42 protein-coding genes, 1 tRNA gene, 1 rRNA gene and 1 pseudogene are annotated in these 41,646 nt (G+C 48.4%); 18 read left to right on the top strand and 27 right to left on the bottom strand.

The window, feature by feature from the left end; genetic code table 11:
• Positions 1-372: ribosomal RNA gene (locus JW878_07315) — 16S ribosomal RNA — on the bottom strand; the annotation flags it as partial.
• Positions 373-609: 237 nt separating this feature from the next.
• Positions 610-1,902: an NADP-dependent malic enzyme gene (locus JW878_07310; GenBank protein MBN1762863.1), complete on the bottom strand. Its 1,293-nt coding sequence runs from the start codon at positions 1,900-1,902 to the stop codon at positions 610-612.
• Between the two features lie 97 nt (positions 1,903-1,999).
• On the opposite strand from JW878_07310, the gene JW878_07305 reads away from it, so the two are divergent.
• Both JW878_07305 and JW878_07300 read left to right on the top strand, forming a co-directional pair.
• The gene (locus JW878_07305; GenBank protein MBN1762862.1) at positions 2,000-2,599 is read left to right on the top strand and encodes a fumarate hydratase C-terminal domain-containing protein; all 600 of its coding nucleotides are present in this window, start codon (positions 2,000-2,002) and stop codon (positions 2,597-2,599) included.
• Between the two features lie 109 nt (positions 2,600-2,708).
• Complete coding sequence (locus JW878_07300) at positions 2,709-4,271, top strand: DUF559 domain-containing protein (protein MBN1762861.1); 1,563 nt, start codon at positions 2,709-2,711, stop codon at positions 4,269-4,271.
• Between the two features lie 29 nt (positions 4,272-4,300).
• Here the strand turns inward: JW878_07300 and argJ are convergent, their stop codons facing one another.
• Positions 4,301-5,500 carry a bifunctional ornithine acetyltransferase/N-acetylglutamate synthase gene (gene argJ / locus JW878_07295; protein MBN1762860.1) on the bottom strand — a complete coding sequence of 400 codons (1,200 nt, stop codon included), beginning with the start codon at positions 5,498-5,500 and terminating at the stop codon, positions 4,301-4,303.
• Between the two features lie 192 nt (positions 5,501-5,692).
• On the opposite strand from argJ, the gene JW878_07290 reads away from it, so the two are divergent.
• Positions 5,693-5,766, top strand: a tRNA-Val gene (locus tag JW878_07290).
• A 284-nt stretch (positions 5,767-6,050) separates the two neighbouring features.
• Positions 6,051-7,232, top strand: coding sequence for a DNA primase (locus tag JW878_07285; GenBank protein MBN1762859.1), 1,182 nt, complete (start codon positions 6,051-6,053; stop codon positions 7,230-7,232).
• 165 nt (positions 7,233-7,397) lie between these two features.
• On the opposite strand, the gene JW878_07280 is transcribed toward JW878_07285, so the two are convergent.
• The 7 genes from JW878_07280 to priS all read right to left on the bottom strand — a co-directional run bounded on the left by JW878_07280 (position 7,398) and on the right by priS (position 11,688).
• The gene (locus JW878_07280) at positions 7,398-8,156 is read right to left on the bottom strand and encodes a proteasome assembly chaperone family protein (GenBank protein MBN1762858.1); all 759 of its coding nucleotides are present in this window, start codon (positions 8,154-8,156) and stop codon (positions 7,398-7,400) included.
• Positions 8,134-8,304, bottom strand: coding sequence for an RNA-protein complex protein Nop10 (locus JW878_07275; protein MBN1762857.1), 171 nt, complete (start codon positions 8,302-8,304; stop codon positions 8,134-8,136). Before JW878_07275 ends, JW878_07280 begins: the two co-directional genes overlap by 23 nt.
• Before the next feature lie 79 nt (positions 8,305-8,383).
• On the bottom strand, positions 8,384-9,226 hold the full coding sequence (locus tag JW878_07270; GenBank protein MBN1762856.1) for a translation initiation factor IF-2 subunit alpha: 843 nt from the start codon (positions 9,224-9,226) through the stop codon (positions 8,384-8,386).
• The gene (locus tag JW878_07265) at positions 9,227-9,406 is read right to left on the bottom strand and encodes a 30S ribosomal protein S27e (GenBank protein MBN1762855.1); all 180 of its coding nucleotides are present in this window, start codon (positions 9,404-9,406) and stop codon (positions 9,227-9,229) included.
• 3 nt (positions 9,407-9,409) lie between these two features.
• On the bottom strand, positions 9,410-9,688 hold the full coding sequence (locus tag JW878_07260; protein ID MBN1762854.1) for a 50S ribosomal protein L44e: 279 nt from the start codon (positions 9,686-9,688) through the stop codon (positions 9,410-9,412).
• Positions 9,685-10,374 (bottom strand): hypothetical protein, encoded by a 690-nt coding sequence (locus JW878_07255; GenBank protein ID MBN1762853.1) that lies wholly within the window; start codon positions 10,372-10,374, stop codon positions 9,685-9,687. The genes JW878_07260 and JW878_07255 overlap by 4 nt, the downstream gene beginning before the upstream one ends.
• Before the next feature lie 57 nt (positions 10,375-10,431).
• Positions 10,432-11,688, bottom strand: a complete 1,257-nt coding sequence (priS, locus tag JW878_07250) for a DNA primase catalytic subunit PriS (protein ID MBN1762852.1) — start codon at positions 11,686-11,688, stop codon at positions 10,432-10,434.
• 100 nt (positions 11,689-11,788) lie between these two features.
• Here priS and JW878_07245 point away from each other — a divergent pair, with 100 nt between their 5' ends.
• Both JW878_07245 and JW878_07240 read left to right on the top strand, forming a co-directional pair.
• Entirely contained in the window at positions 11,789-12,679 is an 891-nt protein-coding gene (locus JW878_07245) for an ATP phosphoribosyltransferase (protein ID MBN1762851.1), read from the top strand.
• 222 nt (positions 12,680-12,901) lie between these two features.
• Complete coding sequence (locus tag JW878_07240; protein ID MBN1762850.1) at positions 12,902-13,720, top strand: hypothetical protein; 819 nt, start codon at positions 12,902-12,904, stop codon at positions 13,718-13,720.
• Positions 13,721-13,909: 189 nt separating this feature from the next.
• Here JW878_07240 and JW878_07235 read toward each other — a convergent pair whose 3' ends face one another.
• A complete protein-coding gene (locus tag JW878_07235) occupies positions 13,910-15,199 on the bottom strand; it encodes a UbiD family decarboxylase (protein ID MBN1762849.1) in 1,290 nt (429 codons plus the stop codon).
• 134 nt (positions 15,200-15,333) lie between these two features.
• Between JW878_07235 and JW878_07230 the strand changes: the two genes are divergently transcribed.
• The gene (locus JW878_07230) at positions 15,334-17,301 is read left to right on the top strand and encodes a hypothetical protein (GenBank protein MBN1762848.1); all 1,968 of its coding nucleotides are present in this window, start codon (positions 15,334-15,336) and stop codon (positions 17,299-17,301) included.
• Here JW878_07230 and JW878_07225 read toward each other — a convergent pair.
• Positions 17,276-18,379, bottom strand: coding sequence for a glycosyltransferase family 39 protein (locus JW878_07225; GenBank protein ID MBN1762847.1), 1,104 nt, complete (start codon positions 18,377-18,379; stop codon positions 17,276-17,278). The genes JW878_07230 and JW878_07225 overlap by 26 nt on opposite strands.
• A gap of 403 nt (positions 18,380-18,782) precedes the next feature.
• Between JW878_07225 and JW878_07220 the strand changes: the two genes are divergently transcribed.
• Positions 18,783-20,525 (top strand): hypothetical protein, encoded by a 1,743-nt coding sequence (locus JW878_07220; protein ID MBN1762846.1) that lies wholly within the window; start codon positions 18,783-18,785, stop codon positions 20,523-20,525.
• 112 nt (positions 20,526-20,637) lie between these two features.
• Here JW878_07220 and JW878_07215 read toward each other — a convergent pair whose 3' ends face one another.
• Together JW878_07215 and JW878_07210 are read right to left on the bottom strand one after the other, a co-directional pair.
• A complete protein-coding gene (locus tag JW878_07215) occupies positions 20,638-20,832 on the bottom strand; it encodes a hypothetical protein (protein MBN1762845.1) in 195 nt (64 codons plus the stop codon).
• Positions 20,833-20,905: 73 nt separating this feature from the next.
• Positions 20,906-21,456: pseudogene (locus JW878_07210) on the bottom strand (SagB/ThcOx family dehydrogenase).
• 384 nt (positions 21,457-21,840) lie between these two features.
• Between JW878_07210 and JW878_07205 the strand changes: the two are divergent.
• On the top strand, positions 21,841-22,071 hold the full coding sequence (locus tag JW878_07205) for a hypothetical protein (GenBank protein MBN1762844.1): 231 nt from the start codon (positions 21,841-21,843) through the stop codon (positions 22,069-22,071).
• A 28-nt stretch (positions 22,072-22,099) separates the two neighbouring features.
• Here JW878_07205 and JW878_07200 read toward each other — a convergent pair whose 3' ends face one another.
• The 3 genes from JW878_07200 to JW878_07190 are packed head-to-tail and all read right to left on the bottom strand — an operon-like array spanning position 22,100 to position 25,097.
• Positions 22,100-22,987, bottom strand: a complete 888-nt coding sequence (locus tag JW878_07200; protein ID MBN1762843.1) for a fumarate hydratase — start codon at positions 22,985-22,987, stop codon at positions 22,100-22,102.
• Positions 22,988-23,041: 54 nt separating this feature from the next.
• Complete coding sequence (locus tag JW878_07195; GenBank protein ID MBN1762842.1) at positions 23,042-24,910, bottom strand: Na(+)/H(+) antiporter subunit D; 1,869 nt, start codon at positions 24,908-24,910, stop codon at positions 23,042-23,044.
• Positions 24,903-25,097 (bottom strand): hypothetical protein, encoded by a 195-nt coding sequence (locus JW878_07190; GenBank protein MBN1762841.1) that lies wholly within the window; start codon positions 25,095-25,097, stop codon positions 24,903-24,905. The genes JW878_07195 and JW878_07190 overlap by 8 nt, the downstream gene beginning before the upstream one ends.
• A 312-nt stretch (positions 25,098-25,409) precedes the next feature.
• Between JW878_07190 and JW878_07185 the strand changes: the two genes are divergently transcribed.
• From JW878_07185 to JW878_07175, 3 genes are all read left to right on the top strand, one after another.
• Complete coding sequence (locus JW878_07185) at positions 25,410-26,948, top strand: monovalent cation/H+ antiporter subunit D family protein (protein ID MBN1762840.1); 1,539 nt, start codon at positions 25,410-25,412, stop codon at positions 26,946-26,948.
• Between the two features lie 6 nt (positions 26,949-26,954).
• The gene (locus tag JW878_07180) at positions 26,955-28,526 is read left to right on the top strand and encodes a monovalent cation/H+ antiporter subunit D family protein (protein ID MBN1762839.1); all 1,572 of its coding nucleotides are present in this window, start codon (positions 26,955-26,957) and stop codon (positions 28,524-28,526) included.
• A gap of 176 nt (positions 28,527-28,702) precedes the next feature.
• Entirely contained in the window at positions 28,703-28,948 is a 246-nt protein-coding gene (locus JW878_07175; GenBank protein MBN1762838.1) for a hypothetical protein, read from the top strand.
• Between the two features lie 98 nt (positions 28,949-29,046).
• Here the strand turns inward: JW878_07175 and JW878_07170 are convergent, their stop codons facing one another.
• From JW878_07170 to JW878_07140, 7 genes are all read right to left on the bottom strand, one after another.
• Positions 29,047-30,873 (bottom strand): Na(+)/H(+) antiporter subunit D, encoded by a 1,827-nt coding sequence (locus tag JW878_07170; protein ID MBN1762837.1) that lies wholly within the window; start codon positions 30,871-30,873, stop codon positions 29,047-29,049.
• Positions 30,874-30,930: 57 nt separating this feature from the next.
• Entirely contained in the window at positions 30,931-31,239 is a 309-nt protein-coding gene (locus JW878_07165; protein MBN1762836.1) for a hypothetical protein, read from the bottom strand.
• Positions 31,240-31,269: 30 nt separating this feature from the next.
• Positions 31,270-31,524, bottom strand: a complete 255-nt coding sequence (locus JW878_07160) for a hypothetical protein (GenBank protein ID MBN1762835.1) — start codon at positions 31,522-31,524, stop codon at positions 31,270-31,272.
• Between the two features lie 227 nt (positions 31,525-31,751).
• The gene (locus JW878_07155; GenBank protein MBN1762834.1) at positions 31,752-32,057 is read right to left on the bottom strand and encodes a transcriptional regulator; all 306 of its coding nucleotides are present in this window, start codon (positions 32,055-32,057) and stop codon (positions 31,752-31,754) included.
• Positions 32,054-32,434 carry a response regulator gene (locus tag JW878_07150; protein ID MBN1762833.1) on the bottom strand — a complete coding sequence of 127 codons (381 nt, stop codon included), beginning with the start codon at positions 32,432-32,434 and terminating at the stop codon, positions 32,054-32,056. The genes JW878_07155 and JW878_07150 overlap by 4 nt, the downstream gene beginning before the upstream one ends.
• A 1-nt stretch (position 32,435) precedes the next feature.
• On the bottom strand, positions 32,436-34,583 hold the full coding sequence (locus tag JW878_07145; GenBank protein ID MBN1762832.1) for a PAS domain S-box protein: 2,148 nt from the start codon (positions 34,581-34,583) through the stop codon (positions 32,436-32,438).
• Between the two features lie 309 nt (positions 34,584-34,892).
• Complete coding sequence (locus tag JW878_07140; protein ID MBN1762831.1) at positions 34,893-35,063, bottom strand: hypothetical protein; 171 nt, start codon at positions 35,061-35,063, stop codon at positions 34,893-34,895.
• A 216-nt stretch (positions 35,064-35,279) separates the two neighbouring features.
• On the opposite strand from JW878_07140, the gene JW878_07135 reads away from it, so the two are divergent.
• On the top strand, positions 35,280-36,245 hold the full coding sequence (locus JW878_07135) for a hypothetical protein (protein ID MBN1762830.1): 966 nt from the start codon (positions 35,280-35,282) through the stop codon (positions 36,243-36,245).
• A 128-nt stretch (positions 36,246-36,373) separates the two neighbouring features.
• Positions 36,374-37,318, top strand: a complete 945-nt coding sequence (locus JW878_07130) for a hypothetical protein (GenBank protein MBN1762829.1) — start codon at positions 36,374-36,376, stop codon at positions 37,316-37,318.
• 83 nt (positions 37,319-37,401) lie between these two features.
• Here JW878_07130 and JW878_07125 read toward each other — a convergent pair whose 3' ends face one another.
• Complete coding sequence (locus JW878_07125; protein ID MBN1762828.1) at positions 37,402-37,644, bottom strand: hypothetical protein; 243 nt, start codon at positions 37,642-37,644, stop codon at positions 37,402-37,404.
• A 205-nt stretch (positions 37,645-37,849) separates the two neighbouring features.
• On the opposite strand from JW878_07125, the gene JW878_07120 reads away from it, so the two are divergent.
• On the top strand, positions 37,850-38,161 hold the full coding sequence (locus JW878_07120) for a hypothetical protein (protein ID MBN1762827.1): 312 nt from the start codon (positions 37,850-37,852) through the stop codon (positions 38,159-38,161).
• Between the two features lie 247 nt (positions 38,162-38,408).
• On the opposite strand, the gene albA is transcribed toward JW878_07120, so the two are convergent.
• Entirely contained in the window at positions 38,409-38,693 is a 285-nt protein-coding gene (albA, locus tag JW878_07115; GenBank protein ID MBN1762826.1) for a DNA-binding protein Alba, read from the bottom strand.
• Between the two features lie 199 nt (positions 38,694-38,892).
• Between albA and JW878_07110 the strand changes: the two genes are divergently transcribed.
• The 3 genes from JW878_07110 (at position 38,893) to JW878_07100 (ending at position 40,735) form a co-directional block, all read left to right on the top strand.
• On the top strand, positions 38,893-39,414 hold the full coding sequence (locus tag JW878_07110; protein ID MBN1762825.1) for a hypothetical protein: 522 nt from the start codon (positions 38,893-38,895) through the stop codon (positions 39,412-39,414).
• A 507-nt stretch (positions 39,415-39,921) separates the two neighbouring features.
• On the top strand, positions 39,922-40,161 hold the full coding sequence (locus JW878_07105) for a UPF0058 family protein (GenBank protein MBN1762824.1): 240 nt from the start codon (positions 39,922-39,924) through the stop codon (positions 40,159-40,161).
• A 241-nt stretch (positions 40,162-40,402) separates the two neighbouring features.
• Positions 40,403-40,735, top strand: coding sequence for a hypothetical protein (locus tag JW878_07100; protein MBN1762823.1), 333 nt, complete (start codon positions 40,403-40,405; stop codon positions 40,733-40,735).
• Between the two features lie 291 nt (positions 40,736-41,026).
• Here the strand turns inward: JW878_07100 and JW878_07095 are convergent, their stop codons facing one another.
• Entirely contained in the window at positions 41,027-41,176 is a 150-nt protein-coding gene (locus JW878_07095) for a hypothetical protein (GenBank protein MBN1762822.1), read from the bottom strand.
• Positions 41,177-41,646 lie beyond the last annotated feature (470 nt).

Genomic DNA, 41,646 nt, shown 5'->3' with positions numbered 1-41,646 from the left:
TGTAAAGTTTTCGCGCCTGATGCGTCCCGTAGGACCTGGGTTCTTTTCTCAGAACCCATCTCTGGGCTATTGCTCTCACAACCCATACCGATCGGAGGCTTGTTGATCCATTACATCAACAACAACCTAATCGGCCGCAGACCTAGCCTTTGGCGCCGGAGCTTTCGAGCATCATGCATTCCAGCGATCAATGCTCTATCCGGTATTGTCCCCAGTTTCCCAGGGGTTATCCCGGACCAAAGGATAAGTTATCCACGTGTTACTGAGCCGTCTGCCGGGTTACCGCTCCTTCCGAAGAAGAAGAAGCACCCTCGACTAACATGGCTTAATCGAACTCTGATAGCAGTAGCCTCTGGCAGGATCAACCAGTGTTAATATGGCAGGGCCAACACACACACCTGACGTATGAACCAATCAGATTTGCTGGTTCGTCAGATGATTAGGTTTAAGTTTTATGTCGGACACGAAAATCCTTCGGTTCGTGTCTCCATTCAGCTCTTCTCTGTAGCGTAGCGGAAGTCAACTTCTCATCTTTTGGGTATCCCCGTCATCGAAGTCGACGCCGGTGCTACAATTATCTATAGTGCATCTCGGCTTAAAAAGTTTTGGTCACTTTTTGATTATTTTAGTTCGGACTGCCACTTCTAATTCCTCCGCGCTCAGCCTCCGCTCGGCCACGCCCTGCTCGATCGCCTTCATACCGACTGCAACTGCTTCGCGCACGTACATCTCCTCTTCCTCCATGCTCGGGATTATCGCATCCTCGCTTAGCCCCTGCTCTTCCGCGTAGTGCGCGATCGCATACGCCGCAGCGATACACATCTCGTCCGTTATACTCGTGGCTCGAACGTCCAGAGTACCTCGGAACATCGCAGGGAACCCTAAAGAGTTGTTAATTTGATTCTTGAAATCGGATCGCCCCGTGGCTACTATTCGAGCGCCTCCCGCCTCGGCTTCCCAGGGCCAGATCTCCGGCACGGGATTGGCCGCTGCGAATACGATCGCATCGTCAGCCATGCGCGCCACCCATTCCTGCTTTATCACACCCGGGCCCGGCGTTGAAAGCGCGATGCAGACGTCGGTATCACGCATTGCCTCTGCTATGCCCCCGCTTCTACCTTCCCGGTTCGTCGTTGTGCACATTTCCCACTTCGATTCATTGCCCTTCACATCCGTCCGCGCCGCGTTCAAGATGCCTCGTCTGTCCGCCATGATTATATTTTCCCAGCGCACACCCGCAACGTGCATGTATTTCGCAACGTTCATATTCGCCGCGCCGGCACCGATCAGCGATACCGTCACCTCGCGTAAATCCTTACCCACTACCTTCAGGGCGTTTATCAAGCCCGCAAGAATCACCAATGCGGTGCCCTGCTGGTCATCGTGCCAGACCGGCATCGTTAGCTCTTCTCGTAACCGATCGAGCAGCTCGTAGCACTTCGGGCTCTCTATGTCCTCCAAATTGATGCCACCAAATGAGGGCGCGATCGCTTTCACCACCGTTATTATCTCCTCCACATCCGTCGTCGCCAGACAGAGGGGAAACGAATCAACGCCGCCCAGGTATTTAAAGAGCATCGCCTTCCCTTCCATCACGGGAAGCGCCGCCTCAGGCCCTACGTCACCCAAACCCAGCACCCGTGTGCCGTCGGTAACAATCGCCACGAAATTGCCCTTGTTCGTGTACTCGTAGACGAGCTCTCGCGTTTTTTGGATCGCCCTACTCGGCTCTGCCACGCCCGGCGTGTACCAGATCGCAAAATCATCGTAGCTCGTAACCGGAGCCTTCAGCCCGATTTCTATCTTCCCTTGATAGCGCGTATGATACTCTATAGCAAGTTGCTCAGGCTTATTTGCTGCCGCTAAATGCTCTTTCCCCGTCGGTTCGTTCTTATCGTCCATAAAACGCTCGCCAATAGAATAAATAGGATAATCTTAGAATTTTAAAATCATATAAAGCTTTTTCGCGGTAAAGTCTTTTTAAGAAGTGCAGAACGTGTTGAAGAAGAAATTAGTCACACCAGTGCGGGAAGAAGAAATAAAGGAGTTGCGAGCGGGCGACATCGTTTACCTCAGCGGTGACGTGTATACCGCACGCGATAAAGCGCATCAGCGCATCTTAGAAAACTCCGGCACCGATACGGAGGCGGAACTGCCGATTCCAAAAGGCGCGGTGCTGTACCACTGCGGACCGCTCGTGCAGAGGACGAGCGCTGGAGACTGGGAGATACTAGCCGCAGGCCCCACCACCAGTTCGCGCATGGACGCGACAACGCCTGAGATAATAGAGAAGCTGCAGATTCGTGGCATCGTAGGAAAAGGTGGAATGAGCAGTGGAACGAGAACCGCACTACAGCGATATGACTGCGTGTATTTCGCAATGACCGGTGGCGCGGCCGTTTTAGCCGCTGCGCACATCAAAGCGGTGGAAGCGGTATATTGGGAAGATCTTGGTCTGGCCGAGGCGGTTTGGCATCTCCGTGTCGAGGATTTCGGACCGCTTGTGGTCAGTATGGACGCCCACGGCAAGAGCTTATACGAGGAAATAACCGAAGCGGCAGAGAACAACGTCCGTGCTTCTACAATAAATCCTTTGTAAGTCCCAGCTTCCAAATTTCAACTCTACATAGCCAATAGCCAAATTGAGGTGTTTAGAAAAGTATGTGATTAATAGTGGAGAATAGTATATGAGATAGGGGGTGAGACGCATGCGTAAATACAAGCTTTCGTGGAAATATCCGATTGATCCGGTTACATCTGTCTCGATAACCGCAGATGGGTGTTATATAGCTGTCGGCTGTAGTACGAATGGCACCGTGTATCTACTAAAGAATGAAGGAGACAGAGGTGATCTAGTGTGGGGATATGGAACAGGCGATGCATCGGTTAACTCAGTCGCAGTAACACCGGATGGTAATTACATAGCCGCGGGAACCCAGGGTTCGAGACCTCATCTATTAAATAGAGAGGGAAAGCATCTGTGGGATGATGACAGGGAGCATGGCTGGGCCATTTTCGGTTCAATCGCGTTAACACCAGATGGGAATTATATAGTTGCCAGAGACAATAACGGCTTTGAAAAGCACGGCATTTATCTCTTCAACAAGGAAGGGGAGGTTCTATGGACGTATGAGATATGTGGATCGTTTGACCTTTTTTCAGGTTCGGTCTCAATAACTCATGACGGAGCCAGTATAGCTGCTAGTGGCGATAATGGAAAAGTCTACTTATTAAATGGCAAAGGAAACCTCTTGCGGACATATAAAACTGGTTTTGATAGAGGAATAGAAGATGTTGCAATAACACCGGATGGAAATTACATTGCCGCTGGGGATAAGACAGCTATTTATCTATTAAATAAAGAAGGAGAACTTTTATGGAGGTATAAAACAGGAAGAATCACATCGAACGTAAGCTGGAAATTCACAGAAGTCGCAATAACATCGGATGGAAATTACATTGCCGCAGCAACTACGCGAGATTATGGGGAATATAAGCTCAGTTTATTAAAGGATGGTTTGCTTATGTGGCACTATCGTTTTGATATTCCAGTTCTCCCTCAAAATAGGGGCCCACCCGGTAGGGTGGTTACTGCAATAAGCCCTGATGGAAAATACATAGTTGCTGGAGGTTCTGATAAAAATGTCTATCTATTTCAATTATTAAACGAGCAAGAGGCTATAAATAGCGGTGCACAAATGGACAGAGAACAGGAGAAACAATCAAGATTCCCTATAGAAATAAAAGGCAATACTAGATCTCCCATCATCCTTGGTTCCATAGAAGACGCGTTTATCCGTGCTAAAATTGGAAAATGCAACCTCGATATCGCAACACTCAATAGCTTTGGATTTGATGTAGGAACCATTGTAGAATTCGAAGATGGAAGAAGGTACCTCTTTGAACGTCAATATTTTGGTTCACCGGAATGTGTGCAGGTTAGAGAATTAGTGCGACCCAGATGGAAGGATACTGACCTAGAAAATAAAACCGAGGAGTATTTGATTGAACTTGGTTTTAAAGAGCATGTTGATTATGAAAAACAATACGGCGTTTCGGAATATTGGATAGATTTTGCTTTTGTAAATGAAAAAGTTGCGGTTGAGCCTGGCGCTGATTACTGGCATCCCAAGGAAAAAGACAAAGCTAAAGAAAAATCACTTGAGGATAGAGGATGGGAAGTGCTATGGTTTAACGAAGATGCTATCCATCATGGCGAAGAAGGAGTGAAAAGAAAAATACGAGAGGTTGTGATGAGAAGAAGGGGGTGAAAGAATGAGTTTTAAGCTGGAAGTTAAGTTTAATGATAGGCTGCGTTTAGCTTGACGTAATCGCAGGTTAAATCGCACCCCCACGCCGTCGCTTCCGCCTCTCCGCCGGTTCCCAGATCAACGTCGACGAAGATCTCCTTCGCCTTCAGTATGTCACGCTCCACCCCGGAAAGATCTATAAATTCGCCGTTATCCACTGCTAAAATCCCCTTAGCACCTTTCAGGCTTATTGAGATCCCATCCAGGTCAATATCCTCGGTGGTAACGGCGCTTCCGACGGCCGCTATTATACGACCGCACGTAAGATCAGCACGTTCACCAAAAACCGCGCTTTTGATCAACGGTGACCGGACTATCGCACGCGCTGCCGCTCGTGCATCCGCGTCGGACGGCGCTCCTCTTACCCGCACTTCGATGAACTTCGTTGCCCCTTCGCCATCACGCGCGATCTGCTTCGCAAGCTCCTGGCAGACGAACGTCAACCCCGCTTTGAAATCCTCCTCGCTTATCTTACCGCCGCTTTTTCCCGTCGCGACCAGCAGAACCATATCGTTCGTGCTCATGTCGCCATCCACCACGGTCATATTAAACGAATTGTCCACGGCTTCTTGCAGACTCCTGCTCAGCACATCGCCCTCCAAATCAGCATCGGTATAAATGAACGAAAGCATGGTCGCGGTAGTCATATGCGGCGAGATCATCCCTGAACCTTTTGCGATTCCGCCTATTGCCACCGGTTCCGTATCCCCGGTAGCGATGCGGACCGCAGACTCTTTATGGAAGGTATCCGTGGTCATGATGGCCTTCGCTGCGGCTGTGCTGCCCTCGACTTCGGATGTCAGCCCCTCTGCAACTTCTTCGAGCTGCCGTTCTATCAAGTCCATATCCAACTGCATGCCAATGGGGCCGGTAGAAGAAACCGCAATCGTGTCTTTAGCCACACCCAAGTATGAAGCAGCGAGCGCGGCCATTGTATCCGCATTCCGCATCCCCTGCTCGCCGGTAAAGCTATTTGCGCAGCCGCTATTGGCGATTATTGCACTTACCCGCCCTGACAACTCGAGCTGCTTTTTCGTAAATCTCACTGGTGCTGCTTGCGTCTTGATCGTCGTGAACGTGCCCGTGGCGCTTCCTTCACCCTCTATGAGCGCTAAACCCTTGCTCCCCTCTCTTACGCCATACGCCCTTACGCCCTTCACAGCACAAATTCCGCCGTTTATTTCTTCCAGCTTCATTTAGTTCTTATCCTCCATTCCCTTTCAATCAATCAACCGCCAAAGATTAAGGATACCTCTACCTGCCTACCATAGCCGTATCTTCACGCTTCCGCGCAGCCCTTGTCTCTAATCATATCCATAACCCTCAAAAGGAAAATTATTTAAATCAAATCATGATGTATCCTTTATAAGACTGGAGTAAAAGGGCTCGTGGTCTAGTTGGTTATGACACCGCCTTCACGAGGCGGAGGTCATGCGTTCGAATCGCATCGAGCCCATCCCTTTTGTCTTTTGCACTCTCAATCGGACTTTTGTAACTGCACGCTCATTTTTAACTCGGATTTGCGTTTTTAAGCTCCTTTAAATTGTTTGATTGCAGCATTCCGGGTAAATCCAGCGCCCGAGCCCTTTCCCTCTGTTTTCCTGCTGGTGCATAAATTCTAAGCTTTATTTTTATCAACCACAACATATATATAACTGGGATAATCTTGGTGCCAGGATAGATATGGCGATGGCAAAGTCAAAAAATAAAGGAGATGAAACTTCAGAGGAGGAAACTAAAATGCATGATGTAGATACAACAAAATACGTTATTCATGCTAACATCACAGCAGAGGGTTTCGTTGAGAAATCCGATGTGGTGGGCGCAATATTTGGTCAAACGGAAGGATTATTGGGCGAAGAATTAGACCTGCGAGACTTGCAGAAGAGCAGTCGAATAGGTAGAATAGAGGTGAACGTGGAGTCGAAAAGCGGGAAATCGAGTGGGGAGATACTCATACCCTCCGGTTTAGATAAGGTGGAGACCGCGATACTGGCGGCTTCCCTGGAGACCATCGATCGAGTGGGCCCGTGCATTGCGAAGGTGAAGGTTGAGAAGATCGAGGACATACGAGCGACCAAGAGGAAGAAGATAACCGATCGGGCAAAGCAGCTCATGCACGAAGCGATCGAGGAAGGCATAGAGAGTGAGATGATGGTGAACGAAGTGAAGCAGGCGGTGAGAATGGAAGAGATTACGTATTACAAGGGATTGCCCGCGGGGCCAAATGTAGAGAGCTCGGATGCCATATTGGTAGTGGAAGGCAGAGCGGACGTGCTGAATCTGCTCAAATATGGGATTAAAAACACCATCGCGGTGGAAGGCACGAACATCTCGCCGGTGCTCAATAAACTGAGCAAGCGGAAGACCGTTACGGCTTTCGTAGACGGCGATCGCGGCGGAGACCTTATCCTCAAGGAGCTGTTACAAGTCGCTGAGGTAGATTATATCGCGGCGACACCAGAGGGGAGAAGCGTTGAGGACATGACGTACAAGGAGATCATGAAAGCACTGCATAACAAGACTCCCGTAGAGCAACAGGAATACGCTGCGGATAAGAAGGAGCAGGAAACCGAGGCGAAGCGGATAATACAGCGGAAGAAGACCAAAACGGCAAAAGAGGAGCAGGAAAAGACGCCGAATCCCTTTAAATCTCAGCTCGAAGAACTCGAAGGCACCTTTAAGGCCCGATTGTTGGACAAGGAGAAGAGGGTACTGAAGGAGACCACAGTGCGTGACCTCGCGAAGGAATTAAAGGAGACGAGCGAGAACGCGAATAGCGTGGTGTTCGATGGCGTAATCACGCAGCGAATCGTAGACATCGCGAAGGAGAAGGATTTGGAATACGTTGTGGGGATAAAGATAGGCGACGTCGTCAAGATGCCGGCATCGCTGAAAGTGCTCACCTCCGAGTCCGCCTGATAACACTCAAATCGGGAGCGAATCATACGTAGAGATTGTACTGCACGCGTCGATAGGTAGTTATTTAGCTTAGCTCAGGGCAGGCAGGTGCTCTATCTTTTTATTTTACTTCACGGACCGCACGTAGGTACGCACGCACGTTATGTGCACGCAGCACTTGGCTGGCTATCTAATATAGCCTAACTCTTCCTCTCTCATTCGGGGCACCTGCGCTTGCTCCATCTCTTTCAGGCGCTCGACGACCTTCTCCATCTCTTCCGCACGATCTTGCAAGGCTTGCATGTCCAGTTTGAGATTCAAAGCACGGCACAATATTGAGAGGACTGCCTGGGCGCTCTTTGGATCTACCAAATAACCCGAGGTGAGACCCAGCAAACACACCGCAGGAATATTCCTCAGTTGTCCAAGGCCTAATAAAAGCCCTGAAGCTCCTACTATGCTCCCTCCCGGCTCTTCATCCCTGAATTCCACGCCGTATTTCTTCATCTCATCTACAAGTTCAGCTTCATTCGCAGCGCCGAGTACCGTGGGCTTTTCCACAAGCTGACCGATACCATAGCCGCCAAGTGTGTAAATGCGGGAGACTTTATACTGCTCCGCGATGTCGAGAAGCGTCTCGGCGATCAGATAATGCCCCTCGTTCGTCACGCTCTGCTGGTCACCGGTAAGAATCAATAAGTCCTGCTCATTCGATTTGCAGGCATAAAGTTCATTTTTACTCAAACGAACCGTGCCATCGTTATTAACCAATACCTGAGGGGGAAAATGCCATGAGAAGAGTTCCAGTATCTTCTCCGCATTCAGTTCATGTATGAGATGCTCAGCCACCAATTTACCCACGTTTCCTACGCCTGGAAGCCCCTCTATCATCACAGGCTTGTGCAATTTCACCTCTTTAAACTCATGTATCTCTATCTCGTCCATATTTCATCATCCTTCTATATTTCCCGTAAGGATCTTTAGGGGAGAACCGCGGCGGTTTCGGATTCGTCGTCACCGTTCCACACTTCTCACAGACCTCCATAAAGGTATATTCTCCACACACCTCACATCTCCTTATCTTCGACTTCATTTATTTAAAACCTTCCAAAAACAAACGCTTATGATGGTAAAAATATTCGCGTAGTGGTGGCTTTATCGTTTACCCTTACTTACTGTGGCAGATTGCGGTAGAACTTCCCGGAGCATTCGTTTCCCTTTATCGCCTCAATAGCAGTATTTGCCGCGTCGCTCAAGACGCCTTCTGCCTCTTTGTAATTCGGAGCTTTGACACGGATCTTATACCTCGGCGCACCGATATAGAAGCATTCCACCGTGATGTCGCTCGTCGTTTCATCTTCAGCTTTGCTTTCACGTGCGAGTTTCGTTTTGAACTCCTCTTCGGCCTTCGTCAACGCTGCCTTTATGCGCTCCACGCCATCGGACAGGGGACACTTGAGCTCGACATACCCGTTTATCTGCACCGAGGGGAGGTTGACATTGGCACAAGCAACCTCGTATATGGCATCTGCGTAGTCCGCCGTTATCCCAAGTTCGAGCACGGCTCCCTTGCCCACCCGTACGAAATCTTCAAATGCATCATACAGACTGCCGTACGCGTCCAGCAAGACTATTTCAACCGCTTCAAGCTCCTCTTTGCTCAGGCTAAGTTGAGAAGTAGGCGCAGCGAGCGCGAGGGCGAGCCACTTCTTCGCCTTCTTCTCGTTCTTCCATTCTTTTATCCTCTGCCGCTTCTGGCTGTCTTTTACCGCTTTTAAGGATAAATCGATGTGCCCTCTCCGTTCATCCACATGGAGCACTTTACAGACGATTTTCTGCCCCTCGCGCACGTGATCGCGGAGATGCTTCACCCAGCCGGAAGAGACTTGCGCTATGTGGATAAGGCCCTCTTTATCGCCATATTCTTCGAGGGAAACAAACGCACCGAAATTCTCAAGCTCTCTTACGGTGCAAACGACTAATTCACCCCGCTCCGGCCATTCGTCACGTGCCATCTATTGAAGAACCTCGATTATATCGCCTTTTATCTCCGCCTTTCCGCCTCGTGGCTCAACTAACGTGCTTCCGCAGACATTGCACTTCACACGCGTCGAGGCATGGTCAAACACGACCTGCACATTTTCACAATCGTTACACTTGACCCGTAAGAATTTGCTATCCGTTTTCTTCTCCATTTTTTACTCCATCAATTCAAGTTTAGCAACACGGAAGCCTTTCCGTTGATGTGATTTCTTGCATTCCGTGCACCGGTAACGGAGGAAGACCTTCTTGGTCGGCTTATCGCCACCGGGAACTTTCGAGAATTTACCCATATTACCTATGTTTGATCGCCGTTTCTTCTGTCGTACGATCCAATTTAAGGAAGACGCTCTTCCCTTCTTTACCTTTTCCACGTCATGTACGGTATGCTTACCACAGAATGGGCAGTAGATCCGCATGTGCTTTGGCATCTTCATTTTTCTATTTCGTGTACACCCCCTTTATTCGCCTCTGTTCCTTCGAATCGCTCTGCAACCCCTCGCTTACACAAGATCTCAGCGTTGGTCTTCGGTAACATAATAACATCTTCTCTTTTCACTTTATAAATTCTTCCGTCCGTGCCCATGAAGGTTGGTATGTCCTCTAAGATCCGAACGATATGGAGATCTTCATCACGGTCTTTGGCAGGCGATGGCTCAGTCGATTTGAGGATATGCCACGAAGATTTTTCTCCTTCCTCTCCCTTTTCTTTGACTTCTCCTTCTTCCCGCACACCTTCTCGTTCGCCTTCTTGCTCGCACTCGCCCATCATCAGTGCGAATATCCGCTCCTTGCCTTCGTCCACGTAACGCTTGACACCCTCGAAAATCCGCTCTTCCTCCTCTAACATGCCCTTCGGTAGCGTTTTCATGCCCGAGCTGGCGAGCTTCACGATCTTCCCTATCCGCCTTCTGACTATGTCCTCCACTTTTCCCGTTGCACTCCGTATCTCGTCTTCCAAATACTCGCTCCGCCCGCTTCGCCGTTCATCCGCTTCCTTTCTCTCCTCCTCCAGGCTTTTGAGGTAGGTGCTCACATCCTCGCAGAAATCTCCCGGTAGTTCTTGCAGTGATCCCGTGTCTTTCTCCTTGCGTAAGACCGCGCCAAGCGTCTCTATATCCATCGCACTTACTCTCTAAAGAAAGACGTTTTACTAAGAAAAGTCACTTTCGCTTCTTTTTCACGTGAGTTCCGCGGCGCCACGACAGAGGAAATAAAGCGCAACGTGCTCCGGTAACTGCGCGATTTCGCCTTCCGCCACTTTATATTGTTCGCCTTTCAGTTTTATCGACGAGTTACGCGTGGCTCGTATTTCAATGGGCTTATCGCCAAAGACCACTGCATCGACCAACGGGTTGAACGCCTTAAAGCTCTCGACCGTTAACGGCTTCACCCTCAAGCTGGATTTGCCGTGTAATGAACCGGGCAGCCGAATAAGCCGTTTTATGTCCGCCGTGACCGGTTCATCCACATGATCAGCGCTTTTAACACTCTCCTCCGCTATTATTTTATCCCATGCTTGCGTAGGCCAAAAACCGAGTTTTCCTTCTTGCATTCTTTCCAATCTCTTTGCCATCCCTCCCTCTTTTGTCATGTTTACCATCTTTTTTGTTGATTCTTTTGATATCCCTATTTCGTTCAGTTTCTTTTTTTTCGCCTCCTCACTAAGCCCACTCAGTTCAGCAATGAAATTCGCCAGTCCGCTTTGAAGTCTTTTTCCCCATCCCTTGCTGGCGATCAATTGTAAATCGCCGCTTTTTTTCCTGAATTTTTCTTTCTTAAAGATTGGAACTTCATTTTCCACCTCAACATACTTACCTAGAATTAACTTAACTGTTTGGTCATCAACATCAGCAGTCTTATTGGTTAAGAAACTGTTCATGTCGAGCCCCGTCGCTGAGACATAATCGACGATCTCACGTCGTTCCCTGCTTCCGAGTCCGCGGACACCGCCGGTATGAATATGGACATGATAGCCCCGCGAGCCGGAGAATGCCAGTTTTATATCGTCGTCGGCGAATCCGAAATCGCTGGTTAAGAAGTCGATCAGCTTCAGCGTCTCCTCTTTTACGAGCGCCAGCAGATCCTCATAGGAATATCGTGGGAGCTCTGCTTCGTCAACGATATGATCCGCATCGAGGTCGAAGATCAAGTCAGCGCCGAGCCAGCCCTTTTTCGCCATCGTTTCGGTGGGATATTGGTAGACCGCAGCGGAGTGGTACGCATGGGCCGGGGCGTTTTCACGCAGGTAATTCGCCAGGTCGTCCTTCGTGGCGAACGAGGTATGCCTGCGCATCACGAGTTTCGCGGGATAGCTCGGGTCAAAGAGCACAAAGCCCCACTCACGCATCCAGAACTCCTCAGGCGGGGCTATCTTTGCACTTCTGTAATAGGCTTTGAATCTACGCGCCACGAATTGTTTCGTCTTCTCGTTCATTCTTCAGTTACGATATTCATCAGGTAAGCGTCTCGCGGTTCCTTTCTTCAATACGTAAATTAAAGGTAAAGAGAGAAAAGGGGATAGTAAAGTAAGGAAGATGATAAGCATAGCGATTCCGAAGGGCAGTTTAGAAGCGCAGACGCTGCTGTTGTTCAAGCAGGCGGACCTCGAAGTAAAGGTAACGAGCCGGGAGTACAACCCGACGATCTCGGATCCGCGAATAGGGAAGGTGAAGATACTCCGGCCGCAGGAGATACCGGAATACGTTGAGAAAGGTTATTTTGACATGGGCATCACCGGTAAGGATTGGATAGAGGAGCGGGGCTCGGACGTCGTGGAGATAGCAGATATGCAGTACAGCAAAGCGGCGGAGCGGGAGAGCACGGTGAATATCGTCCTGGCGGTGCAGGCTGACCGAACGGAGATCCAGGAGGCGAAGGACATGAAGCCGCAGAGTAAAATCAGCACGGAATATCCCAACCTCACCAAGGCATTCTTCGAGAAGCTGGGCATTCCCGTGCAGGTGTTCTTCTCGTACGGCGCGACGGAGGCGAAGGACATGATGGACGGCATCGTCGAGCTGACGGAGACGGGCGAGACCCTGCGGAAAAACAACTGGCGGATAATCGCTACCATACTGGAATCATCGACGAAGTTGATTGCGAACAAGGATGCATGGCGAGACGCGGCGAAGCGGCGGGAGATGGAAGAGATACGGACGCTGCTCTCGGGCGTGCTAGAAGCGCGCGGTAAGGCCCTGCTGAGCATGAACGTTGCTGAAGACCTCTTAAAGCAGGTTATAGAGGTGCTTCCGGCGATGAAACGACCTACAATATCGCAACTGTACGATTCCGAGAACAATCACCGCCGGTATTACGCGGTGGAGACGGTCGTGAGCAAACATGAGGTGAACGTGCTCATCCCGAAGCTGAAGAGCATGGGTGCCGAGGACATCATCGAGATCGATATCACCAAGATCGTGAAGTGATGATACTACAGTAGCCGGCCAATTCCAGAACGCTCAACATTAGTACAAAATTCAGGTTGTGAAGTAAATAAAAAATGAGCGAGGCAAGAAGGTTTGTTCCGCTACAGGAAAGTATATGCGAACTGCATTCTAATATATCGCCGGATTGGAGGGATATACGAACCAGGTTCGGATGTAACATGTTAGCCGCAATTGCTTGCAAGTAGGAAAAAGGGATTTAATATGGACAGAGAAACTATCGTAAAGGAAATCAAAAGAATCGCCAGAGAAATTGGATCTGACACTGTCTCAAAATCGGAGTTCAAGTCCAAATCTGGTATTTCCGAGTGGCAGATATATAAATACTTTGATAGCTGGAACGAGGCTGTAGAAGCTGCGGGGTTAACTCCGACTCACGTTAGCCGAATTGATGACGCTGAATTATTCCGGGAGATGAAAGACGTATTCGTGAAATTCGGCGGTGTATGTACACGGATGAAGTTCGATAAGCTTTGTAAATATAGCGCCGATGTTTACAGGAAGCGCTTCGGAAAATGGAACGACACCCTTTTGGCATTCAAGGCTTGGTTAAAAGAGTCAGGGGAAGGCTTTCCATTCTTAAACCACCTACCAAGTGCGACTAATTTTCATAAAGCAGAGGAAAGCATTCCCGCAGAGAAAAGAAAGGCAAAACCTGCATCGTGGGATTCCCTTGGACTAACGACCTATGGGTCTTTCCTGAACTTTCGTGGTTTACAACATGCTCCTGTCAATGAACAAGGAGTGGTTTTTCTCTTTGGGATGGTCTGTTTTGAGCTTGGCTTTGTTGTTGAAGCGGTCAGAACCAGCTATCCAGATTGTGAAGCGAAACGGAGGGTGAATCGTAAGCGTGATGAGTGGGAACGTGTAAGGATTGAATTCGAATATCGTAGCAGTGATTTCCGAAACCACGGACACGATCCCAATGGTTGTGATGTAATTGTGTGTTGGGAACATAATTGGTCTGAGTGTCCATTGGAAGTTATCGAACTAAAAACAGCAATTCATTCACTTTCCGAATAGGAATTGATAAGGGATTCGCAAGCAACAGCGACTAACACAGTGTAAAAGACTTCGTGCCCTTAGGGCACTCTCTCCAAATTTGCCTCAGCGAACTTCTTTGACAATGGAAACATTATCACAAATCACGTTTTAACAGAATTAATAGACCAAAATCGCGATTATGCGTTTCGTTTTGTGTCTGGTATGCGTTCAAACAGAATCAAGCGCGTTCTTTACGATGCGCTCGTACTTCTCCGCTTCGACCAGCGGCTTCGTCGCATCGATCCCGACCTTCGTTGTCAGCCCGTCTTGAGAGGAGGGATCGAGTGTTGAGCCCTTTACATCAGGGATAAGCACCAGATCTTCGTTCCAGCGTACTCGCGTCGCTAACGCATACTCCACGTCGGTCGGATCGAAGATATTAATATCATCATCAACAACAATCACGCGTTTGAGGCTGGGATGCGCAGCAAACGCGGCGATAATCGCATTTTTCGGCTCGCCTTCTTTCTCTTTCTTTATTTGTACGACGGCGTGCAAATAGCAGCAGCCGCCATCGGTCAGAAAAACGTTCGTCACCCGTGCCACACGCTCGACTGCCTTGAAGATCAGCGGCTCATACGGCACGCCCATAAGCAGCCGGTGCTCTCGTCCTGACGGCAGGATCGCGTGATAAATCGGATCCTTGCGGTGATACATCCTGGTAAGCGTAATGACCGGCTCGTTGCGTACCTCGTCGTACGTCTCGGTGATATCCACGAACGAGCCTTCCTTCGCTGTATCTTCACTAATAAAGCCTTCGAAGGCGATTTCAGCGTGCGGGATTGCGATGCCGTTATCCAATCTGAAGAGCTCTACCGGTGTCTTTTTCAGTAAGGATGCGTATTCAAACTCCTGCCCCGGTGGTACCCGTGTCGACGCGGCTAACAGAATCAACGGATTCACGCCGATAGCGATCCCGACTTTCAAGTATTCGCCTCGCTCGAGCGCTTCACGATGCATCTTGAACAGGTGCCGGGAAGGCACAAGCCGTGCGGCTACCCGATTCTTATCCAGGACGAGCATCCGGTGAAATGACGCATTGGTTACGCCGTCCAATTCCGCAACCACTATCCCGCCGGTGATGTACGCGCCGCCGTCGCCTTTGAAATAGGTTAAGATCGGTAATTCGGTCAGATCGGGTGTTTTCACCACTTCTTTCGTCGGTGAATCCTCGACGATCTTCACGGTGCTGCCTTCAGAATCGCCGCTTTCCGAGAGAGCCGCCAGAAACTGCACGAGCTGATTGGAAGAGATACCTAACGCATCCGCCAGCGTTTCCCTGCCGCCCAGCACGTTCATGATGACCTTATGCGTACCGTCAACAGCATGGAAGAATATAGGCCGACCTTTTTGCTCAAACTCCGCGCAGAGCGCAGCCGCCTCGTATTCTGACGATACGTCGCGTTCGATCTCGATTAACTTCCCTTCGCGCGCTAAGTCATCTTTGAATGCTCTCATTTTTAGGGTATGATTAACTGAAGTATGTTATCTTAATGCGCTACGGTATATTTTAAATCTTTCTAATTCCTCCCCCCGCGCCGCGTTGGCACGCCGCGAAAATCTTTAAAACCCCGCGACGATAATGGAGATACATGTTCCTTTGGCTACTATTCATCGCGGTGAGCTTTTTACTCGGTCTTTCCGTCTCTTACCTGCTCGATTACCCTTTTGAAAGCTTAGAACGGGCGTTGTGCTCGTTCGTCGTTGGCCACGCGCTCTCGCTATGGATCGCGTTCCTCATCGCCGTTCTCATGAAGTCGCTGAACGCCAGTAGTATCCTCCTCTGCATCGGTCTCTGCGCTTTCGTCGCGATTGTACTTCTCGTATGGACGAACAGGTCAGGTAAATGGGCTTTTAGCGATTTGATGCGTACATTAAGCGCACTCTGGCACGAAGACCGAACCTCTTTATCGTTTCTTATCGGTCTTCTGCTGTACGTATTGTTCATGAACCTCTACGGCGTTTTCCGACCGGATGACGCAGGCAGCCTCTACGCGTTTCACACGGTCTGGGCCGATTATCCCTGGCATACCTCGCTCATCACTTCCTTTAGTTATCATGACTCGTTCGCGTTCCCGATTGATAATCCGCAGTTCCTCGGCGTAAAGACGCACTATTCCTTCATCATGGACTTCTATTCCGCGGTTTTGATGCACGCGGGCTTGACCCTGAGAAGTGCGATCCTCATTCCGAACGTCTTATTCCAGCTCTCCCTATTCGGCCTGCTTTATTGCCTCGCATGCCGCCTAACCGGCCTGAAATGGGCAGGCATCTCCGCGACGGTTATCTTCATACTCGCTGGCTTCCCCGCAGGGCTCCAATCCATAGGCATTCACTTCCTGAACCCGATGTACGCGGTAATCATGCCCCAACGAACCGCGCTCATTGGTATGGCGGTCTCGTTTGTCGTGTATCTGCTGCTCTTCCGCGCGTTATGCGCCGATCACCCCGAGGGGACATCTTCTTCGCGAGCGCAGCACAAGGAGCTGCTCCTTGCCGGTGCGCTCATCGGCTTGCTGCCGTACATTCACGCGCATTCGTTTATGGCGACTGGTTTTGTCGCGTTCTGCCTCGCTACGTTTTATCTTCTAACAAAACGCGATTGGCGAATCCTCATCTTTTTGTTTCTACCGCTGCTACTCCTTTCGTTACCGCAAGTCCTGCTTATACGAACCGGCGTATCGGAGGGGTTCTTCGTCTTCTTCCCCGGCTGGGCGGATACGAGCAGGGACATGATTATGGGTTTTGACTGGTCTTCCTTCTTCCCTGCGGTACTGTCCACTGTAAAATCAGCCATGCTTGTTGAGACGTTCTGGGCGCTCAATGCCGGCGCGCTCCTCGTCCTCATGGCGTTAGGCTTAGCCAAGGCGAACCGCGAAACACGCATCTTTTACCTCCCCTTCCTCCTCCTCTTCGTGCTTGCGAACCTCGTGAAGTTCCAGCCCTGGTACTTTGACAATTACAAGCTCTTCCTGCATTGGCTCGCGCTTACGGCCGTGATAGCGCCGCTGGCGCTCTGCTGGTTACGCGACTCATCAAAAAAGGGTAAATCGATCGTGACCATAGCGCTCGCTGCGTTGCTCATCGGTTCCACGGTATTCGGCGTCGTGACGCACGCGAACATGATACAGAACACCTACGTGGTCTGGTCTGGTGACGAGATCGCAATGGCCGACTGGATACGTGAGAACACCGCTTCCGATGCCGTCTTCCTTACCGGAACTGCACACAACCATCCGATACCATCGTTAACGGGACGGCCACGAGTGATGGGCTATGAAGGCTGGCTGTGGTCGCACGGGATTCCGTGGTCGGACATGATCACGCGAAAACAGGATATGAAAGCGATGTATCAAGGTGATTTTACCGTCATGCAGAACTACGGCGTGGATTACGTCTGTATCGGGCCCTACGAGCGAGCGTTCGCTGATGAGAACGGGTTTACGATCATCGGGGAGGCGTTTGAGGACGAAACACGATTCGAGCTGATGTACGAAAAGGAGATAGCAGGGGAGAAATGGCAGGTTTACGGGGTCAAAACGCCCAGTAGCCCTGCGTGAAGAGCACGAGGAAGAAGCTAAAAAAGAGCAGAAACGCCGTGGTCAGTACGTAGAACCACTCTTCTCGCCTATCCGCAATGAGAGCAAACATGATGAAAACAGGAAACAGGGAGAGCAGATACCGGGGCGTACTCAGCCAGTAACTGGTTGAAGTTACCGCAAGCCACGTAAGAAACATATAAACAGTGTAGGACGGTCTTAATTTGATAATGACGGCATAAGCAATGCAAAAGAAGCCAAATAAGCCAAATACGACCTCCGCTACCCCGATAAGTACTTTATCCGCAGAATCTCGCCAGAAAATACTCCCTATCGCACCTAAGAGGCCTTCCCACGGTGGAGCGAGATGCTTGTACCAGTGTTCGTGCTGTACCGCGAGAAACGCAAAGGCGTCCCCGAATACCACATGATTCACGATGAGATACGAGACAAAGCCGAGGCTCACCAGTGCGATGAAAAAGAGGTCCCTTACGCGCCTCGATCCGGGGTTCGAGCGCTGTGAAAAATACTCGTAGAGCAAAGAAGGGAGGAGAACAAGGCCGGTGATTCGCGTAGCTGCGGCAAGCATGCCCAGTACGCCCGCCGTGGACCATCTCGCCTTCCGCGCATAATAGAAGCTGCCGATCGCCAGCAGCAGAAAGAGGCTTTCGGTATAGCCCGCGATCAGGAAGTACGAGGTGGGGAAGATGGCGAGATAAAAGACGCTCTTCAGTGCCGTGCTCTCGGAATAATCGATTCGCGCGAGTTTGTAGAGGTAGAGGCCGGCTAAGAGCGAGGCAACGTTCGAGATAACGAGCGCAGCGACCTCGTAGTTACCCAGAACAGAAGCGACGAGCCGTATCAAAAGCGGGTACAGCGGGAAAAAGACGATGAAATACCGCCCTTCGCCCACTGCCGTGTAACCATTCTCTGCGATGTACACGTAATGCGGTGCGTCCCAGCGGTTCCAGAGCGTAACGATGTCGCAGAATTGATTGTGCAGGACCAGCCAGGCTGCAGGGGCTAAGATAAAGGCGAAGAACTTTATTGCAAGTAGAATAGTGCTTATCTCTATGAGTGCCTTCTTCTCGATTGCCATCTATCTATTTCAGATAGATAGCCTCTGGTGAGATATATAAATGAGGGAATCCCGGTGCAACGTAAAGCAAAGCAAAATGGACGGCTCATGTGGAAGTAAGAGTAAGGAGGGAGGGATTGCCTTGGAACGGAGGGTGACGCGAGAAGAGGCGTTCGCGCTGGATAACGGGTTTACGTTACGATAACGAACGAGGAGGCGTTTGAGGCTGAAAAGCGGTTTGCGCTGGTATACGAAACGAAATGGCGGGGGGCAGTAGCGGATGTATGAGGTTAACGGCGAAGAACAACCCTTTCAAAGAAAAGAATGGCATGGCATAAAGATAGCTGCTTACATGGGAAAGTTTTATTTTTATATCTCATTTTATTTATTAGAACTGTAGAGATAATTAGGTGGTTGAAAGGATATGGGGGTAAATGATTCTGAGAGGGTAACATCAAGCTCAAAAAAAGCTAAATTATATTTCTGGGAAAAATGGGCTTCAAGAGCTGAGGATGGAATAGCTGATAAAATGAATTTTTATGAGGTAGATGATAGTTCAACTATTAGAGAAGTAATAAGAAATCTTGAGTCAAAAATCACAGGAGAGAGATTGTTATTTTCTGAAATTAGTCCAAAGAATTCCTCCGTCAAAAAATGGATTGAAAGAATTAGAAAAATATATCCAGACAGAGGAGAAGATATTGTCGAGGATTTACTAAACACATTCAGATATAGTTTATACACAAGATCTAGGGAGAAATACAAACATATTGTTGGTGTACTTTTATTAGAAGATACGATGCTATTGGTACATTGTAAAAAAGACCCTTCATTAGCAGAGTTAGAAGATAAAATTTATTCTGTAAAGTTAATTTTACATCCTAAAAATGTATTGAGAGCTGCAATTATAAAGAATGAACATGGGAGGATTACATTTTCTGCTTTTGAACATAATAGAACGTGGAGTAAAGGTCATGCCGAGTTTTGGGGCATTAATCCCGAAGATGTTACATGGGACACATTAGGCAGTATTATTTTAACTGTAGAACTAGAAGCATTTCCGTATCCCATCCAATTACCCGTCGAGATAGAACAATTAGAGGAAATAATGGCTGAAAACAGGCTCTCACCCACCGGAAGCATAAGGATCGGTCGAACTGATGGAAAAGTAATAACCGCAGAAGTTTTTAGGAGAGAGATGAGCTTCATGGAGTTTTATGATTACTATATTACCGAGCAAGAAAATCTGAAAGGTTATAGGAAAAAGTTCGAAGAACTGATAAATCCAAGCTCTACGCTATCTGACGATTTTCCTCGTGAAAATAAATATAGATATGAAGAGAATCTCCAAAAGGTCTATGAAATCACACCGGAGGGGAAAAGCCCTATTATTAATAAGGAGCATCTGAGATACACGATATGCTTTTTTACAAAATCCTATCCCAGAATAAAGCCTTTACAGGGGTTTGTAGATAGACTTTATCAAAGTATTTTTGAAAATGTTCAATTAGAAATTTGGCATGCAGGGGAAGATACATCATTAGAGCCAGTAACAATAGGATGTTTGAATATTTACAATAAAGTACAGATAAATCGAGAATTGGTTGATTTTAGTAATATTTTGCTAAATATTATTCAAGATGTCGCAAGTAAAAAAGAAAAAATTGTTCTACAACATTGTTTTTGCGATTTTTGGAAAAAGAATACGAGGAATATACATGTTAGACACTTGTTTGATTTTATCAAGGAAGGTATAATTGTACCGGAGTTAAAATACGAATTTGCAGAAGGGTGGATATTTAGTACTGAGGGGTATTTGGAATTTAAATCCGCCGATGCTGTTAGAACAAAACCTAGTAAGTTTGTTAGTGATGTCTTGATACCTACAATTAAACGATATACTATAGATGGAAAATTAACTCGATATTGTATATTATACGGAATAGAAGATAACGGAGAAATCAAACCTTTGTATCATCTAAAAAGTGATCAGATTACTATTATTGAAGACCAGGCAAACGAGGGACTACTAGATGAACGATTTAAAGTGAAGGTCTTACCCATTCCCTATAAAGAGGGGATCGTGTTATCTGTTTTCATAATCCCAATGATACAATTTGGAAATATCGAGCAAAAAAATCAGAATTCTGAGCGATTGATTTCGTAACGTAACAAAATAACACTTCTCTCATTATTTTCCCCCTCCAGCTTTTGAATCGCCCAGCGCTGGTCGTTAATGGCACTCCTAAAAAGCTTTTGATAAGAAGCCTTACTTGTCCTCAACTCCAGCTCAACAATTCATGCGCATACATCGCAACGTTTGTAAGTACGGTGCCACAAGTATCACTCAGGGAGGTTAACGTGAGTAATGGCGGATATGCCGGCATGTGAGATATTTTCCCACTAGTCACGGCACCACTCGGCGTCCCTTCTACCTTCACGTACCACCGTATCAGCGGCGTAATCGGGTTCATTGCTGGGATACTCCTCCCTCGTATGGAAAGTTGTCTTTTTAGCCTTAGCTCAGCATCGCCATTCGTTCTGCACTCATCTCACGCCCACAGGCATCACGTAGAGCGGTCTATGCTTTCCTGGTAGATTCGCGACGCGTGCGACCCTGCCGTCATCAAACGCGCCAATGGTTACGGTCGCCAGACCCAGCGTCTCGCACTGTAAACAGATATTCTGCGCCACGTGCCCCACTTCCATCAGCACGTATCGCACGCCACGCTCGCCATATACCCCGGTCGTCCGTTCGTACTCGGCTGCAATCACGAACGAAACCGGAGCCTCGGTAATGAACATCTGACGCAAACACGCAACCGCTAAGCCGCTTCGCATATCGCCCGCCCTGACCAGCGTCAAATAGCCCTTCGCGCTATGGTACACGCCGGCACCCACATCCTCTACGCAATCCTGCCCGATAACGACATACAAGTCGAGCGGGTACGTAGCGCCCGCAGAAGGCGCCTTCCCCGCCGCCCACAGTAATTGCGACACCTGCTTTCTTGTCAGCTTCGTGCTTTTTCTCTCCGTGCTATCGCCTCTTCCAGCGAAACCACACCGCTTTTATCCGCTTCTTCCACTTTCAGGTGCATTTTCCATTCCCTATACTCACGAACATCACGAACAGCAGCATCAACGGGCTATAAAAAGGAGCGTAACAGTCAGCTTAAAGGCTTTTTTGTGGCTATGTCGAACAATTTATCTTACCACTTAAAGCTTTATCTCCCTTCTGAGGTAAAATGCCTGAGCTGAGATGCGAAACACGCGGTATCTATCGCTCACTTTCCTCCTCATGTTCCTTCACCTTCGCTTGTCCCGTAGCCCATTTTCGAAGAAAATTACACCACGCAAAACAGTGCCACGAACGACAAGAAACCGAAAGGCTTTTAAGTGCATATGTAGAGATATATGCATATAGTGAGTAAGCGGTGTGCTGAGTGTACGCACTGCGACGACTACACGGAAGGGAGTTAAAAATGGCAGAAAAGAAAGCATGGGCAAAATTCAAGCTGAAAGAAATCCTGAGCAATCCCGCATTCCTGGGGAGAACGGTTAGGTTAGGGGATAGTATCTTTGAGGTGAAAGGTATTGATAAGTGGTTACGAATACAAGAGGAAAAAAAGAACCGAATGCCCTTCACCGCCGAGTTCTCCTTTTATGAACATGTTAAACGAAGGACACCCCCTGAACTACGGACGGCCGATTGAAAAATTCGGGAATCGGTTGCGCTGCTCTTCACAGGTACTCTACCCGGCCATCGGGAGCTATTTTTGCCGTTGCTTGACGCGCTGCCCAGCACTGGAAATTCACGGCGACCGGCAAACTGGTAATGTGCGTGCTTGCCGTTTCTATATGCACCGCCAGAGCTGTCGTCTTACCGCCCAGGCCCATCGGCCCGATGCCCGTATTGTTCACCGCTTTCAGGATCGCCTCTTCCACCGCTGCGAGTCGCTCCTCTTTATGCCGCTCGCCCACCGGTCGTAGCAACGCCATCTTCGCGAGCTTCATCGCTACATCTGCCGAGCCGCCGACACCCACACCGATGATCGTCGGCGGACACGGCTTGCCCGCCGCTTTGACCACCATCTCAAGAATGAAATTCTGTATCGCTTCCACCGCTTCCGCGTCCTGCTTCGGCGTGAGCATCGTAAACGCAGCCATATTCTCCGAGCCGCCGCCTTTCGGGAACACCGTTATTTCAATACCATTCACCTCAGGGGCAACGGTATAAGTGATATACGGTATTTTATCGCCGATATTCCCGCTGCTTCCTGTCCTCAATATCGGATCCACGACGTTCGATCGCAGCGGGATCGCTTCCGTCGCTTCCGCCACGCCCGCGCGTATGCCGGCCTCTATATCGCCGAGTTTGACGTTGCAATCTCCGTCACCGCCAAGCCGCACGAAGAAAAGCGGAAGGCCGGTATCCTGACATATCGGTCGCTGCAGCTCCTCCGCTAACGCGACATTCTCCAGCATCGCCGCCAGCTGCGCTCGTGCAATCTCACCCTCCTCCCGCTCGTATGCACGCTTCAGTGCAACTTTGACAGCCCCCGGTAACGTCGTCTCCGCCCGCTTCAAAATCGTTAGCGTTACATCCCTTATCAGCTCTTTTGTGATCATCTATTTCCCCATCTAGTCCATACGCTCGCTGGCTGACAGTACTACCGAGAAAGATTACAGCCATACCATACTGTAAGCTATAAGCCACCCATGTATAAGCATGACGATCAAATATAACGTGAAAAAGAGCAGTACCAGCAGTACTGCCGTTCCTATGCTGACGCTTGTCATTGGCTCTTCAAGTGGTTGACTCTTCGCCCGCTCCAGATCGCGCTCATAATATCGGTAGATCGGCTCTATTACCAGCTCAAACAGGAAAACAACAGGCTTCATCAGCGCTACGCCTATCGTGGCCATCGCCACTCGTATCGCTCTCAGGGGGTTCTTACCGAACGTGATGAAGGCATCCGCAATCCTCAATACCCCATGCTCCACGGCAACGGCAAAGCCCATAAGCGGCTTCTCGCAGAACCATAAAAAGCCTCTACCTGCCTTCCTATAAAGATAATCCACGTCATACGTGATCTTATCGTGCGGCGCGAAGAAGCCGAGCATGAAGAACAGAAACACGGTCATCAGCAGCAACTCCAAAACGCCTATTGTGTGCCCCGCTTCATACGCGTGGTAATGAAACGCCGCCTCTTCGAACGGCAATAACCGATAAAGCAAACTTGGAAACCAGCCGATGGCAACGCAAAGAAAAGCGGTAACGCACATCGGCACGAGCATCGGTAACGGCGCTTCCTTCGCTTCTATCTCCTCATTCCTGCTGAAAAATGCGAAATACGTGAGCTTTAAAAATGAGATCAGCGTGCCTACCGAACCCAGGGTCAACGCGATTACAAGCAGGGGCATTTCGCCCACGTCCGCCGCGTGAATCACCATCCCCTTGCTCACATAGCCATTGAAGCCCACCACACCGGAGATAGAAAGAGCCGCAATGACACACGTTATCATCGTCACCGGCATCTTCCTCGCCAGTCCGCCGAGTTCCGTGAGGTTGTTCTTGCCCGTCGCGTGGATCACCGCGCCCATGCACATGAACAACGTCGTCTTGAACAACAGGTTGTTGAACAGATGTGCTATTGCTCCGTTTAGCGCTATCTCGTGCGTTATTCCCGCTGCCATTCCCACCCCGGCCACCATATAGCCCAGCTGACTCACGATATGATACGAGAGGAGCTTTCTCACATCGTTCTGCAATATCGCAAAGATAACACCGTAGAGGCACATCGCGCCGCCCATATACGCTACTGCCTCCACGCCCGAGAACGTCCGCGCAAGCACGTATATGCCCGTCTTCGTCGTGAAGATCGATAAGAAAATGGTGCCTGCGATCGTCGCTTTGGGATATGAATCGGGCAGCCAGGTATGCAGCGGTATGAATGCCGCGTTTACGCCTATACCCAGGAGCAGCAAAAAGTATCCCATGCCGGGCTCCACAGGACCCAAGGCAATGTCATTCGTATTCACATAATGAATGATTATCCCCGCGAGAAGCGCAGCCCCGCCAAACAGGTGAAACAAAATATACCGCATCCCTGCATCCCGCGCCCGCCTCGAGCCCTCGTACCAGATCAGGCCAAGCGAGGAGAACGCCATTATCTCCCAGAAGATGTACAAAGTGAAGAAATCCCCGGCAAATACCGCGCCCAATGCACTGCCCATGTATAACAACCCGGATTGGTACTGCCCTGTCTCCTTCACCGTGCTTATCGCATAGATGATCGCAGCGCCACCCGCCAGTGCGAAGATATACCCCATTATCAAGCTCAGCCTATCGACCTGCAAAAAGGTCAACTCAATTCCCGGCAGAATTGACACTACCCAACCTGTTTGCGGTACGAGCAGCCTCACACTCGCCAAGCCAAGAAGCGCTAAAGCGACGAGAAAAATCTGCCTCACGCGGCCCTTGCCAAGCAACGGAATTACTGCAGCGCCGAGAAAGAATATGAGAAAAGGAGGTATGGTAAGGTCAGTCATCCTGTTTCCCTTCCTTTTGTATCAAGGATAGCACCTTCGCGAATAGCATGAAAAGCCCAACGCCTGCCGCGCCGTACAGAACGCCGATTAAATCCTCAGAATGTAATACAAATACAGATACTGCTGATACCACCAAGACCACACACACAAGGAGTATGAGCAATCCCCTCAGCACTTTTTTTTCCATCTTTCCTTCACTCACCCCACACCTCCCCGTATAATCAAGATCTTTTATCATTTTTAAGCATTGCTCTTTTAGTCCCTCGTATGTCCTTTTCGCGTATCTGAGATGCATAGCCTGCCACCAACCTACGTCAGAAAAAATCTGTGGGCTTCCTTCCAAAAGTTTGACAAAAATCGAAACCGAAATTTATATATGAGTCTCTGCACATATGCGGAGTATGCTGAAGTGTTAGTATCGCTTTTCAAGATTGGATTAATGCGAGTGGGATAGAGAGGGAGGGAGAAAGGGGGAAAAGGATGATAAGGGGTGATTAAAGTGCTCGTGACCGTGCATTTTCCCGTACTTGTTATTGTCATCTCATTGATTTCTGCCTTTACCATCCTCGTTGCTGGCTTGGTAAACAAGAAATCGAGTTGGATCATTTCCACCGCGACTATTCTCCTGCAACTCGTCATGGCTCTTTCCATCCTCAATCAGGTCTTGACGAACGGAACGATCCATTACCGAATGGGCGGATGGATGCCCCCGTGGGGAATTGAATATGTTATAGACGCGTTAAATGCGTACGTACTGATCGTCATTCTATTTCTGGGCTTGGTCTGCGTTATCTATTCAAAGCGGAGCGTCGAGCAGGAACTGCCGTCGGATAAAATCGTCCCGTTTTATATCGTGTATCAACTCCTCATCACCGGACTGTGCGGGATCATCGTGACCGGGGATATCTTCAATATGTACGTATTCCTGGAGATCTCCTCATTGGCGGCGTATGCGTTAATCGCCGCTGCAGGCGGAAGAGCACTGAAAGCAAGCTTTGTGTACCTCGTACTTGGTTCCGTCGGCGCTTGTTTCTTCCTGCTCGGCATCGGGTTCCTCTACGCGGTAACCGGCACACCGAATATAGCGGACCTCGCGATATTGCTGCCGCCTCTATACGGGAACCGATTAGTACAAGCGGCGTTTGTCTTCTTCGCCGTCGGCTTAAGTATAAAGATAGCACTTTTCCCGCTCCATATCTGGCAGCCGGACGCGTACACCTATGCCCCCTCCGCAGGGAGCGCGATCATTGCCGCGACGATGTCCAAAGTCTCTGCCTACGCGCTTATACGGGTTATCTACTCCGTCTTCACGCTCGATTTCATCAGAAGCTACGTGGGTGTGGATATAACCATCTGCTGGATAGCGGCGATAGGCATCATAGCGGGATCCATGCTCGCGATTGTGCAGCACAATTTGAAGCGGATGCTTGCCTATTCCAGCGTTTCGCAGATGGGATACATCGTGCTGGGAATAGGGCTTTCGCCGATCTCCGCATGGGGACTCCTCGGTGCTACGGCGCACATCTCGAATCATGCGATAATGAAAGGGTGCTTGTTCCTGGCTGCGGGCGCGTTTATTTATAAGTACGGTCTGCGGGACATCAGGGATTTTGAAGGCTTAGGACGGAAGATGCCGTATGCCAGTGCTGCTTTTACCATCGCGGCGCTTTCCATGATCGGCGTGCCTCCGAGCGCGGGCTTTGCCACGAAGCTGTTCTTAATTCTCGCGTCACTGCAGGCTACGGAAGTCTTCTCGTGGTCCGCATACGTATTCGTGGCCGTGCTACTGCTCAGCAGTCTTCTTAACCTCGTTTATTTCTGGCGCGTGATCGAGCGCATGTATTTCATAAAGAGCGAGGGCGAGTCACACAGCGGCGAGGGCGACGCGAAGAAAGCCGAGATCCCGCTGAGCATGCTCCTTCCAACGCTTATCCTTGCAGCACTCTGCATTGTGGTTGGCATTCTATGGCTCACGAAGCTGCCGTTGCCGTTAATTACCGATGCTCTCGCGGAATTAGGTGTGGAGGTGTTGCCGTAGAAGATGGTGGAACTGATGACGCCGCTGTTTGTTATATTGTGCCCCGCAATTGCATCCCCTCTGATACTGCTGTTCGGCAAGCGGCCGAATATTAGGGAAGGAGTAACGATAGCAGCAGGAATAGCGATGTTCTCGCTCGTTCTATCGATGATTCCCACGATTCTAGCGGGAGAAGTTATCGAATTCACGTTCTTCGAAACGCTATTTGAAGGAGTCGTACTCGGCTTCAAAGTGGATGCGTTCGGTCTGATCTTCGCACTCACCTCCTCTTCGCTCTGGATTTTAGTTTCCTTCTACGCCATAGGCTATATGCGGTCGCTGAAGGAGCATGCACAGACACGGTTCTTCTTCTCCTTCGCTGTTGCCATTGCTGGTGCTTTAGGCATTGCAATGTCCCGGAATTTGCTCACGATGTTCGTATTTTACGAGATCCTGACGGTCTCAACCTATCCGCTGGTCATTCACGATCAGACACAAGAAGCGTTGAGCGCAGGCCGCAAATATTTCGCGTATCTGCTCACCTCCGGCGTATTCTTCCTCTTCGCCGTGATGATGACCTATTATCTAACCGGAACAACCGATTTCACGAACGGCGGCATAGCTGCGCTCAGTTCTGCATCTCGTTTGACACTGGTAATCCTCTTCTTCTGTTTCCTTTTAGGATTCCTGAAGGCTGCGTGGATGCCGTTCCACTCCTGGCTGCCGACCGCGATGGTCGCGCCAACGCCGGTGAGTGCGCTTTTGCATGCCGTCGCCGTGGTGAAGGCGGGCGTGTTTGGGATCGTCAGGATCGTTGGCTACATCTATGGTGTCGATCTGATGCGCGAGGTATATTTCCTAGACGAGAGCCTCACGCTCGCATTGGCGCTCGCCTGTATCGCGGGCTTTACCATGATCGTTGCCAATTTGTTCGCCATTGCACAGGACAACCTGAAGCGAAGACTTGCGTACTCCACTATTAACCAGCTCGCGTATATCATCCTCGGTGCGGCGTTGTTGCCCTCGATAGCTGCAGAGAATCCAATGTTCTACGGCATGCGAGGCGCAATGATGCATATCCCGTTTCATGGCTACATGAAAATAACGCTCTTCCTCTGTGCGGGTGCCATACTGGTCGCTACCGGGAAGAAGAACATAAGTGAGATGGGCGGCATAGGAAAGACCATGCCGGTAACGATGCTCGCATTCTCCGTATGCGCATTGGGAATGTGCGGCATTCCGCCCGCGGTTGGGTTCATAAGTAAATGGTATCTCTGCCTCGGCTCGTTAGAAGGCAGCAGCATCATGATAATCTTCCTGTTTGTCCTCCTAGCAGCTTCGTTGCTGGACGTCGTCTATTTCTTCCCTATCATCCACACCGCGTTCTTCAAGCACCCAGAAGGCGCATCCGAACAGATAACGATACAAGAGGCGCCTCTGTTCATGCTCATCCCGTTAACGATAACGGCGATTTTTTCCGTTATCTTCTTTTTAGCGTTCGTTCTGAGGCCTGTCGAAACGCTCGCACCGTTTATAAACACGATCTCGCTGCATATCTACGAGCTGGTAGAGATAGCGGTAAATAACGTCGTTTCATAAGTTCTGAGTAAACACACGTAGCATTGCATTTTCTATTGAAACATAAACGAGCGGGCTGTGCGTGCAATTGAACCAAAGTGGCTAAGAGTATCCATTTTTAGGTAGTGATTGTTTGAACGGTATGAGAGTTATTAATGTGAACAAACCTTTGATTACTATGGAGGTGATAAAAAAAGATGCTATTCATAACCTGCGTGAGAATCAATCCAGGCATGGCTGAGGAAGCGAAAAAATTCGGCGACACCTTACTTAAATCGCCACCCAAGGGTGTCACGTTCCTGCACGTCTATCTCACACTTGGTCGGTATGATGCGGTGTGGATTTATGAGGCTACCGATCCCAACGTAATTAAAACGTTCCTTGACCAAAGCAGAGTGGTCTCAACGACGGAAACCTGGGTTGCGTTTGAACGAGAATGGTAAAGAGCGGGTCCTGCTGGATTGGATGAAGCAGGCCCACCTTCTATTTTTTATTTTATTCTTGGTTTCTTTTGGCTGCTCTTTGCTAATGCTGACTCTGGCTAAACCCAGAACACCCCGTGCGTCAGATAAACGATCAGATAGAGCGTGAAGAATATGACGACGAGCAGCACGCCGGTTCCTAAGTTTACGCTTACCACTGGTTCCTCTGCTGACAGCCGCTTGAGTCGCTCCAAATCCTGCTCGTATTGGGTCGTATAAGTGAACGGTCTCAGTACCGCTGCGGTCACCATAGCCGCCAGCACTCGTGACGCCGCCGTTGGATTCTTACCGAACCACACAAGAGCATCAGCAATTCTCAACAAGCCCTTGTCTATGAAATCAGCAACGGTCACTAACGGTTGTTCACAGAGCCATATAAAGCCCCGGCCCGCTTTCCTGTACAGATGATCTATGTCGTAGGATACGCGCTCGTGTGGTGAGAATACGGATCGGAGCATGACGAATCCCACTGCGGTCACCATCAGTAACTCCAGGGTGAGTATCGTATGCCCCAGTGCGTAGGGATGGTAGTGGAACGCCACATCTGCATACGGCAGTATTCCATAGAGCAGTTGCGGATACACGCCAAGAGCAACGCACAGGAACGCGGTAACGCTCATGGCGATGAGCATTGGCCACGGTGCTTCTTTCGCTGCTAGTTCGTCGTTGCTCCTGAAAAAGGTGAAATACGTGAGTTTCAAGAAGGACAAAGCCGTGCCGACCGAGCCCATAATCAACGCCAGCGCAAGCACGTGCATCCCTTCTAATTCAGCAGCATGGATTACCATGCCCTTACTTACGTAGCCGTTAAAGCCCGGCGCACCGGAAATGGATAATGCCGCTATAATACACGTTATCATCGTTATTGGCATCTTCTTCGCCAGCCCACCCAGCTCTGTGAGATTGTGTTTCCCCGTTGCGTATATCACGGCACCCATACACATGAACAGGAGCGCCTTGTACAGGATATGGTTGAAAACGTGTGCCATTCCTCCGTTTATCCCGATATACGTCCCTATTCCTATTCCTGCCACCATATAACCGACCTGACTGACGATATGATACGATAGAAGCTTTCTCACGTCATTCTGCAGTAGTGCGAATACAACTCCGTAGAGACACATCACACCACCCATATACGCTACCGCTTCCACACCCGGAAAGGTCCTCGCCAGCACGTATACTCCTGTCTTCGTCGTAAAGACACACATGAATACCGCGCCTGCTATCGTCGCCTTCGGGTATGAATCCGGTAGCCAGGAATGCAGCGGTATAAATGCCGTGTTCACGCCTATGCCGATAAGAAGCAGCAGATAGCCCATACCCAGCTCGACCGGGCCCACGGCAATGGAGCCGGTGTTCATGTAATGGATTAATATTCCGCCGAGCAGCGCACAACCGCCAAACAGGTGAAACAGAATATAACGCATCCCCGCGTTTGTCGCACGCTCCGTTCGGCTGTACCAGATCAATCCGAGCGAGGAGAACGCCATGATCTCCCAGAATATGTAGAGCGTGAAGAAGTCGCCGGCAAATACCGCGCCCAGAGCGCTTCCAAGATAGAACAAACCACAGACGAGTTCCCCGCTCTCTTTTACCAGCTCTAACGAGTATAAAATTGCAACAGCACCGATTATCACAAATATATAGCCCATTAGGATGCTCAAGCTATCGGCATGCAGGAAGGTCAGCTCAAATCCCGGAAGAACAGAGAATACCCAGGTCGTTTGCGGTTTTATCAACGCCACACCGATCAATCCGAGTGCAGCAAGGACGATAAGATAAACCTTCCTCACCTTACCCGTTCCGAGCAAGGGGAGTAATGCCGCTCCTGCAAGATAAATGAGCGCAGGAGGTACGCTTCCAATGCTCCCTATATCAACCATTCTGCTCTTTCTCCTTTTTTATCGACCCTGATACGGCCTTCAACGTCAACGTAAACGTCATACATGCAGACGCTCCATCAACAATTTACCGCGCTCTGAAAGCCGGTATAAGGGTATATCCCCTTGACTCAGTTCCTCCACAAACCCCTGCTTGAGAAGCGAACTTGACGTATCGAACCTGCCCATCCCTTTCAAGCCGCCGAGGACATTTATTGGGTTTATCCCCGTGTCCCGGGCGATCTCAGTAGGATACAACGCCATAGGATAGTGGTTATACAGATACATCAGAATCTCAGTTCTTACTCTGCTCCTTCTGAGAGACCTAAATAAACGCTCAAATCCCCTTTTGCCACCCATATCAAACATTTCGCTCTTTCCTCCTTTTTACCCCTTTACCTAAAACCACACGACGCCATAGGTCAGATACATGAACGAAAACGCCACGGTGAACGCAATAGAATACAGCATCGCAGTTCCCATCGCTAAGGTTTGGGTATCTTCTAAATACCCTGCTTTCTCCAAATCACGCAGATAGCAGACAGAATTGGCTGGCAACACTGTTGCAGCTACCGTAGCCATCAGTACCCTTGTCGCAAGCGTCGGGTTCTTACCAAAACATCGCCATGTATTCAAGATTCTTTTTATTCCCATTTCTCTTCTTCCACCCCCTTTTTTTACCCCTTGTAGGGATAGTAGCTCACATACCCTTTTCACCCACCCCGCCAAAGGTGTATGTGCACCTACATATACATGTATAGATGCAGGTACTTAAAAGCTTTTCGGTTCTTTGTAGTATGTGAACGTATTTCTTGTAGGCTTAAAGCAGATAAAATCGAGAACGTGTAACGTACGATACGAAATTCGGCGACTAAGATTAGCTAAGTCTCTTGCAGGCTCTCTACCAACGCTTTACCGCGCTCTGAAAGCCGGTAGTAGGTTGCGTCTCCACGCTCAAGCTTCTCCACAACCCCCTGCTTGAGCAGAGAATGTGACTCTCCGAACCTGCTGCTCATCCCTCTCAAGCCGCCAAGGATATTGGTAGAGTCTATCCCGGTGTTCCTGGATATCTCCGCGGGATACGAAGCGCCCGGATAGATTTTATACAAATACATGAGAATCTCAGTCCTTACTCTGCTCCTTCTGAGAGATCGCACGATCTCCTCAAAACCCACTTCCTCGCTCATTCCTTCTCTTTTCTCAACAGTTTTCTAAGCATATCTGAGAGGTTTTTTACCGTGAATGGTTTCCACAGGTATTCATCTGCTCCTGCTTCCAGCGCTTCATTCCGCTGCTCCGGCGTGCCCAATGCAGTGATGACGAGAATCAAAGCATTCGGGTCATATTTTTTAATCTCCCGTATCGCTTGAATCCCGTCCATCTCCTCCATGACCAGATCCATGGTGACAAGGTCAGGCGTTAAGTCTTTATACTTCGCCACGGCTTCCTTTCCGTTAACAGCAAAGCCTACCACTTCGTATTCCTCCTCTTCCGCTCCCAACATCTCAACCAGCATCTCTCGCATGTAGAGCGCATCTTCTACAATCAAAATCCGCTTTTTCACCTCATTCACCTCCTTTAGTTAGTTGTTCTTTTGGCATGGTGAAGGAGAATTTCGACCAGTGCCCGAGGTCGCTTGTTGCCCACACCCTACCGCCGTGCAACTTTACATACTCTTTGACTATAGATAAACCCAGCCCAAGACTTCCCGACTTCCTCGTCAACGAGGTGTCGACCATGTAAAATCGTCCAAAAATCTTTGGTAAATGCTCTTCTGGAATGCCAATCCCCGTATCGGCGACGCACGCATAGATATCCTCGCCCCTATCTTCAACCATAACGTCTATTCTTCCCCCCTCACCGGTATATCGAATGGCATTGGAGATTAAGTTAGTGAAAATAGCGGCCGTCTTCTGCTTATCCGCCTGAATTTTTAGCTCCGGAGTTGCTAAGGAGATTTTTTGGCTTTTTGCCTTCGCTTCTGGCTCAAGGTTCTTAATCACCTTTCGCACAACGTCCGGAAGAGAAAACTCTTCGAGATTGAGCTCCACCCTCCTACCGTCAATGCGCGCGAGTTCTAACATTCGATTGATCATCTCTTCGAGTTCGCGCGCGCATTTCTCTATCCTCCGAATATATTCCCGCTCCCTACCGGTAAGTTTGGGCTCCAGCAGGCTTGCATAGCCGATAATTGGCGACAGTGGCGATCGCATCTCATGGGACGCCACGTTCAGGAATTCCAGCTTCATCTTGTCCAGCTCCGCAAGTTTTTCAATGGTCTCCTGCAGCGTTTCTTCATTCTTCTTCAGCTCCGTAATGTCGAGCATTGAGGCAATACACCGGTTCTCCCCCGGAACCGGCTCTATCAGGGCATTCACGTACTTGAGTGCCCCCTCGCGGCTCACAAACGTAAAAAGACAGCATGCTTCTGCTCCGCCTTTTCTTCGTTCATCACAGTAATTCCGTACCCTTTCAGAGTCCCTCGCCTCAATGAAATCAGTCCAGTTTTTGCCCGCAAGCTCTTCCCTCGAATACCCGCTCATGCTCTCAAATTCCTTGTTGGCCAGCGAGATTGTTTTATCCTCCTCAATGACACACAAAGCGGTGAGTGTGTGCTCGAAGATCGCCATATACTGCTCTTTAGCCTCCTTTAGCTCCTCCTCCATCCGTTTCCGCTCACTGATGTCACGAAAGATGGTTAATTTCGAGAGCGTGCCATTGATATTCTTCAGGGGCGTCTCAACGAGGTCATACGTCTTGTTCTTCCTCCGAGAGCGCCACTCCCACCGCACCGTCTCTCCATTCAGGACCTCGGTAGTTTTGCACCGCGGACAGGGCGCTTCTCTGTTATGAAATACCTGGTAACAAACGCCGCCGACCCGATCGCCAAACTCATCGATCAAAACCTTGTTCATGAACTCCACTTCATAATCCTTTGAGACGATGTACACGCCGTCCGGCATGCTCTCAAAGATCAAATTCAAGTTGTTCCGCCGCTCTTTTATCTTCTCTTCCAACTCCACTTCTTTCGTTATATCTCTGCTCACCCGGACCGTGCCAACCGGAACACCTTCTTTATCCCGCAACAATGCCGCCGACATGTTGATGTAGACGGTTTTGTCATCTTTCGCCAGCACGATGGTTCTATGATTTTTCAGTTCCCCCTCTCGCAGCACGATCGCCATTATCCGTTCTGCTTCTTCAGGATCCGCAAAGAACTTCTTGTTGTGTGTTCCTATGACCTCCGCTGCGGTATACCCCATGTAGCCTTCTGCCGCTTTGTTCCAGGATCGCACAATGCCTTCCATATCTACCACTACAATCGCATCCGCAGAACTCTTGATAACGTCGTCCAGATAATCCTTCGTCTCTTTGAGCTCCGCTTCCGCTTGTGCCCTTTTCTCGCTCACAAACCCGATAATGTACGCCACCACGATAAGGATAGCACTTCGTTCAAGAACACTTACCGAAAGATCTGGATCAAGCACCCACAGCGGATACGTCACGAGAATATAAACAGCGCTGAGAAAGAGCGCGATGTAAGTAGCCTTCCTTCGATACCAGACGCCGGCTAACATGATCGGGATGTAGAACAGATGGGGATAAACAACGGTTACATTTTTGATAACACTGAGATAAAACGCTAAGAAGGCACAGGCTGCTGTGAAAGACAAAATAAGCAATCCTTTTACATTTGGCTGCTCCATTATCATCCTCCCTCCCATTATCCGATCACTATTTTTTGCCTTTGATACGTAGAGAGATGTGCTTCATCTTTTTAGAGGTTTCGCAAAAAGACGTCGGTCGTCAGTTGGTCCGTCTCTTTTGTCGCAAACGTATAGAGAGAGTGGGAGGAGGAACAGCGCGCGATCGTTTGATGACGTTGCCCTTTTCAGATGACTGGTGTAAACGAAAAGGTAAGGAAAGGATGAATAAAAGGCAAGAGGGAGAAGAAGAGAACGAGTTGATAGAAACGCCGCGATGACCACTTCTTAATATCCACCGAATAGACGGAACAGATTTTACATGCTTTTGCTTACCTCAATAAGAAGAAGTTCGCGCGCACCTCGCTCAAAGGCGTCCTCAAGAAGGAGCTTCAATTCTTCCGCTTCTTCCCTCGTTAACTCCACATCTACCCTCTCAAACGTGAGAATTACATTACCACCCACCATGACCTGCACATCTATCTTCATGGGCACCGCACTCAGATGGTTTTCTTTTTGTTTCTCATTCTATAGGTGAGTTTCGCAATAGAGCTTGGGGTTTCAGAGAGGAGAAAACAAAAACCGAAAGATATTTATATGGTCGTGGGCAATGTACATCCCGACACTGGTGAACCAAAAAGAGAAGATGAAGATGGTGTCACAGAAAGGTGTGGTGGCCGAAAGATAGGGGGGGTTTGGATACAAATGGGCACAAAAGATTCTTTTGGTGACGTGATGATGTCTGGACGGACATTAATCGCGATACTCATTGTAGCGATTGTATGGCGGGCGGTGATAAGTCTTGATGGCAAGATTGATTTTTGGCCGGATAGTGTTATCTCAGGCATTTCACTTTTCATATTTGGCTGGGTTCTCTTCGCTTATCTGTACCGGATGTCTCGGAAAGAGACGGGATGGTTGGTCTCGAATCGGATGTTTCAAGGGCTTGCGGTGAGCCTGAGCGCACTAAACATTTATGTGATGGTTTACTATGGGATGCGATGGTATAGATTAGCAAGCCTTGGAGAGGTGGAGGAAGCTCTTGTGCCGCTGGATTGGCTCCTAAGAGATGTACGATATGTGATGTTAGTGCTCTGTTATTGCGGTCTCATATGGGCTGCGCGGTATCTGAAGAAGATGCACGATAATTATATGCTGCTCACCGAGGAAGTGCCGACGACGCGTAAAGGAGCTATGAGAACAACATTATTCAAAGTGCTCACTGATGAACGGACCGCGATCGTGATAATAGCAATAGCGTTCTTCTGGCGCGCGGTCATAAGCCTTGGACCATCAAAGTTTCAGATAGCTCCTTGGGAAAGTATGGTCTCAGGTATAGCCATCTTCATAATGGGTTGGGTTCTCTTTGGTTACACGAGTTCATTGGCCGCGCGAGTGGTAAGCAGACCAAACATGGTAAAAATCTACCATGGCATTGCACTCGCTCTATTCGCTGTAAACATTTATGCTCTTGTTTACTACGGGATGCGGTGGTATAGATTAATAGTCATAGGAGGCGAGGCTGAAGTACCGCTGGATTATGTCTGGAGAGACATACGATATTTCATGCTAGTGATCTTTTATTGTGCAACACTGGTGCTCTCGAAGTGGTTAGAAACGGCAGCAGTGGAGTGTGAGTTCCTGGTTAAGAAAGAAGAATCCATGGCGTAATCCCGGAATATCCAAAAAGATAGATCGATCAACCCTTTTCTTTTTAAAGAGAAAGGAGAGGGTTTGTAAGCCTTTTCGCTTAAGGAGAGGTTTATCTATCGTGTGTTTGTTGATAGTTAAAGAGGAAGATGAGTAAAGCCGTATCCGAGGTACTAAGAGACGAACGGATAGTAATAGTACTAATAGGAATAGCGGTTTTTTGGCGAGCGGTGGTAAGCCAAGACGAGATAGAAGCCCCGTGGGAATGTTGCTGCTCGGGTATTTCTCTGTTCATACTGGGCTGGGCGCTCTTAGGGTATGTGTATGCTCTGTCCCAAAAGCCGACACGCTGGCCGATTTCGAATAAGATCTACCAGGGGATCGGGTTCAGCCTGTTCGTGCTCAATAGTTATGTGATGATTTACTACGGGATGAGGTTATATGGGCTCCTGCAGGTAGAAGTTTTCCCACCGCTGGACCTCATTTTGCGAAATGTACGGTACGTGACGTTCGTGATGTTTTACTGCGCGATACTATGGTCGACAACGTACCTGGAGAAGATACACGAGGAGTACCGGTTCCTACTGGCACGGTCGACGCTACACGAAAGAAGCCTGCGAACGTCAGTATTCAAAGTGCTCACCGATGACCGAACGTTACTGGTGATGATCGGAATCGCGTTTCTATGGCGGACCGTCATAAGCTTCGATTACACGGTAACCTTCTGGGAGAGCACGTGCCAGTATATTATTCAGCTCATCATCGGCTGGTTTCTCTTCGGTCATATCTGCGCAGTGGCCGTGAAAGCGCGCGAGAAGCCGGATCTGATCAAGGTCGTCCAGGGGATTGCCCTTGCGCTCAGCACCATAAACGTTTACGCGCTCGTTTACTATGGATTGTGCTGGTATAGCCTAGTAGGCCTGGTGGCGTATTTCGAAGTGTTTTTTGTGCCCGCGGATTACATCTTTCAGGATCTCCGATTCTTCGCGCTGGTGATCTTTTATTATACCATGATCGTGCTCTCGAAGTTCTTAGAAACGGCCAGTGCGGATTATACGGTGCCAGATAGAGCCACGCACCCGAATAACCTGTAATAACGGTGTTAAATGTGTGCTATGCACCGCACCGTACGAGTTTTTTTTAAAAAAAAACACGCAGCGCCAGGAGACGTTGATGTTTAAACCATACCCATGCCGTAGAGCAGCGCCAGTACATATGCCAGCACACCGCAGGCAAGGAGGAGAACCGCCAGGAAGATACCGACGTGAACACCCAATTTCTCCACGTCTATGTCAGGGCACTGCTCCTTTATTGATGCGACCGCTCGCGGGTCGTACTGATCTAAACTCAACATGATCCGTACGGTGTCCACCGGGCGTTTAACAAAACATTTCAACGCACCAACGAATTTACTTCCCATTCCTCGCTCTCGCCTCCGCCTCCTTCTTCGCCTCTTTCGGTGACACTTTCTGCATCTACTCTTTTTGGGTCACCGGTGTCAGTATCTATGTCGGCCATCATTATAAAAACCTTTCGGTATTTGCGCGCGCTACTCTTTTAAGACCGCTTGCTATTTTAAGAACAGACCTATATTAAGCAGAATAGCGAGGGGAATATAAGATAAAATGGCCGATGAAGAAGAACTGAGTGGCGATATGGAAGTGGGTACGGATGCGATAAAATGGGCAGGAGATAAAATGACTGATGCAGGACACGATGGAGGGGATATTATCGAACTTGTCGTTTCGGTGCAGCAAGCCGGGAACGAACGGGGAAAGCGGCTTTACTTTGATAGTAAGAGCGTAGAGGAGATACGGGAGAAATGCGGCGATGATTTCTTCCTCTTCAACGAGCGAATATTGCTCGCTTTTGTTAACTCCGCCGACGGGAAGATCACCGTCACCTCGCTCAAGGGCGTTTACAAGAACTACCTCTAATCAATGTACGTTCTCCTTCGCCCGATCTTTCTTTTTTTCTTTTCGTAATAACCTCGTTTAGAGTAACCAGGCACGCTGACGAGAGTTTTGACCAGAGCAGGAAGTACTAAAGACGGAGACAACGTGAGTGGTTAATCAAAATTTCCTGTAGTTTCCACCTGTTAAGAGTCAATCAAAAAAAGAAAAAAGAAGAGGCTGATTGATTATACCCTCTCATATACAGCCTTGGATAGGCATTCTAATACCTTTACGCGTTTGCTTTCAATAATGTTATTTCCAACGAAGAGACGTTCATCTTATCTCCGTTTTCCCCTACGAGCTGCTCTGTTCCCATTTTTATGTCCTTCACGGCTACTCCCTGCATGAACTTATTCCGGACTACCTCTGCAGTATCCACAGCCCGTGAGATCGCTCTGCCTCTCGCTTTGATTAATACCTCATCACCCAAGCCGGTGTTAAACTGCGTCACTACTGCCAGGACATAACTCATCACTGGCTTATTTCCGATATAAATCACGTTGTCATCAGACATTTTTGCATCACCAGGTCATACTATGTACTCAAAGTATATAAGCAAATTTGCTTTTTCCGTGGAAAACACCGCTAATCAAAAATCCAAAGCGCCTACGAAAGAGGCTTTGATTACGCTTTTTCAAAAAAAATACCGATAAAAATAGTGCGAAGGTTTATCTACTCAGACGTTATAACTATTATTATGGAGAGTTATCAAAATGTTCGAAACAGATGATTTTTTAGTAAGGGAATATTTCAGGAAAACGATGGGGGAAGATGGACTGAAGATAATGAAAAATGTCCCAGAGGGTGAAATAACCGAAAGCGAGATCGCAGAGCTAAACGATATCAAACTCACTTCTGTAAGAAAAGTTCTCTACAAGTTATACGATAACAGAATGGCCGTATACAGGACTGAACGTGATGATAATAGCGGCTGGATCACCTATTTGTGGAGTTTTAATTGCGATAATGTCAAGAAAATGATGGATAAAGAATCAGATGACGATTTAAATATATTAAGAAAGAAACTTGAATACGAAAGAAGCGGGGAGTTTTACCAATGCCACTGTCACTGTGTCTTATTTGAAGTAGCAGCGGAACAGGACTTCTGGTGTGAGGATTGCGAATCAAAATTCGAACATTTTGATAACGGGGGTCTAATAAAAGAGTTAGAGGAGCAGATAGAAGGAAGAAAGGGAGAAAACGAGAAAGTAGGGTTAAGGGCAACGGAGAGATAGCAACCGAAAGAAGCTACGCCAACCGCTCATCCAAGACGCAAATGCTTTTGGCACAGTAAATAGAATCTTATGGGCTTCACCGTCTTGTTTTGTTCTGTTCTGATTAGCGCTGCTAAATTCTGTCATTCATTCTCGGATGAAAAATAAAGGGTTTGTTTCACCTGAAGAAGTGGAAACCCTCATTACGTATCCTATCGGCTATCAGAGGTTCTAGATTATTTTTCTACGGTTGGATCTGCTGTTTTAGCTGTTTTAATACCCCGAATCTGCTATGGAAGAACCGGCGGGGGAAGATTTGACCCAGGTAAAAATGAGTGCCTGTTTTTAGCTTTTGTGGGGTGACTTATATATATGGAAATGCTATAGTAGTTAGTGAGTGGTAACGAGAAATAAGCGACTTTTTCTCATAAAAAAGCGATTTTTTCTTGTGTATCATGAACTAAAAAAGAGAGCGTAAATTCGGTGACCGATAAAGGGACCGAAAAAAATTAAAAGGTCGTGGGTGTAATGAAAAAAACAGAACTGGTACATCTCCATATGTTATTGGCTTATTTTATGAAGTATTGTGAAGAGAAAGGCTTGGACTGCGAATTCACGAAGTACAAAGAGCTGAGTATTTCCCCCCTTCAGATCCAGCGTAGCATGAAAGAGCACAAGCAGGCTATTTTTGTTCTTGCACTGGCATTAATGGCTGCGACAAACCAGAAACCTGAAGCAGCCCGGAAAGAAGCGGTGAGGGAGTTTTGAAAGTGTGGTTATTTTGAGGACAGTAAAATCCTCAGAACTAGTAAACCTGCCCCTTGTCGAAGAGGATAAGAAGGAAAAGGCATGGTTTTTGAAAATTCAACATCAAAGCAGTAGAATATGGAAAACTTGTTGTACCAAAAATTTTAAAGCTGAAAACCCCAATTTGGCTGTTAACAAGTGGATATTCCATCTATCTGAGAAAGATGGATGAGAGGAGGATAAAGAAAGGGGGTGATATAAAATGGCAAAGTTTCTAACACTTTGGGAAATAGATACGAACAGAATGTCTGAGAGTCCTGAAGAGCAAATCCGTCATCAGACTATGCTGGTGAACAGGGTCAAAGAGGACTTAAAGCGGGGGATAACTCTGGATTGGGGGATGTTTGCTGGTGGCGAACTCGGCGGATACGCCATCTGTGAAGGAACTGAAGAAGAGATCACCGTGGAGAATTTGAAGTACGCACCATACATAAAGTTTAAGACATACCCGATTCTGTCAGTAAACCAGGTAGAGAGAATAATACCTAAATCACTGGGTTTGCGGGATATGGAATACGAACGAAAAAACGATTGAAGATCCTGGATAAAAGCATAGGGAATAGGAGATTAATACACCATTCCCTCATCTTTTAGGGATAATACAATACATTTTGGCCAAAACCACGAGGTTACCAAAGCCAGATTTGTTTTATAATCCAAGCAAGCCAAGGAATCGGAACCAAAACAGCTAAATGAACGCAGCTATTCCGTGCTGCGTTTTATCGCTGTTCCCCTACCTACCCAGACCAGATCTTACACGTTAGGAAAAGCTTTTAATTCCATACGTGTCTATACATCTTATCAAAGAGTCTTCCACCATCGTTTCTCACCTCGGGTTCCAAATTCCCCACCATTTTGCCAAATTTGGCACCATTCTTTTGTTTCCTCTGCATGTTTCTCTTACCTGCTTTGCCTGTTCGTATTCTCCACCAGTTTCAAGTTCCGTAACTAGTTGCCTTAGTTTCATTTTCCTCATGACTCCACTCCTAACAAAGTACGGTAAGATCGACATGAAATCTTCCCCCTACCCTATGTCTTCGGTGGGACTCCACGATTACGCGCTTATACATCGGACCTCACATCGGGTGTCCCGCCTGCCTATTCGCTTCTGCACCTATAACTGGGCTAGGGGTTAAATATTACACGTTAGGTCTCGACCTTTGAAAAGTCTTCAAGTCCATCATTGAGTTGGAACATCAGACCATATTTCCAGAATACATGATTTAGATCTGATGGTTTCATGTTCAACACCCAACAAGTTGACAGTCCAGTTTCTATACATCGTATCAAAGATTTTTTCACCACCTTTTTATCCGCTATAATTTTCATCTTTTTTCACCTCTCTAATTATATAGTAAGCTTTTTTCACTTAAATACCTATGCTTTTTTGGTTAAAAATTACAGTATAGAAATAAACTATTTTCGCGATTGGTTTAGAAGCCATAG

It is taken from the genome of Methanomicrobia archaeon, assembly GCA_016930255.1.
GTDB lineage: Archaea > Halobacteriota > Syntropharchaeia > Alkanophagales > Methanospirareceae > JACGMN01.
The sequence above is the reverse complement of the archived record's forward strand: the minus strand, read 5'-3'. Positions and strand labels throughout refer to the sequence as shown.

Bases quoted from the DNA above. Each gene is read 5' to 3' on its own strand.
- JW878_07170 (MBN1762837.1), bottom strand. From the start codon at position 30,873: ATGGTTGATATAGGGAGCATTGGAAGCGTACCTCCTGCGCTCATTTAT.
- JW878_07215 (MBN1762845.1), bottom strand. From the start codon at position 20,832: ATGAACCCGATTACGCCGCTGATACGGTGGTACGTGAAGGTAGAAGGG.
- JW878_07205 (MBN1762844.1), top strand. From the start codon at position 21,841: ATGGCAGAAAAGAAAGCATGGGCAAAATTCAAGCTGAAAGAAATCCTG.
- priS (MBN1762852.1), bottom strand. From the start codon at position 11,688: ATGAACGAGAAGACGAAACAATTCGTGGCGCGTAGATTCAAAGCCTAT.
- JW878_07100 (MBN1762823.1), top strand. From the start codon at position 40,403: ATGGCAAAGTTTCTAACACTTTGGGAAATAGATACGAACAGAATGTCT.
- JW878_07155 (MBN1762834.1), bottom strand. From the start codon at position 32,057: ATGAGCGAGGAAGTGGGTTTTGAGGAGATCGTGCGATCTCTCAGAAGG.
- JW878_07275 (MBN1762857.1), bottom strand. From the start codon at position 8,304: ATGAAGTCGAAGATAAGGAGATGTGAGGTGTGTGGAGAATATACCTTT.
- JW878_07310 (MBN1762863.1), bottom strand. From the start codon at position 1,902: ATGGACGATAAGAACGAACCGACGGGGAAAGAGCATTTAGCGGCAGCA.
- JW878_07140 (MBN1762831.1), bottom strand. From the start codon at position 35,063: ATGAAGATAGATGTGCAGGTCATGGTGGGTGGTAATGTAATTCTCACG.
- JW878_07280 (MBN1762858.1), bottom strand. From the start codon at position 8,156: ATGGACGAGATAGAGATACATGAGTTTAAAGAGGTGAAATTGCACAAG.
- JW878_07240 (MBN1762850.1), top strand. From the start codon at position 12,902: ATGGACAGAGAAACTATCGTAAAGGAAATCAAAAGAATCGCCAGAGAA.
- albA (MBN1762826.1), bottom strand. From the start codon at position 38,693: ATGTCTGATGACAACGTGATTTATATCGGAAATAAGCCAGTGATGAGT.
- JW878_07130 (MBN1762829.1), top strand. From the start codon at position 36,374: ATGAGTAAAGCCGTATCCGAGGTACTAAGAGACGAACGGATAGTAATA.
- JW878_07270 (MBN1762856.1), bottom strand. From the start codon at position 9,226: ATGGCACGTGACGAATGGCCGGAGCGGGGTGAATTAGTCGTTTGCACC.
- JW878_07255 (MBN1762853.1), bottom strand. From the start codon at position 10,374: ATGGATATAGAGACGCTTGGCGCGGTCTTACGCAAGGAGAAAGACACG.
- JW878_07135 (MBN1762830.1), top strand. From the start codon at position 35,280: ATGGGCACAAAAGATTCTTTTGGTGACGTGATGATGTCTGGACGGACA.
- JW878_07200 (MBN1762843.1), bottom strand. From the start codon at position 22,987: ATGATCACAAAAGAGCTGATAAGGGATGTAACGCTAACGATTTTGAAG.
- JW878_07225 (MBN1762847.1), bottom strand. From the start codon at position 18,379: ATGGCAATCGAGAAGAAGGCACTCATAGAGATAAGCACTATTCTACTT.
- JW878_07195 (MBN1762842.1), bottom strand. From the start codon at position 24,910: ATGACTGACCTTACCATACCTCCTTTTCTCATATTCTTTCTCGGCGCT.
- JW878_07095 (MBN1762822.1), bottom strand. From the start codon at position 41,176: ATGAGGAAAATGAAACTAAGGCAACTAGTTACGGAACTTGAAACTGGT.
- JW878_07125 (MBN1762828.1), bottom strand. From the start codon at position 37,644: ATGGGAAGTAAATTCGTTGGTGCGTTGAAATGTTTTGTTAAACGCCCG.
- JW878_07145 (MBN1762832.1), bottom strand. From the start codon at position 34,583: ATGATAATGGAGCAGCCAAATGTAAAAGGATTGCTTATTTTGTCTTTC.
- JW878_07190 (MBN1762841.1), bottom strand. From the start codon at position 25,097: ATGGAAAAAAAAGTGCTGAGGGGATTGCTCATACTCCTTGTGTGTGTG.
- JW878_07245 (MBN1762851.1), top strand. From the start codon at position 11,789: ATGATAAGCATAGCGATTCCGAAGGGCAGTTTAGAAGCGCAGACGCTG.
- JW878_07265 (MBN1762855.1), bottom strand. From the start codon at position 9,406: ATGGAGAAGAAAACGGATAGCAAATTCTTACGGGTCAAGTGTAACGAT.
- JW878_07220 (MBN1762846.1), top strand. From the start codon at position 18,783: ATGGGGGTAAATGATTCTGAGAGGGTAACATCAAGCTCAAAAAAAGCT.
- JW878_07120 (MBN1762827.1), top strand. From the start codon at position 37,850: ATGGCCGATGAAGAAGAACTGAGTGGCGATATGGAAGTGGGTACGGAT.
- JW878_07230 (MBN1762848.1), top strand. From the start codon at position 15,334: ATGTTCCTTTGGCTACTATTCATCGCGGTGAGCTTTTTACTCGGTCTT.
- JW878_07175 (MBN1762838.1), top strand. From the start codon at position 28,703: ATGCTATTCATAACCTGCGTGAGAATCAATCCAGGCATGGCTGAGGAA.
- JW878_07105 (MBN1762824.1), top strand. From the start codon at position 39,922: ATGAAAAAAACAGAACTGGTACATCTCCATATGTTATTGGCTTATTTT.
- JW878_07300 (MBN1762861.1), top strand. From the start codon at position 2,709: ATGCGTAAATACAAGCTTTCGTGGAAATATCCGATTGATCCGGTTACA.
- JW878_07110 (MBN1762825.1), top strand. From the start codon at position 38,893: ATGTTCGAAACAGATGATTTTTTAGTAAGGGAATATTTCAGGAAAACG.
- JW878_07160 (MBN1762835.1), bottom strand. From the start codon at position 31,524: ATGGGAATAAAAAGAATCTTGAATACATGGCGATGTTTTGGTAAGAAC.
- JW878_07260 (MBN1762854.1), bottom strand. From the start codon at position 9,688: ATGAAGATGCCAAAGCACATGCGGATCTACTGCCCATTCTGTGGTAAG.
- JW878_07235 (MBN1762849.1), bottom strand. From the start codon at position 15,199: ATGAGAGCATTCAAAGATGACTTAGCGCGCGAAGGGAAGTTAATCGAG.
- JW878_07285 (MBN1762859.1), top strand. From the start codon at position 6,051: ATGCATGATGTAGATACAACAAAATACGTTATTCATGCTAACATCACA.
- JW878_07165 (MBN1762836.1), bottom strand. From the start codon at position 31,239: ATGTTTGATATGGGTGGCAAAAGGGGATTTGAGCGTTTATTTAGGTCT.